This window comes from Hyphomicrobiales bacterium (genome assembly GCA_030688605.1).
Classification (GTDB): Bacteria; Pseudomonadota; Alphaproteobacteria; order Rhizobiales; family NORP267; genus JAUYJB01.
In genome coordinates, this window is the sequence record JAUYJB010000100.1 from 1 (window position 1) to 57,671 (window position 57,671).

Sequence of the window (57,671 nt, forward strand, 5' to 3'; positions counted from 1 at the left end):
GGAGCGCAAGGCGATGGTCGTGCGCGGCCACCCTGGTCTGAGCTTGAGCCGTCAATGCAAGGTTCTGTCGATCGGCCGCTCGTCGCTCTACTACGCGCCGAAGGGCGAGAGCCCTGAGAACCTGGCGCTGATGCGGCGGATTCCCGTCCGTTGGTCACAAGAAACGGCGTTCGGCACCCTCGAGCACTAGGCATGTGAGGCGGCCGGTGAGGTATGCGCCGGTGTCGATGTTGATGCGGTTGGGGAGCAGCTCTGGCTGCTCCTTCGGCGAATGGCCGTGCACGACGATCTTGCCGAAATCGGCCGTGCTGTCGAGAAACGCGTCGCGAATCCACAACAGGTCCTCATCCCTCTGGTCATCCAATGACCTGCCTGGGTGTACCCCCGCATGGGTGAAGAAATAATCGCCGAACGTGACCGATAACGGCAGACTCGACAGGAACGAGAAATGCGCCGCTGGCAAACTCGATACAAAGTCAAGCAGGAGCGCTTGCGGCGCATCCTCGCTGCGCAGGCTGCCAAGCTTTACACCGTAGGAATGCAGCGTCTCCAGGCCGCCATATTGCCGCCAGATCTTCAGGACTTCGGGGTCCTTCAGAAAGTCAAGCAAGATGGCCTCGTGGTTACCCTTGAGGCAAATCCGCTTCCAATCGGTAGCAGCGGGGCTCAGCAACCAATCAATGACGCCCTTGGCGTTCGGACCACGATCCACATAGTCGCCGAGAAAGACCTGAATGAACTGCTTGTCGCCGGCCGTTGCGGCGTCAGCAACGATCCTCTCATGCATGTCGGTCAACAGGTCGAGCCTGCCGTGAATGTCTCCGATGGCATAGATGCGAAGCCCTTCAGGCACGTGGGATCTGTCTCCATTCATCGCCTGATCTGAGCCCTCCTCGGTTAGCTGTTTCGTTGCCTCGGACGTTCAGGGGCCTGTCGGACCTGACATGGGGGCTTGTGTGACCCATTCCAAACCGATCTCAACAGCCGCCAGCCGGCTGAACCCATGATCGTTATTAGCGGCCGTTATGCTTAAGGAAGGGTCAGCAGAAAAAAAGAAATAATAATAATAATGAAGAAAAAAACAAAACGGGAGGGCGACCAATATTTGTAATTTAGTTACGCAATTCAACAGGAATTAAGGCCTGCGTTTTAGGTCTACGAGCCTGCGAAAGGGAGTGTCACCATGTCCCGCGTCAGGCTCGGACCTGCCATATTTGCGTTTCTGGCTACCGTATTGCTCACCGTCGCTACCTCGCCGAACGCCGGCCGCTTGCAGGGTACGGCAAGTGCCGCCGCAGGAAGATCGATGGCGGAAGGCGGCAGGACCATGGCCCCTTTGGGGCACATTGTCCTGTGCATGAAGCATCCCTCCCAATGCGGTTCCAGCGGCTCGAGAATGAGTTCCAAGCAAGCCAAGGCCTATCTGGAGCGCGCATCCAAGAGGCAACAAAAGGCGAGGCCGCCGCGTGCCACGTTGAATCGAAGCCCGCGGCAGGCGGCGCGCCACCCGCCGGTAAGGCTCACTTCAAAAAGATGGGCGGAGCTTACCAGCGTCAATCGCCGTGTGAATCGATCCCTCATCGCCCGGTCGGACGGGGCGAGCCATGCCGGTCTGGATGTCTGGTCGGTCTCCGGGCGCTATGGCGATTGCGAGGATTTTGCGATTCGCAAGCGCGATGCCTTAATCCGTCTCGGATGGTCCGCGCACGCCGTGCTGATGACCGTGGCGAAGACCAGCGCGGGCGAGCCGCACGCCGTTCTCATCGCGCGCACCGACAAGGGCGATTTCGTGCTCGACAATTTGCGCCCGCAGGTCACGGCTTGGCAAGACGTTCCCTATCGCTGGGTAAAGCGCCAGTCACAAGACGATCCGAGCAAATGGGTCCGGCTAACCGGCGGGTAGCGCCCGGCGCTTGTTTGCGACATGGTTCGCAGGGCGTCCCGGTTGCGCACGGCTGCTCCAGGATTGGGCGACGCCCAGCCCGAGCAATGCCGCAAAGGTGATGGCGACGCCGGGCATCTGAAGGCTGAAATCCACCAGCGAATGAAGCGCGACCAAGAGCGAAGCGGCAAATCCGATCAGAGGGAAATGAACCGCCCTGAGACGGCTTGAGGCTCCGCGCAGGCACAACCAGGCGCAAGAGCCGATGGCGACAAACAGAGCAAACGCTGCCGGCACGCCGAGCTCCAGCATGTTCTCAAGATAGCTATTGTGCGCCAGGTCCCACACACCCCAGGCCGAAATCGTCTCGTCGCGATAGATCGGAAATATATTCTCGAAGGTGCCATACCCGGTTCCAAGCCAGGGGGAATCGACGATCGCCTGGAAGGTGCGGGCATAGACATTCACGCGCTGTTCGGCGCTGGCTTCGATCCCGCTCAATCGCTCCACCAGCCCTTCGCCGGTCAGATTGAACAGAAAGATGAAGACGGCAAGGCATGCTGCAAGCGCGATCACAGTGCCGATTGCCCCGATGCGTCCATGCATCAAGGTGAGGATCAGCAGCATGGCAAGCGCCAGCATGGTCGCGGCAAAGCCGGCCCGTGAGCTGGTCAGGAAAAGCGCCGTTAAGGTCACCGCCAATGCCAACAGATAAAGCCCGGCCATGCCCGAAATTGAGCGAACAAGCCGGGCGACGCGGCGCTTGACCAGATCGTCCGGATGGCTTCGAAGTGCGTTTCGAAGCGACCAGAGGAACAGTCCGAGCAAGCCGATTGAGCCCATCCCCGCATAGGTCGCAAAACTGTTGCGATTGATGAAGGTGGCCGTCAGGACCGATTGATAGGCCCACTTGTCGTACCAGAGGATGGTCCGAGATCCGGCGGACCAGAGTACAAGCCCGTAGATCGCGTAAGCGGTAATGGCGAAGGCGAGGCTGTTCAAAATCAGATCTGCCTTCTGCCGTTCGCGACCTAGCTGCAAGGCCAGCCAGAACACGGCACCATACGTCATGAGGCGGAGCAGAGCCGTTCGGGTGACGTAAGGATTGACGGAAATCGCCCCTTCAACATCGTGACCCATGGCGTCCGCGGCCAAGGACCAGAGGGGATGATGCAGCGCGTCAGGGCTGATCGAGAGGGACTGGATCAGCGCCCACAGGCAAACCCCGACATACAGGAACGCCGGAAACCAAAGCCAGCGCAACGGCACCTTGGGCGGGTGACGGTGGCGCATATTCTCAATCGCAAAGCCCATCGACAACAGACCGGCGACAAGGGCATTAATCGTCCAAGCCATTGGATTGTTGCCGCCCAAAGGCAACGGTGCGAGCGCCACCAGGGCAATGAACAAGTAGAGGAGAACGACGCTGTGACGGCCGGGCGATCGATCACGATATTGCATGCTTGGCGCGACCCTCTCGACCCGAAACAAACGTATTTAACCCTGTTAAGTGGCAGATGCATAGGTCTCGAGAGGATCGCCGCTCTTCCCGGAACGATCTAAATCAAACGGACTGAACCACATCATATTGCCATTTCGGTGACAAGCATCCGGAAACACCATTTCGCGCGCGGTAGCTAACTCTTGTTTCCCGACTGATCAATGAGCCTGAGGAACCGGTCCCTTCCGCCCCTCTCGGCGATTGCTTCGAGTAGGGCTTCGGCTCCGGGCTTCTGGCTGCCGAGATAAATCCTTGCGAGGTCGGTCCGATAGGCGGGGAGCGACCAAAGGGTAGCGATCTCTCGGCGCACCATGTTCTGCGTGTTTGCGGACAGCAATGGCCACAGCCGCAGGGCGAGGCCAAGGCGTCTGCGCGCGACCCATCCCTCGCGCGGGCCTGCCAGATAGGAAAGCTGCAGAGATTGGAGCACTTGCCGGTTGGGGCCGCTCAATCGGGCGCCCGTCTCGGCAAGCAGGTACCAGAGATTGGCATTGCCCGATGAGAGATGAAGCGCAGAGCCAATCTCTTCTTCGGCCTGTTCGAGAAAGGAGAATGCGCCGTCAAGCCCCGTCCTTCCTCGTTCAGAGTCGTAAAGGGCAAGATCGATCGTGGCACGTTGATTGGCGATGATGGGGTTGGTCGGGGAAAATCGGCGCGCCCAGTCAAGGTCTTTGGCCGCCCGGTCCAGGTCCTGACGCGATGGTTTGCCGGATGCATTTGTCAGCACGTCGACGGTTTGAGCCGAACGCAAGAGAAAAACTTCCGCCGCCAGGCGCGGCAGTGCCATGGCGGCAAGCAAAAGACCGAAAACGAAAACCAAAGCCCAGGAAAGCAGTTGAGAGCGTTGATAAGGTCGGCTCGTCATGGGCATTGCAGCTGACTAAGGCGATCAGCCGTCGGTCCCGTAATAATATGGGTACTGTTGATGGAAATATTTCCCCATATAATGGCTGTAATTCGCCATTCTCTTCATGTTGACCTTGTTGAGCACGACGCCGGCCAGTTTCCGTTTGTCCAATCCCATGGACTTGATCGCCGCCTGGACTGCCTCGCGGGGCGTCTTGTCCCATTCGACGACGAGCACGATGCTGTCGACTGCTGTCGACAGGATGCGCGCGTCGACGACCGGGGAAATGGGCGAACTGTCCAGGATGACCAGATCATAGGCTTGGCCGGTGCGTCTGACCAAATCCTTCATGCGTTGGGATCCGAGGATTTCGGCGGAATCTTGCAGTCTTTGCGAAGTGGGTAGGACGTCGATCCTGGCCCCAAGATCGCGACGAATGACGTCTGTTTCCGTCGCCTGCCGGGCCAACAGTTCAACCAGCCCGCCATCCTCGCCCTTGCCCCGGGCAAGATGGGTGCTCAGCGACGGGTGCCGTAAATCCGCATCGATCAACAGCACGTTCAATCCGGTGCTGGCGGCATGATAGGCAAGGTTTGCGGCAATGGTGGTCTTGCCTTCATTCGGAAGCGCCGAGGTGACGAGTATGCTTCTTGGCGGGCTGTCGACATTGGAAATTTGTATGCCCACTTTCAAGGCGCGGATCGCCTCCGTGTAGGATGACAAGGGGCGCTCGACGACGTAGCGCTGGATACCTAATGGACCGCCGCTTTCATTGACCGTGTCGGATTTTGCCAACAGGGGCACCATGGTCAAATGCGGGATCCTGAGCACCTCTTCGATTTGTTCCCCGGTCTTGAAGCTGTTGTCGAGATACTCGAGCAGGAATGCAAGTCCCAAACCAAGCGCTGAAAAACCCGCAAGGGCGAGCGTCAAGGTGAGCTTCTTTTTCGGGTAGCTTGGCTTGCTCGGAGGTACAGCCGCGGTGATGATGCGCACATCGGTTGTTTTCAGCGTCTCTTGTTCGGACGTCTGTTTGAAACGGGTAAGGAAGGATTCATAGAGCGTCCTGTTTGCTTCCGCGTCACGTTCCAGTTCGTCGAGCTTGATGGCGGCCTGATTGGAGGCGTCATTTTGGCGCTTGATTTCGTTGAGGCTTTCTTGCAGCGACCTTTCGCGCGTAAGCGCCACCTCGTATTCATTTTTCAGATCTGCGACGATGCGGCCCACTTCGGTCGAAATCTGCCGGCTGATATCGTTATATTCGGCGCGCATATTGACGACCTTGGGATGCTTGCCGCCGTAACGTGTGGTCAGCTCCGCCAATTGCCGGCCGACTTCCGATTGCTGGGCCCGCAGATTGGAAATCACCTCCGATTGCAGCACGGCAGCAAGCTCAGCCTTGCTCTTTCCCGCCTTGATGAGCTTTTCCACATGTTCGTATCGTGCGAGCTTTCCTGCCGTGTCCGCCCGGGCGAGGATGAGCTGCTCGTTGAGGGAGGCCATCTGGCGTTCGTCGAGCGTCTGGCCGGCGGTGCTTTGCAGCCCGTGTTTGGCCTTGTAGAGGCCAACCAGCTTTTCCGATTGCTGAACCTCGGCCCTGATGCTGGCAAGGCGATCATTCAGCCATTGGGTCGCGCGCTTGGTGGCGTCGTATTTTGCCTCCAGCTGGTCGACCAAATAGGAATCGGCAATCTGGTTTGCGATTCGCGCCGCCTTGTCCGGCCGGCGGGAGGTGAAACTCACCTCCAGCACATAGGTGGCGCCGATGCGCGTGACATCGAGATGGCCGGAAAAGGATCCGACCACGCCGTTGAGGACCTCTTCCGGCACTTTCTGCTCCTTGGCAGACGCCTCAGCTTCGGCGTCCGAGAGGCCCAACCAGCTGGCGATGGTTGAGAACAAGGAGCGCGACGGGGTTGGTCTGCCGCCAAACTCCGGATCCCTGTCGAGATCCAGCTTGGCGATGACGCGCTTTGCCATGGAAGAGGATTTGATCAGCTCCACTTCGCTCTCGATGGCGGCCGTATCGGTGCTAAAGCCGGAGACCACGGCCTCCGCATCCAAGATATTTTGCTTGCGCGGCTCGATGAGTATGGTCGTCGACGCGGTGTAAAGCGGCGTTGCCGTGACAAGATAGAAAAGGGCTGCTCCGACGCCCACGCCGACGGTGCCGGCGATGACCTGCCAGCGGCGCCAGACCATGCGAATGAGCTCGCGCAGATCGACGATCGTGGTATCGATATCAATAAGCTCGCGGTTCATCCCTTGCGCCCTATCACGCAGCACACTCGAGGGCCCAATCGGCCTATTCGAAGCCGAACATCTGCAATCGTAAAGAACCGCCGATGCGATTCGATTCATAATCCAGACCGGCGACATTCGAATCTCGGCGCCGATGTTCGACAAACGCCGTTGCCGCCAAATATCGATTAATCAAGTATTCCAGGGCAAGGCCAGCGGTCAATGTCTGATCGCGCCGTCCCGTCCCCCCATATTCGCCGATTCCATGGCGGATCGAGGACGACAGGATAAGGTTGCGCAGGACCTCATAGTCGACCTTGCCATCCAAAACGGTCTCAAGCCGGCCCGACGCTCCGGCCACGGTGGTCTCCGAAACCCGCCGCTCGGCGCTGAGCGCCACGGTGGCCAAAGGCGTTGGATTCCACAATAAGGCACCGCGGAAGGCGGCGCCGTCAACATCGGCAAGACCGGGCGTATCATAGTCCTGATGCAGATAACCGGCCGACACTTCGCCCAAGACGAGGCGGGAGATCTCAAACTCGATGCCGCCGCGCAGCTCGATTCCGGTTGAGTCCTTATTGTTGCGAAAATCCCTCTTATTGCCTTCGACTTGAGCAAAGGCTCTGTAGCCTTGCGAGAATTCGTAGGCCGCCTTGACCAAGGCCGTAAAGACCTCTCCGTCGCGGAAATCCTGATCGATGGTTCCGCCACCGACGGCGGCAACATCGGAATAATCCAGGCTCTGTACCGCGCCACCGACTGACAGGCCGAGCCGGCTGAACTGCTTGTTGAGGGAAATCGACCCTTCAAAGCGTGAATAGGAAACAGGCTCTGCTGCCGCCCCCGGCGAGTCGGCAGAACCCCGCTCCTCATGCAGCCAGCCGGCCCGTGCCGATCCGGCGAGATTCAAGGAGTGGTCGATATCGATACGCCCGTTCGAGCCTGCCTCCACGTCGGTGCGGTTTTCGCCGCTATTGTCGAAATAGGTGAAATTGTCGACGGCAAAATCGAAATTGAGCGCATGTCGTGGCATGTCCGATCGGATCGCCAGGCGAGCCCGGGATCTTAGGATCGTGTCGGAGACCTCGCCGGTGTTCGTCGCATAGACATTGTCGTCAAACAGCAGGCTCTCGGTCAGTGAGGGGTAGATGAAGAAGCTGCCGACCCGGCCGCCAATGGGATCATATTCCGGCCGCGACCGATTGCCGACCGCATTTGCCTCCACATCGCTCTTGAAGGCGGACTGTTGGGCAGCCGCATATTGGATCGTCAGCAGCGCAACTGCGCCAACGATCCAAAACAAGCTGTTGGACAAATTGCGTGCCACCCCTGTTTCCCTTTGACTTTGGGAAAGTCTTGAAACGAACGATCGTTCGAGCTTCGATCAAACCCGTCGATCGAAATTCTTCTTCCCTTTTTCGTGTCAATCGATGATGGAACTCATCCTTCAAGCAATGCGGATCCTGAAACCCCCCATGCGTTAGTTCTCGCTGACCGCCGAACCGCCGCCGATCGAGCTGCCGCTCGACTGAACGAACAGGGCTGTGGGGTTCGCTCCTGTAATCTCGTCACCGATCGCAGCGGTGGCATCGCCGAGCCCTGAGACGAAGGCCGTCTGAACGGCCTCATTGCCGAGGCTCGCGACCAACACGGCGATGGCTTCGGCCGCCTGAGGATCGGTCTCGTTGAGGATGGCGGCCGCTTGCCCCAGGCCTGCGCCGATGGCCGCGATCTGATCCGGCGTGGCGCAACCGATCAGCGCAAGAATGTCGTCGACAAGACCCGGTTCGGCCACAACCAGCAATCGGACCTTCTCGGCAAGCGCAACGCCGCCATCGGCATATTCGAGCGCCAACAGTTCACAGGTAAGCGGCTGAGGCTCAACGACGTCTTGCGGTTTGATCAATTGAGCTTCAGGGGGTTCCGTCCCTTGCGCGATGGCAAGACCGAATCCCGCCCCCCAGATCGCCGCGCAAAGCCCGAGCGCAGCGCATAACCTGTTGAAAGCTGGTTTCATTTCCCCAAGCGTCCTTCTACCCGAGCGAAGGTTTTGGCTTTAATCCCTTGATTAGTTTTACAGCGCCTCACGCTATTTGTGCAGACACACCATTACACAATTGAATAGATTATATGTTTTTTTTCCAGCCGGCAAAGACAAATTGCAAGCCTTGGTCAACAGGCGTTCCGGCGTCCTTGCCGCCGAGGCCTGTTAGAAAAACCGCTCCGCCACCCGGATATTATCGCCCGGCAAGACCGGGACAGGCTGGCTCAAATCGTAGCGGCGTTCCTGGCTCTCGCCGGCATGGCGGATATAGACATAAGATGTGATCGCCCGATAAGTATAACCGCCGGCTGTGGCGACCGCATTTTCGACGGTCAAACCATTGCGGAAGGGGTATTCGCCAGCATCCTTCACTTCCCCATGAATATAATAGGGTCGATAATTCAATACCTCGACGCTGACCCGCGGATCCCTGAGATAGCCGTCTTTCAGTCTGTCGGTGATCCGGGTTTCAAGTTCCCGAAGGGTAAGCCCCTGCGCATTGATTTGTCCGACCAAGGGCAAGGAAAAAACGCCTGTGCCGTCGAGCTCGAATTCACCGGAAAGGTCCTCCTCGCCAAAGGTGATGATGCGGATCTTGTCGCCCGGCCCCAACTGATATTCGGACTGGGTGAAGGGGGCTGACTGGCGCGGCGGATCGATCGTCGGTGCCGGCCCCTGGCAGGCAAGAAGCAAGAACCCGGCCAGAATGATGCAATTTACCGACACGAGCATTCGAGGCCAGCGTGCGACCATTGTCGATCTTGAAATCATTACACGGAGTATCCGCTGTCGACCTGATTGTCACCAAAATGAAGTACGCGCATGCGAAGTCAAGGTCGCGCTTGATGCTAATCGCCTCGCATTGACGGTGCGTCCGTGGAAATCCAATGAAGTGGGACCACCTCACGAAGCCCACGGGCCAACGCGCTTCGGCCAGATAGGCGGCGCAACACGCATCGTCTGGAAAGCGGCGCTGGAAGTCGAACAGCGAGCGCGGAAAGTCGGTCATGGCAGCCTCCGGCAGGGTCAATGTTCCCCTTATGTTCTACATCAACCACCGCCCCGCGTCACCCCATATCTTGCGGCGCTGGAGCCATAGCGATAAGGCTTTTCCCTCGTTCGCGTCGGCACGCTCGACGATTCCGACCTTCTGCCGCCCGACATCCACATCTGCACGCGCTCCAAGCAGCCCTGGGTCGTGCTGCCGCCGGACGTCCCGGCGGTACCGGAATACTACCGGCGTAGCGACTATTGGCCCGAGGAAAGCCTGGCGCGGCGGCTTGCCGCGGTCGGCTGACGGCCGTTCAATGTCTCGCCGGCGGCGCGAGCCGGCTCGGCCCGGCGCGGCAACAGGCGATCCCCCTAAACTGACCTTCGTCAATGCGGTTTGCCGGCGATCGCGTTAGGGACATCGGTCTGCGGGGGGGCTTGAGGGTGGAGGGTGAGATGATGAGGTATTCGCACACTGCCTTGAGCGGCGCCCTTCTCGCGGTCGCGTTCGCTTCCCCGGCGATCGGCCAATCGAGCCAACCCGTGATCAAGCCGGGCGGATCCGTCGAAGCGACGCCGATCGAGATACCGGGCAAGGGTCGGACGTCGGCCACGCCAATCGAGATACCGGGCAAGGGTCGGACGTTGGCCACCCCGATCGAGATCCCGGGCAAGGGCGTTGTGGCCACTCTCCCGATGCCGCTTCCGAGCGCGAACATCGAGAGGCTGGACCCGAGAGCGTACCCGGATCGGTTTTCGGCGCTGCCGCTTCCCATTCCGGACCCGAGGGCGTCCGGAACGGTCGGCCGTTTCGCGTATCGGCAAATGGCGGACGGCCGGGTGATGGGGCAGACCGCGTACGGCTAAGCGATGTTCATGCCGATGGACGACTATCATCGCTTTCTCGGTTCGCACTGAGGCCCGGTCGCCGCGGCGATCGCGGCGCGGGGCCGATAAGAGCAAGCAACGGGCAGGGTGGGCATCGGCCCAAACGCCGATGCCCGCCGTAAGCGCGCGGGCATCCCTGGCCCGGCCCGGCGGGGAGCAGGGCGCGGCTGTGGCAGAACGGATACAGGTTGCGGGAATTTTGCCCCGATCTGTCAGCAAACCTCTTAATTCCGTTGATTGGAATGCCGATTCGCATTCTACTGCATCCTTGGATTCATCTCGTCATTAGTTGCGAAAATGTGGCGACCGACAAAGCAACTGCGCGCCCGCCGACTGAAGCGGGTTTGCTGAGAAACGCGGTGTCCGATGCGGCGGTGTCCCTCGGTCGGCCATCATAAACACGGTTAGGCAAGTACAAGGATCAAGCCGATCTTGCGTACTGCTCTAAGCCAATCACCGGACAGGATTGAAAGAGGATGATCAGAGCAATCGAAAAGAATTGAACAATATCAAAGGTCTAGCCATGCGTCTCGCAGTTCTCATCAAGCCGGATGCGGCCCGAAGCAATCGGATCCCTGCAGATGGCGTACAACGTGGAGGGCCGAGTCGGCACGGTGCTCCAGAATTGGGGGATGGTCATGCCGGGGCGAGTTGGTCATTGCGAAGCAGATGGGCTCGCAAGGTCCGGCTCAGCCTCATCGCGTTTCAAATTTCCGGCTTACTTGCAGTATCTTTGGTGCCTCACCTCGCACCTCCCCCGGAAATCGGCGACAATAAGCTTATCCATGCGGCCGTCTTTGCACTGGCGATGGTGCTGACGGTCCTGCTTGTCGAACGTCCTCTGCTTTCTGCCGCCTTCATTCTTTCTGTCTCCTGTAGCGTCGAATTGTTTCAACTCTTCGTTCCCGGACGCACAGGCTCCTTGAGCCATCTTGCCGCAAACGGGACTGGTGTCGCAGCGGCCCTGGCGCTGATGTTGGTCGCCATCAGGCCGGATCAAAGGGTTTCGTTTTTCGATTGTCGTCGCTGCGTCGAAGCGTTGCTCGAGGCAGGAAGGATTTTCCGTCTGATCATTTTCGGGCGATCGAATACGCTGAAACCGGTCGGTCCTGAAGCAACCGCCTTAAGCTTCGTTGAGCCGGGAACAGGAAGAAAAGCAGCTGACATTGCCACGAACGGCAATGGCGGGACGGCAACGAACGGTTCATCCTTCAAAGAGAGTGAGGCGAGCGTCTCAGCCCCTGGAGACGGAGTACAGTCGGCGATGTTGGGACGCAGGATCCTTCATGTCATCACCAGGTTCATCGATGGCGGGGCGGACGAGAACACGGCCTTGACCTGCAACCACCAGGCGCTTTCCGGCAACGAGGTCTGGCTGATCCACGGGCGGGATTTCAGCGAGCGGATGCTCGAAATGCTCGAGCCTGAGGTCGAACGGATCTGCCTTCCCACTCTCATCCGCAATATCTCGCCTTTGCGCGATGCGGCGGCCCTGATGGCGCTTGTGCGCCTGTTCAGGGAGATTAGGCCTTACGTGGTGCACACCCACACCAGCAAGGCGGGCATCCTGGGCCGGCTTGCAAGCTTGGCGGTGCCGGAGGCCCATGTGGTGCACGGGGTTCACATCCTTGCCTTTCTTGCAGCTTCACCGATGGTGCGGCTCGTCTATACGGTGCTTGAGAGGCTTGCCGCCCGCTACACGTCTGCCTTCATCAGCGTCAGCCCGATGATGCGCGACCTTTGCCTTGAGCACGGGATCGGCGCCAGAGATAAGCATTTCGTGGTGTTAAGCGGCATGGACCTTGACTGCTTCAGCCAGGCTGAGCCGGCGCCCGACCTTGTCGAATTGCGCCGGCGGATCGGCGAAGGGGCGGTCATCGCAGGCCACATGGCGGCGTTTGAAAAGCGCAAGCGCCATCGTAAGCTGATCAAGGCCGTGGCGCCGGTGCTGATGGAAAACACCCATATCCATCTTGCGCTCGCCGGTGACGGACCGGAGCTTCTGGCGCTGAAGGATCTGGTCGTAGAACTGGGCCTTGAGCGTCAGGTTCATTTCTTGGGATTCCGCAAGGATCCTGAACAGTTCCTCGCCGCCTGCGACATCTGCTTATTCGCCTCATCTCGCGAGGGATTGCCGCGCACGGTCGTGCAATATGCGGCGGCCGGCAAGCCGATCCTTGCAACGGATCTTCCCGGCATCGACATGGTGGTGCGGGAAGGCGGCAATGGCCACATCGTCGCTGCGGATGATTTTGCCGCCTTCAGAATGCGGTTTGAGGAACTCGCCTTGAACGCAAGCAAACGGGGGCGCCTTGCCCGCTACAATGACAGGATCGATCTATCGGAGTGGCAGGCGGTCGAAATGGTGCGCCGGATTGAAAAAATCTATGGCTGAAAGGAGTTGAAATTCTCATGACTGCGGCCGTAAGCGGCATGCGTGTCAACGAGGCAAAGCGTATCGAGACGGTCTTAAGCCTTCTCACGGCTGAGGCGATCGACCCCTGCCTTTATGTCGGCTCATCTGCGGTCAATCAGCCTGCCGCAGATGAGCCGTTTGTCGATCAGCGCCTGTTTGCGCCCCTGCGCGCGCGCGGGGTGCGTGTCGTTTATGTCGAAACGAGAAAGGCGGATGGTGTCGACCTTGTAGGAGACATGCTTGATGAAAGCTTCCAGACCGAACTCAAGAAACTGCGCCCAAGGCTTATCTTAAGTCCGCATCTGCCCGAGCGCTTGAGCGATCTCGCCGAGTTTGCCAAGGCGTGTGCCAGGATCATCGAGCCTGAGGGCTTTCTCCTGATCGTCCGGCCTTCTTTCCACAGGAACCCACCGGATCCCGCACCAACGCTCTATCGGCCGGGGATCGAGCTCATGCGGCGCATCTTTCCCGACTTTCAAGTGCTGGCCCAGAACATCGTTTCAGACCGGACTGGGTTCAGCGAGTTTGTAAACGGTTACGCCGCCGGCGAGTTCGCTCGGGCCCTTGCCGGCGATATCGTCAAACTCCCCTATCTGCTCATTTCCGACCCTGCGCGTTTCAAGACGCGTTATGAGAAATATGCGCGGCTTTTCGGGCCCCGCACCTCGGCGGTGGTCCTGCTGCGCCGGTTAGCGGAGGATAATGATGAGGGGACGCAGCATTGACGCCGAGCAAGGCGATTCTCGTCAATTCGTTTGGGCGCGGCGGCTCGAACTTGCTCATAATCTTGGCGGAAACCGGATGCGCAACGTGAAGGTTGTTCGTATTTCATACGACAATTCATGGCGGCACCGTCTGACACTGTTTGAGAAGGTCTGGATTCCTATCGTGACTAGTCCCTCGGCCGTCTGTTTTGAACTCGGTCGGCTGCTCCACAGGCTCACTCGTCGGCATAGGTCGCGATTTCAGTTGCCGCAGACAAGTGTGTCTGCCAGTGAGTGAATCTTCGGTATACGACGGTCAGAGCGGACAGCACCCGGCCAACGGTATTCAGAATAGTAGCCGGAAGCTGAAGCTTCTCTATATCCATGACGCTCCCGTGCCGAGCCTTGCCGCCAATGGAGTGCAGGTCGCGAAGATGTGCCAGGCGTTTCAGGCGGCGGGAGCGGACACGACGCTCATCGTGCCGCGCGACGGGAATGCAGGCGCGGATCGCTACGACCTGATCGCCGAAGCCTACGGGCTCAAGCGTCACCTGCGCTTCGCCGCCAAGGCGCTGCCGGTGATGAGGGTGCCTGGTCGCACACTCTGGTACGGCGCGTCAGCGGTGTTGAGCGCTGGCCTGGGCCCGCACGGGATGGTCTATACGCGCTCGATTTCAGTGGGCGCGGCGGCGGCCGCACTTGGCAGGCCGTTCGTTCTGGAGTTGCACATGCCTGTTTCGGCCTATCGGCCTGTTGTGGCCCGGCGGTTGCGGCGGCTGGCGCGGGGGCGGGCGCTCCGCCTGCTCGTTGTGATCAGCGACCGTCTGCGGCGGGACTATGAGCGCAACATGCCGGAAGTCGCGAGCCGGATTCTCGTCGCCCATGACGGGGCCGACGCGGTGAGAGGAGACGTGGCGACCCTGCCGCTCCGTGGAGATTTCAAAGTCGGATATGTCGGCCAGCTCTATCCCGGCAAGGGCATGGAGATTCTCGCCGCGCTGGCGCCGCGCTGCCCTTGGGCAACCTTTCACATCGTCGGCGGCAACCCGCCGGATGTGGAGCACTGGACGGCCACCTTGAGGAGCGCGAGCAATGTGGCGTTTCATGGCCATGTGCCCCACGCCGCGACCCCCTCCTACCTGGCCGCAATGGATGTCGTGCTGGCCCCTTATCTTCGGGTCGTCAAAGGGGTTGGGGGCGGTGAGCAGAACCTTGCCGAGTGGATGTCGCCGCTTAAGATCTTCGAGTATATGGCGCATGGAAAAGCGATTGTCGCCTCGGACTTAGCAGTGCTTGGAGAGGTTCTGAGAGACGAGGAGAATGCTGTATTGTGCGCGCCGGAGGCACCTGCCGATTGGGCGGCGGCGCTCGACCGGCTGCGGCGGGATGCTGACTTGCTAAACCGGCTCGGCGAGACAGCGCGTTGGGAGTTTGAGGCGAGGTACACTTGGGACAGGCGTGCCAAGCTAATTCTAGATGCCATCCAAGAACACACTCACGTGGCTGCGCACCAACGAGGCGAGGCAAATGATTCCGAACGATGCGACTCCGATAATGGAGAATGATAGCACATGTGTGAAGCCGTTTCCCCCCCGACACGCCGTCCTCTGGCCCAGCGAATCCGCAGAAGGCTCTACCGCTTCTCATTTACCAAGCGAAAGGTGACCACGAAGAATTTGGTCAGGCTTTGCCGGGAATATGCGACCGAGGAACCGACGCTTGTTATTCATTCGGAAGACGTTGATTACAAACCCTTCTTCCCCAATGGCTTTGCGGTTACGAAGCGCAAGGACGTGCCCGCCGACATGCATGTTGACCTCTACTATCTCGATTTGAGCAAAATCGAGGCCGAAAGCTACAATGTGGTTCTCTGCACTGGGCTTCTTGAGCACATCCCCGACCCCGAGCGCTTGATCGCAGACATGCATCGTATCCTTAAGCCGGGCGGGCGGCTTATCATCTCGGCCAGCGCAGTATTCTCGTTCCATGAATGCCCTGATAATTTCTTTCATTTTACGCCCTATGGGTTCAAATTGCTGTTCAGAGACTGGTCGCATTTCCAAATGCTGCGCGGGGCGAGCCAGCCATTCGAGACCATCGGTATCCTGATCCAGCGCATTCACCTGCAATGCGACATCTTTCCCCTGGCCCGCCCCTTCATCGAACTGCTCTTTCACGCCATTCGCTTTCTCGATTTCTTTGTCGTGCGCCAATACGACACGCGGCAATACCAGGACGAACGCAGCCTGACAGATTCTATGCTGCCGTCAAATATTCAAGCGGTGGTAGTCAAATGAGCTGGGGAACAAATACAACTTTCCTGCAGTTTCTTGAGGCAGTAGGATCGATACAATGAGAATAAAGAGATTTTTCCAATCTTCCGCGGGTCAAAAATATGAACGGTCGAGCCAAATCGTAACCTTCAACAATGCGGCCATAATCTGCCGCCGTGATAACAAAATTGAACACGAGCTGATTTGCAACAGCAAAAATTATGATGCGCAGAATTTTGCGGTCATGAAAGCGATCGTGCGTCCTGGGAGCAATTGCTTTGACATCGGGGCAAACATCGGCGTCTATTCCATGGTGATGTCACGAATAGCAGGGTTTGAAGGAGCAATCCATGCTTTCGAACCTGTAAACCACATCCGCAAGCGATTATTACAAAACAAGAGCCTCAATGGCGCTCGGAACATCATTGTCAACAACTTCGCGCTTGGCGATCTCCGTGGCGAAATGGAAATGTTTCAAGTCAAGAAGGGGGAGTTTCGAGGCGGCACCAGCACGTTTGTGCGTAACAACAATGTGGAGTCTATGGGTGCTGCCGCTTTCGAGAGAGCACCTGTTCGCGTCGACACCTTAGACAACTACGCCCGCGCGACGAACCTCCCTTCCGTTGATTTCCTTAAGATCGATGTGGAGGGTTTCGAAATAAACGTATTTCGTGGTGCTCAGGAAGTCATTTCAAAACACCATCCCGCCATCCTGTTCGAGCACGACCAGAAGCGTTTATCGGCACTCGGCGTCAAGGATGAGGACTTCAAGCAAATATTGTTTGGAGTAGGTTATTCCCTATACGAACCACTCTTAAGATCGGGCATGTTTCGCCTCCTTCCTTTTGTGTTTGATCGCAGGATGGTGGGAAACAATCTTCTTGCCCTTCACTCAGAAGATTAAGCCGAGAGCAACACCGAAAGCACGGATGAATGCAGTTCGTAGAGAAATATCGCTCCCTGATCATCAAAGGTGGTTGGGTCTTGTGCCTGACTGCCTTGCGTCAGGCGCTCTCGCTCGTGTTGATTATGGTTCTCGTCCGAGTTCTCTCAAAGGGCGAGTTCGGCCAGTATCAGTTCGTAGTGGCTGTGATCGGCGCCAGCGGCATATTCACTCTGCCTGGCATGCGGAATGCCGTTACCCAATCCGTAGGGCGGGGCTTTGACGGCACATATCGTAAGAGCATACGGGTCGTTCTGCTGTCAAGCCTTCTTGGGAGCGCCGGGCTAGCTAGCCTTGGCGTGCAGCAATGGCTCTCCGGTCGGGAGCTTCTTCCGCCCGCCTTTTTGATCGCTGCCGCGCTTTTTCCGTTTGCACAGGGTTTGACGCATTGGACATCTTATCAGGCCGGGAAGGAACAATTCCGCCTTAATGCGATCTATCAAGGCATGGGCTTTTCTGCCTCTTATCTTGGGGCCAGTGCTGCGGTGCTTTTGATCGATCCGAATTTTATTCTTGTCGTTCTGATTACGAACGCGGTTCTGGCCATGCAGAATGGCTGGCTATCCATGTCCATTCTCCGCAGGCTGCCCCTCGAATCGCCTGTTGAGAAAGGAGCTATTCCCTATGGCGTGAAGACATCATTTTCCTTGGCAGTTAATACTATCGGCAATCATTTTGACAAACTGCTCTTGTTTTATCTCCTTTCGCCAGAAGCGCTCGCTGTTTACGCCATAGCGGAGCGCATTCCAGAATTGATCAAAAATTACCTTCAGTCCGCCCGGACGGTGTTGGTACCGAGGTTTTCACGCAAATCCGGGTTTACCTCCGATATGAACCGGAAGATCAATCGGCTAAGCTTGGGCGCCTCGTTTGGCATCGTTCTGCTTGCCATCGGGGTTGTTCCTTGGCTCATTCCGCTTGCTTTCACGGCGGAATACGGCAATGCTGTTCTATACTGCCAGCTTTTCTTGGGAACGCTAGTCATTGGCCAGGCGGCGACCATGAAATACACCTACATCATTTCCCGTTTGGATGCGCGCAGCGTTCGGGATGTCACCATTGGCACGAATATTATCCGAATTTTGGCGTCCGCAATACTCGTACCCATTTTTGGAATAATGGGGGCGATTGCGGCGACATTCCTTTATCGGTTGGCGACGGTTGTCATGGTTCACATTTCTCTGCGCAAGTTCCATGCTCTAGTCGATAGTTGTTCAAAGGAAGTGGAAGGTGTGGGCGCGCAATGATTGCTTCGAGCGCGGACATCGCCGCCGATACGCTTTCCACTTATGTCTGCGTCATCGGCTCCGGTCCGGCGGGCACCATCGTCGCTACGGATTTGGTGGAGGCCGGGCACGCCGTTCTCGTGCTGGAGGCTGGTCCCGCGGAAGCTGGCCAGTCTGCAGCCAAGTCCATTGGATCGCTGGACACATCCGACACAGCCGATTTGCCGTTTGGTGGCGTCCGGCAATTGGGAGGTTCGACCAATCTTTGGGCGGGGCGCATGGCGCCACTTGAGCCGATCGATTTCGCAAAGAAATCTTGGGTTCCAGGCTCAGGCTGGCCCATCTCTCAAGATGAGCTAGCCGCTCACTACGAACAGGCATTCTCGCTCCTCGGCGTTACCGGCGAGCGGCCGGCTATCGAAGCGCCGGAACATCCCGCTGGCGTCGGCGCGGCCCTTGCCGACGGGCAACTCGACACCAAGAGTTTTTTTTGGGCGCCAAATCCATTCAAGGCGAGCGAGCATCTGCACGGTGCTGTAACGCGGTCGCGGAAGCTTCGCATTGTGCTCGACGCGCCGGTGGCCGAGCTGCGCGAGGCCGAGGACTGCCGGAAGATAAAATACGCTGTCGTAGTGCGGCCAGATGGCAGCACGCTGAAGATAGGTGCGGAGTATTTTGTTCTGGCTGCAGGTGGCATTGAAACGCCGCGTATTCTGCTCAGTTCGAACTACATGCGGTCCGGCGGCATCGGAAACGATTTCGATGTTGTCGGGCGCTACTTTTCCACCCATCCAAAGGCGGACTTGGCCTCTCTGGCTTTGACAAGACCTGTGAAGCTCGATCACCCGCTCTTCACGGATCGGAAGTTCGGCGAGCTCTCCGTGCGTGCTGGCTTGGGGTTCAACGCCTTGACACAGAAGGAGCGAGCACTGCTCAACCATTATATCCAGCTTTCGCCGCTGTTTGAGTACCGAGCGGCCCGTCTTTTCGAGAAAATTAAAGGCTCGGCTGCCGTCAATTCGCCTCTAGTCGATCGGAACGCTCTCCTTCGTGGCGTGCTGCCGCGGCTGGGTCTGGTGGCCTTCGAGACTGTCAGCCGTCTTTCCGGGCTTCAGCCCCGTGCAGCAACCTTTGTTTTGCGCGGCTTCCTCGACCAATATCCAAATCCTAATAACCGTGTGACGCTGTCGAAGGTAAGGGACAGCCGGGGCATTTCGAAGGCTGACATTTCCTGGCGCTTCACGGAGGACGACCGGTCCTCCGTGCTGCAGTTCCTCAAGGCGCTGGACGTGGTCGCGCGCAGACACAACATAGGCTGGGTCAGCTATCGCAACCTCGCTAGCACGAACGAGTGGCCGATCACTGGCATTCATTCGCATTTCATGGGCACGACGCGAATGGGGAGTGGTCCAAAACACAGCGTTGTCGACGCAAATTGTCGTGTCCACGGGAGCGACAATCTTTTCATTGCTGGTCCATCGGTTTTCACGACCTATGGCTATGCCAATCCGGTTCTGACGATCGTCGCCCTATCGCTCAGGCTGGCAGAGCATTTGAGGTCTAAGCTGTGAGGCTGAGAGCGTAGGAACTCACGTTGATTGCGGCTGATCTGCGACCAACTCTCGATAAACCTCGATATGCCGCTCCGCCACCTCGTCGATACTGAATTTTTTCCGCACCGTCTCGCGCGCCGCCGAGCAACACGGATATCGCGAGGGAAAGGGTGGTCGCGGTTGCAACATGCTCAGGCCCGATCTCACGGCGCTGGATCAGCGTGGGGCCGAGGCCGAGCCCCGAAAGCATTGTTCCGAACGCGACCACGACGAACGCCCCTGCGATGACGCCGTAATCGTGCGGCGTCAGGATTCGCGCCAGAATCGACACCGAGACGATGTTGAGCACGACTTGCGCCGTCAGTGCCGAGCCCGACCAGGCAAGGCCCCGCACGGTCAATTGAGTAATACCAGCGGCAGATGAATCTGACTCGCGAGGGATTTCGTTTCGGGGGCTGGTGTGATTCAAGGCTGGCGGAGGTGATTCGCCATGCCATCGATCCAGCTTCGAGACGATTATGACGCGGCCAAGCTTCGTGCGCTGGCCAGGCGCAGTCAGGATGTCCGCCAGACCCGTCGGCTGTTGGCGCTGGCCGCCGTCTATGACGGGATGAGCCGCGCCGAGGCGGCCAGGATTGGCGGCATGGACCGCCAGACGCTGCGCGACTGGGCGCATCGCTTCAATGCCGAAGGGCTGGATGGCCTGAAGAACCGCGCCGGCGCCGGCCGTCGTCGGCGGTTGACCGAGGCTCAGATGCAGGCGCTGGCCGAGATCGTCGAGACGGGCCCCGACCCCAAGGTCGATGGTGTCGTGCGCTGGCGGCGGATCGATCTGAAGCGGGTAATCGAAGAGCGCTTCGGCGTCGTCTACAGCGAGCGCGCCATCTCCGATCTGCTGGCGCAGCTCGCCTTCTCCTACATCAGCGGCCGGCCGCGGCATCCGCGCCAGGATGAGCGCGTGCTTGAGGCTTTTAAAAATGTATGGCCCGCCCCCGATCTGCAAGCAGTTTCGCTTTGATGGCCTGAAGCGGTCTGCCTCAATGTATCCGGCCCGTTTGCGGAGCTGACGGCTCCTGGCCACGATGGGTATGCGCGCGTCTCGGTCCTCATAAAACTTACGGCCTCTCAGGTGGCCATTTTTAAAACCAGGTTTCCAAGACGCCGGTTCGACCGTTCGTCCATCGCTGCGATTATGCCCGCAGACAAGATTTGTTCCGTGCCGTCATTCCCCCTCTCGTGCGAGCTTCGAGGTCAGGCGCTGGCGGACATTTCGTAGCGGTGCGTGCCGGCGAGCACCGCCCAGGCGATCCGGGCCAGCTTGTTAGCCAGCGCCACCACGACGACGTTGCGGTGGGCACGCGCAAGAAGTGTCCGCAGCCAGGAACCAAGAGCATCTTGCCGCTGCGCCAGGTACGGCAAGACGGCCCGAGCACCGTGGATCAGAAGGGTGCGCAGGTATTTGTTTCCCCGTTTGCTGATGCCGAGCAGGCGCTGCTTGCCTCCCGTCGAATGCTGACGCGGCACGAGCCCCAGCCATGCCGCCATGTCGCGACCCTTGTCGAAGGCGGTCCCGTTGCCCACGGCGGCCACCAGCGCCGTCGCGTTCAGCGCGCCGATGCCGGGGATCTCGCAGAGCCGACGACAGGCGTCGTCTCGCCTGGCGGTGACGGTGAGCTCGGCGTTGAACACATCTATTCGTCTATCCAGTTCACACCATTCCGCGCGCATGTCTTCGATCAAGTGGCGGACGCGCGGCGACAGCCCCCTCTGCTCGTCGGCGAGGATCGCCGGAAGTCGCGTCTCCAAAACCCGCCGCCTTTGTGGAACCGTGATCCCGCGCTCGAGCAGGATCGCCCGGATCTGGTTGATCAGCGCAGTGCGACGGCCCACCAGCCGGCTGCGCACACGATGAATCGTCTGGAGGTCCAGTTGTGCCTCACTCTTCAGCGGCACGAAACGCATGGTCGGCCGCTGAACCGCCTCGGCGCTGGCCTCGGCATCTCGGTAGTCGTTCTTGTTCGACTTGACGAAAGGCTTCACATATTGCGGCGGCATGAGACGCGCCGTGTGACCCTGAGATTCCAGCAACCGCCCCAGATGGTGGGCACCGCAGCACGCTTCCATACCGATCAGGCACGCCGCCATATTGCCGGTCTGCACCAAAAGTCGGTCCCTCCTGATACGACGACGCAGGACGATCCGTCCGGGCTCATCCAAGCCCACCATGTGAATCCAGTTCTTGCCGAGGTCCAATCCGAGCGTCACGATTGTCATGGTCCGTCTCCTCCTTAGGGTCATAGGCAGAGCCATCCTGGCTCCCTTGGAGAGGGCGGGCCATCCCATAAAACTTCCCGCGCACGCTTGCGGCGCACATAGGCCATCTGCCCAAGACCACGCCGATCGAGCTCTGGTTCCAGATGCTATGAGGACGGGCTGAGCCGATACTTTGGCAGCCCGAATCAAAGCGATGGAGCTGCCACCATGCAACCGATCGACACCGTTAATCCTACCATCCTCCTTGCTATCGAACTCAGTGCATCAACGTGGCTCGTCGCCGCCCGCGTGCCAGGGTCGGAGAAGCCACATTTGCATCGGATCGATGGCGGCGACACGGCCGCCTTGTTGGCTCTGATCTCATCGCTGCGGGCCCGTGTTGCTCGCCGGCTCGGCGCGGCGATAGGCATCGTCTGCTGCTTTGAGGCGGGACGTGATGGCTTCTGGCTGCACCGTCTGCTGACGGCACATGGTGTCGCCAGCCATGTTCTTGAACCCACCAGCATTCTCGTCAACCGCCGCGCCCGACGGGCCAAAACGGACCGGCTCGATGCGGAGGGCATGCTGCGCGTGCTTGCGGCCTATCTCCGGGGTGATCTCCAAGCCTGCAGCATGGTACGCGTGCCGACGCCGGAAGAGGAAGATGCCAAGCGTACACACCGAGAGCGCGAGAAACTGGTGCAGGAAAGGCTGCGCATCGAAAACCGTATTGAAGCGCTGCTGTTCACCCAGGGCATTCGGAAAAGGCCCTCTCTTCGTTCATGGGGGCGCGATCTTGCTGTCCTGCGCACCGGTGATGGACGCGAGATTCCGCGCCATCTTCGGGCCGAATTGGACCGCCTGCGTCGACGGCTTGTCATGACCTTGGAGTTAATCCGGGAGGTCGAGGCGGAGCGCGACCTCGCGGCCGAGACCAAGCCGCAGGATCAGGCCTGCCGCAAGATCGCCGCTCTCTGTCGCATCCGGGGTATTGGCAAGAACTTCGCCGCCGTGCTCACGCGCGAGGTATTCTATCGTTCATTCGACAACCGCCGGCAGATCGCGAGCTACGTCGGCATCACACCAATGCCCTACCAGAGCGGCGGCATGGACCGCGGTCGGCGCATTAGCCGGGCCGGAAACCCGCGCGCAAGGACGACTATGATCCAGCTCGCATGGCTCTGGCTTCGCTACCAGCCTGGCAGCGAGCTGGCAGAGTGGTTCCGCGAGCGCGTCGGCACGTTGGCTGGGCGCACACGGCGGATCGCCATTGTGGCCATGGCGCGCAAGCTGTTGATCGCGCTCTGGCGCTACGCAGAGACGGGGGTAGTACCGGCTGGCGCCGAGATCCGGGCGGAGACGACACTCGCGGCATAGACAGACAGGAAATGCCCCCGGTAGCATACGCCGGCGGCGATACGGGGAGCGCGACCGTTTTCGTCTTTGGTGGCACAACGCCGCCGCGTTTCAGGTTGGTCGCGTTTCGCCGGGGCTGCGCCTCGTGCATGAGGCATTCTGGTGCGGGACCGTGCTCCGGGCCCGACCGCATGTAAGGTGACGCAGCCGTAGCTGCGAGACTCGATGGCCCCGGACCCAACGACGTGCCGAAGCACCGTCAATCAAGATCGGAGAAGCGAATGCCACAGACCCGTTGACAGCGGACCCCTCATGTAAGGACGAGGCCCGGCTCGGCCAGAAGAACGGCCGCACCCGGCTGTGGGCGAGATGCGGCACGCGGCCGCGCCTGCCCGCCGTCTTGGGACAGTGCAGAAAAATGAACTTATGCCGATAGCTGATGAGCATCGCGCGTCTCAGAGATTGGTTGTGAGCTTTCTTTCGGCACAGCGGTGATCGACTTGCGTCATTGGGCGGGGCGGCCTTCGAGCATAGCCAAACGTTCTTTGAAACGAAAGATCGCCCATTGGCCTTCATCACCGAATAAGCGCGGTGCGCAAAACGCAATCACTCCGAGCATGAATGCCGCAGCGAATAAGCCGACCAATAGAATTTCGATGTCGGAAACTAGATACGAGCGCAACCCAGTCTTCGCAGCGAGGACCGCGCTCCCCACCAAAAGAGCGACCGTCAGGTGGCGGAGATAAATGAGGATCAAGTCGCCAAATGCTACGTCAGTTAGACGGCGCCCGAACTCCAGCATGATTGCGAATTGTATCGCGATGGCGGCGGCAACGCCCAGCGCGACGCCGTTGAGGCCCATGAAATGGCCGATCCATGCGCCTGCCGACACCAGGACGGCATACACCCATTGGCGCCAAGCATTCCGGTAGACAGCACCTTTTGCGCGCGCAACAAGCGCATTGGCTTTGTATCCCGCTCGAAACACGAGGCAGGTGGCAAGGATCTGGAAGGGGAGTGTTACGTCCGTCCATTGATTCCCCAACAGTAGCCTGACGAGTTCGGGAGCCAGCACCACCAGGACAGCGCTCAGCGGCAGGCTCGTCATGGCTGTCAAAGCAACGGTAAGCGTGTAAGCATGAGCCAGTCTACGCTCGTCGCTCTGTACCGAAGACATGGCAGGGAAGAGGACGCGGTCCACCGTGCTTCCCAGCAAATTTGTCGGTTGCATCAGAAACTGGTAGGCACGCCCATAGATCCCGAGTGCGTCGGCGCCGAGCCAGCGCGCAACGATGAAGTTGTCCGCGTTCAAGGCGATATAGTTACCGATGCGGGCCAGAGAAAGACCCCCGCCAAAGTTCAGCAATTGTCTGAGCGCCGGGAAATCGAGAGCAAAGCCGAGGCGCTGGGGTGTGTAAAAAAGGTGGCCGGCCGCCATCAGCGAGATTTGGGCGAGATGGCCGTAGACGAGCGCCTTCACCCCCCAGCCCGTTGACGCCAGGCTGATGGCGATGGCGGCGTAACCGAAGACATAGCTAGCGACCGTGATGGCGGCGAGCTTCTTGAACTGCATCCAGCGCTGCAGCAAGGCCTCTGCAACGAGCGAGACGCCTTTGATGGGAAACGCGAGGGCGAGCACGGCGATGACCGGCTGCACCCCGTCGATGCGAAACAGGGCGGCGATTTGATCCGAGAGGGCGAAGATCAGGGCGCCCATGCCAATACCCAGGCATGCCGAGAATGTCATGGCGGTTCGGATGTGCCTGTCGGTGAGGTCGGATCTCTGAACGATCGCTTGTCCGACGCCGAGCTGACTGAATATTTCGGTGAAGGCGACGACGATCAGGGCGGCGCCGACAATGCCGAAGTCGGCCGGCGTCAGCAGCCGCGCGAGGATCGCCAGAACGCCGATCCGCAATACGATTTGGGCGCCCGCACCTGAGAACGTCCATAAAAAGCCAGTGAGAGTTCGTTGGGTCAGGGAACCTGCCGGCTGCCGGTCTTTCGGGCCCGACAAGGAAGAAGGTGCTTGGTCGGTCATCGAGTGGAGTTGGTTGGGGGCGAATGGCGGCAAGCCCGTCGAGCGGCCCGAATTAAATGTTGCCGAGCGCCGCTCCCGTCTACCGGCATGGTTGCACACGCGCGGCCTCTGTCAAGGCCCGGTAGAGCGCCACATGCCGCTCCGCCACCTCATCGATGCCGAATTTTTGGCGCACCGTCTCGCGCGCCACCTTGCCCATCGCGCGGCGCTTTCCGGGCGGCAGCGCCAGGGCCGCTTCGAGTTTGGCGACGAAGGCCTCCAGATCGCCGGGATCGAACAGAAGGCCGGAACATCCGTCCTCGACGATGTCGGTGGCCCCGCTGACGCGCGAAACAAGCGGCACGACCGCGAAGCTCATGGCTTCCAGAAGGGCGTTAGACATGCCCTCGGACAAGGAGGTCGAGACGAAGAAATCGGCCGCCCGCAGCGCCGACGCGACATCGGAAAGAGCGCCGGCGAAGGTCACTCGGCCGGCGACGCGAAGCTCGTCGGCCAGCGCTTCCAATTCGCGGCGGCAGGGGCCGTCGCCGACGATGGCCAAGCGCGCGCGCCTTTCCGGCAGGCGCGCGAAGCCGCGGATCATCAGGTCGACCGCCTTTTCCCGGTCGAGCCGGCCAAGAAAGACAAAGCTGTTTCCGCCGCCCGCGCGCGGCGCCGCGTCGAGATCGGGCAGCTCGACGCCGTTCGGGATGCGATGAATACGATTCTCCGGGATGCCCCAGCGGCGAAGATCGTCCGCGATCTCGCGGCTGTTGGCGACATAGGCGCTCGCGTGGCGGGCGATGAGCCGCGCGAACGTGCGCCCGAAGAGCCGCTTGCGAAAAACCACACCCAAGTCAAAACTCTCTGGGCCGCCGCTGCCGATCTTGATCAACGTCGGCTTGCCAAGCATGGCACCGGCAACGACCGCCGGCACGGCGTGCAGACGGCCATGGAAAATATGGATCAGGTCGTATTCCCCGCGGTGCCGCCACAGCCAGCCAAGGATGCACGCGCACCAGACCAAATATGAAGCCATGTGCCGACCGCCGAGGTTGGGCGCGCTGCGCAGGCGGAAGCGGCGGACGGTCACCGCGCCCTCCGTTTCATGGGCGGGCGTCGCGCGCTTGAGCCGCGGCGCCAGGATGGCGACTCCAACCCCGCGCCGCGCCAAAGCTGTGGACAATCGCCGACACTGCTGCTCTGCTCCACCGAAAGACTCAGGCAGATAGGTCGGCAAGACCATGACAATGCGCGGAAGGCGCGACTCCATGCTGCCCCCCAAATGCCTGGGTGAGAACGACGCAACGTGCAGTAATCTCAAATGCTCGGCTCCCGGGTGACGACGTAGATAGCAGGGATCGGAGGCGATGAAACGGGCAAAATCGCCAAGATGGAGCGAATTTCTGGTCTCGCCAGATCGGCACTCATGTTAACGCTGCATCCAAGGAGACGGCGCCAAGTGGCACCTCGACCGTGATTTTTGACGTGGCGATTGTAAGATAGGGTAACAAAACGTTGCGGGGGTGGAGAAGAAAATCGTAAACCGCCATGGGGGCTGGAGCGGATCTGACATGAATCATCTTATCGCGCTGGCCCTGCTCAGTCTCTTCACGGCGTTCAAGGTGAAGACCGGCCTCGTTCAGCTGCGGCCGTTCGACGGCCTCGTCGCCGTGATGTTCCTGCTGACGCTGCTTGGCGGCCATCGTCGGATGCAATTCCGGCTTACCGCCGGGCTCCTGATTCTCCTGCCCTATTTCTTCTGGCACATGTTTTCGGCGACGACGGTCGGCCTAGAAAACGGGCTGCGGGAGGGGCTTCAGATCGCGGTCGTCACGGCCTTCGCGCTCACCCTGGCGGCTCAGGCGGACAGGATCGACCATGCCAAGCTCGGCCGGCTGATGCTGGTCGGCCTGTTGCTGATTACCGCCTACAACATCTACTGGCATGTCGACCATGGGTTCTGGACCGGCTGGAAGCGTCTCCTCGACCCGAAGCGCGCCTTCAATTTCCTTCCTCTCGTCCTTGGATGTCTGCTGCTCTGTTCAGGGGGGCAGACCCGCAGGCTCTATTGGCTCCTGTGGGCCGGGTTAGGCGTCGTCATACTGTTCTCCGGAGAGCGCAAGGCGCTGGCCATCTATCTCATCCTTTCCGCGGCGCTGGCCGCGCGCGGCCGCCTGTTGATTACGGTTCCGGCGATGGCGGCAGGCATTGTGCTGGTCGGCCTGTTCGGATCGATGATCGACAACCCCTATCTGCAGCGCCAGGTGCGAACGATCCTCGATCCGCTGGGTTCGACCCTGTCGCTTTCGGCCATCGCTGCCGGAGAAATGCCCGAATCCATGAGCAATGCGCAGCGCAAATTTGCCGCGACCGTATCGATGGAACTGTTCACGCGGCACCCGATCATCGGCGTCGGGACCAATGCCTATCGCGACACGATCGAAGCCCGCTACGCGTATCTTCCCGAATTCATGCGATTGTCGCCGCACGGCGAGATCCTGCGGATTTTGGTGGAAAACGGCTTGGTCGGGCTGATGCTCTATCTGTCTATTTGGGGGATAGCGCTGACGCGCTTGCTGCGCGTCCTGATGACGGCAGCCCGTGCGTGGATCATCAGCCGGGAGCAAGCCGTCCTGCTGCCGGTCATTCTTTTCGTTCCAACCTTCTTCTACCTTTCCCTGGAAGCCGCAGGAACCCATTCGCTCGTGGCTTTGGTCATTATTTCGCTTTCGCCCGAGTTCTGCGTGTTCGCTCTGCGCAACCGGATGCAGCGCGCGGTCACGGCGACGACGCCTATTTACGGTCATCTGCGTTCGGCGCTTGGACGATCGGCATCTGCGCGGTGATCAACCGGATGGCCGACGAGAACAAGATATGAGCGTCTCAGTCGTCATGACCTGCCACAATGAGGGGCGATATATCGCGCAGGCGGTCCGCAGTGTGCTCGGTCAGACCGCTTTCGACAAGATCGCGGAGATTATCATTGTCGACGATGGTTCGACGGATGGGAGCGCCGGGATCCTCGATGCGATGGCCACGGCGGAGCCGCAGCTAAAAGTACTCCATATCGCCAATTCCGGGCTTCCTGCCGCCCGCAATTTCGGCATCGCCAGAGCTAGCGGTGAGTTCATCGCTTTACTTGATGGCGACGACTATTGGGTGCCCGAAAAGTTGGAGCGGCAGATGCCGGCCTTCGCGGCCGGCGCCAGAGTGGGGCTCGTCTATTCCGATTTCATGGATTTTACCAAAGACGATGCTTCCGATGCACAACTCATAACCGTCCGCGCCTATCACGCCGACAGTGAACGAACGCTTGCCGAATATTTCGTTCACGATGCTCCCATACTCCCGTCGAGCGCGATCATCCGGAGAGCGGTTTTCGAGGATGTCGGGTTGTTCGATGTCAATCTGCGGCTTGGCGAGGACACGGAGATGTTTCTGCGCATTGCTGAGCGATGGCGCTTCCAGCATGTGCCGGGCGGCCTCACCTACAAGCGCCGGCATGGCGCGAATTTGACGAGCCGGCTCGAGGCGTTGCTGCCGGTCGGCGAGGAGACGACGCGACGCTTTGCCAAGCGCAATCCCCAGCTCGCGCCGATTGCCGACAAACGAAGAGCGCGGCGCTATGCGCGAACGGGCAACGATTGCATCGTCCAGGGCGAGCGGGCAAAGGGGCTTCGGTACCTGGCTAAAGCGCTGCGATGCGATCCGCTCTTCTGGCGTACCTATATCTATCTTCTGTTGTCCATCTTTCCAGGGCAATCGCTCAGGCGACGGGCGAAGCGGTACTATCACACGGTGCACGTAGCGCGCAGGTTGTTTTTCCGATGACGGTGGACATTGATGCTCGCTGATCTGTTGGAAATTCAGCCGTTGCTGCGTCAGCCTGGCGCGGCCGACCGGCCGGGCCTATCGCTTTATTGGGCGCGCCGATATTTCCTGCGCGGGCTCACGCGCAGCAAGACCGCGGGCGATCTATTGAGTCTTCCGGTCGCCCTGTTCCCGCTGCTCGACCGGTTCATCCCGGCGCCCCACAAGATCGACGGCGCCAACGGCGTCTATTTCCTCGGCCGCAAGAGCGCCGGCACAGTCGAGGCCCACTCGATCGCCGCAGCCTATCTCGGGGCGCAGCGCTGATGCCGCACTCGTGCCGAATGAGCGCCGGACCGGCCAACGACGTAGCGGGTCATGCGGACCACAAAGCAGTCGGCCACCCACCGTTCCCGGATACGGCGCCATGCGCATCCTCTACGTCATAAACGGCTTCGATCCGGGCGGGGCGGAGCATGGCCTTCTGACCCTGATCGAGGGCGGCTTCTTCGACGGCCACGAGCTAGCCGTGCTCGGCTTCTGTCACGGTCGTGGCAGGCTCGCCGAAGACGTCGCGGCCAGTCTCCCGCCCGGAAAACTGCATCTGGCGAGCGAGCAGGAAGAACTTTCCCTCGGGGCGGTGTTCAAGGGCGCGCTTGCCCTCATCAAGGCGTTGCGCAAAGACCGGCCCGATCTGGTGGTGCTCTCCCTCAAGCAGGCGAATGTCGTCGGCCGTTTCGTGCTCGTCTTCTTTCCCGGCGTGCGCTGCGTCTCCTTCGAGCACATCTCGCGATATCGCGCGCGGCGGGCGGAGGCGCTCTATCGGTATCTGCTGCGGCTGCTGTCCTTCCGGGTCGACGAGGTTTGGGCGGACGGCAACCAGACGCTTATCGACACGCGCCGCTATTTCTCGCGTCGGCGGCGGCGCGAGCATGTCGTGCCGCTGTTCGCCGTCGAGCCGGACTGTCCGGCGAAGACGGACTATGCGGCGCACCGGCCCTTGCGTCTCGTCGCCGCAGGGCGTTTGGTTCCCCGAAAGAATTTCAGCCTCATGATCGAGACCATCGCGCAACTCCGAGATTCTCTCGAGGTCAGACTTGACGTCTTCGGCGATGGCGACGTACGGGTTCAGCTTGAGGGACGGATTGACCGGCTCGATCTAAAGAATGCCGTGCGCTTGCACGGCTATAGGGCCCGATGGTATGCTCAGGAGATAGCCGTCGGTGGCGACATCTTCGTCAATCTCAGCGATACGGAAGGCTTTTGCATCGTGGTCGCCGAGGCGATGGCCATCGGGCTACCCGTGATCGCCACCGATGTCGGCGGCATCCGCGATTACGGTAGGGACGGGGTCAACATGATCAAGCTGCCAGCGCCTGATGGCAAGGCGCTTGCCACGGCCGTTCAAAGGCTTGCCCAAGACGAGAAATTGCGTCGCCGCCTGGGAAAAGCCGCGCGGGCCGACATGATGGCGGAATATGGTACCGATGGGTTACGGAGACGCGGCCGGGAGGTGCTCGGCAGCAAAGTGCGAGAATTGGCCTGAGTCCAATCTTCAGCGCGATAACAATCAATCCGAGCAGCAACCAGTGGATGCCGTCGGCCGCCCGAGGCTGACATAGGTGAAGCCCGCCTCGGCCATCTCCTCCGGCCGGTAGATGTTCCTGAGATCGACGATAAGGGGCGCGGCGAGAGCTTCCTTGAGCTGCCCGAGGTCGAGGGCGCGGTAGGCATTCCATTCCGTCAGGATGGCGAGCGCGTCGGCGCCGGCGGCCGCTTCGTAAGGACCCTCGCAATAGGTGACGGCGGCGGGTAACACCTTCCTCGCCTCTTCCATGCCCTTGGGGTCGTGGGCGCGCACATGAGCGCCGCGCTCCACCAGTCCGGCGACGATATCGAGCGAGGGCGCCTCGCGCATATCGTCGGTCTCCGGCTTGAAGGTCAGGCCTAGAACCGCGACGGTCTTGCCCCTGACCGATCCGCCGCAGGCCGCCTCGATCCGCTCGACCATGGCGCGCTTGCGGTTGTTGTTGATCTCGACCACCGCCTCGACGATGCGCGTCGGTGCGTCGAACAATTGGGCCGTCTTGACCAGCGCCAGCGTGTCCTTGGGAAAGCAGGAGCCGCCGAAACCGGGTCCCGGATGCAGGAATTTCGCGCCGATGCGCCGGTCGAACCCGAGCCCGCGGGCCACATCCTGCACATTGGCGCCGGTCTTGTCGCATAGATCCGCCATCTCGTTGATGAAGGTGATCTTGGTGGCAAGAAAGGCGTTGGCCGCGTATTTGATCAGTTCCGCCGTGCGGCGGTCGGTGAACAGGATCGGCGTCTCGTTGAGGTAGAGCGGCCGGTAGAGCGCCCGCATCGCCTCGCGCGCATGCTCGTCCTCGGCCCCGACCACCACCCGGTCCGGCCGCTTGAAATCGTCGATCGCCGCCCCCTCGCGCAGGAACTCCGGGTTGGAAGCGACGGAAAAATCGACGTTCGGGCGCACCTTGTGCACGATGGCCTCGACCTCGTCGGCGGTGCCGACCGGCACCGTCGATTTGGTGACGATGACGGTTCCCGGATCCGCCGTCGTGGCGATCTCGTCTGCCGCGGCATAGACGTAGGACAGGTCGGCGTGGCCGTCGCCGCGGCGAGCCGGCGTTCCGACGGCGATAAACACCGCGTCGACCCCCTTCACCGCCTCGGCGAGCGCCGTCGTAAAGGCCAGTCGGCCGGCGAACCGGTTGCCGTTGACGAGCACGTCGAGGCCCGGCTCGTAGATCGGCATCTCGCCCCGGTTGAGCCGTTCGATCCGGCCCGCCTCCTTGTCGACGCAGACAACGTCATGGCCGAAGTCGGCGAAGCAAGCGCCGGACACGAGACCCACATAGCCGGATCCGATAACGGCAACCTTCATGCTCTATTGTCCCCGGGTACGAGCGCTCGTGCCGCCGAAGCGGCGCTCGCGCCGATGATATTCATCGATCGCCTGCTGCAGCGTCTCGCCGTCGAAGTCCGGCCACAGGGCGTCGACGAAGATCAGCTCCGTATAGGCGCATTGCCAGAGCATGAAGTTGGAAAGGCGCTGCTCGCCGCTGGTGCGCACAAGAAGGTCCGGCTCCGGGATGCCGGCGGTGTCGAGATGGGCATCGAGCAGGCCGGGCGTGATCTCCTCGGGCCGCACCGCGCCGCTGACCACTTTCTCGGCGACCCGGCGCATGGCCCGCGCAATCTCGTCCTTGGAGCCGTAATTGAAGGCGACGACCAGGGTCATGCCGCGATTGTCCCTGGTCAACGCCTCCGAATCGTCGATCAGCTTGCCCAGATCGTCGCTGAGATTGTCGCGGGCGCCGATCACCCTGAGCTTGACGCCGGCCTCGTGCAGCTCGGCCAGGTCCTGGCGGATGAAGCGCTTGATCAGACCCATCAGCTCGCGCACCTCGTCGGCCGACCGCGACCAATTCTCGCTGGAGAAGGCGTAAAGCGACAGATATTCGATGCCGAGCCCGTTGGCGGCGCGGACGATCCGGCGCACCGCCTCGACCCCGCGGCGATGGCCCTGGGTGCGGCTCAGGCCCCGCCCGAGCGCCCAGCGTCCGTTTCCGTCCATGATGACGGCGACATGGCGCGGCATCCGCCGCGGCAGGGCCTCCCGGCACTCGGGTTCGGCCCGTCTGCACTGCTCAGGCGCACTTCTGAAGTTCTTTTGAAACATTCTTGAAAACTGAGTACTTGCCATACACTCTTATAACTGGACCAGAGATCAGAACCAAAGAATAATCGACTCGTTTTTGCGGCAATCCGGAATAACGCGCAAGGGCTGTGACGTTATTGGAACGCTCGACTTGAGCAAACAGAACTCAAGGCAAATCGCACGTCGGATCGGAGCCGATAGCAGATCTGTGCGGAAACCGACGAGGGCTGGCGTTGCTGCTATGAAGCGGCCTCATCTTCAGAGCGGGCTCAGTGCCCGTTTGAGAAATGCCATCGAGCCGATAACTTGTGCCTGGGCGCGAAATGGTGAAGCGCCGAAAGTGGCGGATTTCCGCCATCGCGAGCGAGGCGACAAGATGGCGTTTTTTGTAACGACGGCGCAAAATGATCTTTGGAGTGAATTCTCAAACGGACTCTAACCGCCAATTGGCACGAAGCGGCTTTGGCACCAGCAGGCCGATATCGGCCGTCGGATTCTTTTGGCGAAGATAGGGAAAATCGCTTGAAAACAGCCGGCCCCCATCGCCATTCCTTTCCAGCGCTTCGAGAAATGCGGCGCTCGACCAACCCGCTGCAACGCCGGTCTCGACGACGGTCATGGGGTGACGCAACCGGGTCAGGAAAAAGAGCAGGCGATGAACGCCTCCGCCTCCGAATGAGGTGTGAGCGCGGCGCAATGCACCCGAAGCGTTCGCCGCCAGCGTGTCGCCAAAACCTTTCGCTTCCGACCAGAGAGCCTGGCTAAGACCGGTAGCAAGGTCCTCAAGTGAAATGCTTTCTCTATCGTACCAGTCCAAAATCTCTTGCTTCTGCGCAGCGGTCTGGCGTTCCGTCAGGTGCGAAATCGACTTATTGAATACGGTAACCAGATTTTTTCGCCGTATGGTATTCTTGGCGATATTCAACAATGGAAACAGAGATAGTGACATCGACCGAACAAGCCTTTATCGCGGTCATCCATTGACAATGCGTTTGCCCGCCCAATTCGAATTCGAACGGACCGGGCCTTCCGCCACGTGCTAGCCGTAATGGCTCTGCCCATGTTGCTCAAGCAGGTTCACAATGCAGGCTATCAGCATTTCCGTTCGGTTACATTGTCCATCGGTGGACCGAACAAGGCCGGTTGGCCTGACTGCTCGTCCGCTCTAGATCTTGTGTGGACGGTGAGATTCGGTCGGAGGAACGGTGCGCATCCTTTACGTGATTAACGGCTTCGATCCAGGCGGAGCGGAGCACGGTCTGCTCACCTTGATCCGCGGCGGTTTTTTCGGTGAGCACGAACTGACCGTATTCGGCTTTTGCCGCGGGCACGGGGTTCTCGCCGACGAAATCGCGGCCAGTCTACCGCCGAACCGCTTGACCCTCGTGAGCGACAACCAAGAGCTGTCGCTGCGCGCCTTGTTGGCGGGCGCCGCCGCGCTTTTCAAGATCCTTCGGGCCGATCCTCCCGACCTGGTGGTCCTGTCCCTCAAGCAGGCAAATGTCATCGGCCGATTCGTCCTCATGTTCTTTCCTGGCCTGCGCTGCGCGTCGTTTGAGCACAACTCCCAATTTCACGCACGCAGGGCCGGGGGGTTGTACCGGCCCGTTTTGCGGCTGCTTTCTGTCCGGGTCGACGAGGTGTGAGCCGACTGCAGCCAGACGCTCTTGGACACGCGGGGCTACTTTTCCCGCCTCGCGGGCGGAACATGTCGTGCCCTTGTTCCATGTCGATCCGCAGGCGACGCCAAAGACCGATTACGCATCGCATCGGCCGTTGCGTCTCGTCGCCGCCGGACGGCTCGTGAGGCGCAAGAACTTTGCGCTGATAATCGAGACCCTGGCACGGCTCAGGGATACGCTCGACGTCTCGCTTGACATCTTCGGCGAAGGCACCGAGCGGGCGCGCCTGGAGAAGCAGATTGAACGGCTTGAACTCGGGAGTGCTGTGCGCCTGCACGGCTATGCGGCGCGATGGTACGCCGAGGGCGCGACCATCAACGCTGATATCTTCGTCAATCTCAGCGATACGGAGGGCTTCTGCATCGTCGTTGCCGAGGCGATGGCAATCGGCCTACCGGTGATCGCCACCGATGTCGGTGGAATCCGCGATTACGGCAGGGAGGGCACCAACATGCTCAAACTGGCCGGGGTCGATGGCGAGGCGCTGGCCAGGGCGCTTCACAAATTGGCCGAAGATGAAGCCCTGCGTCGGCGTCTGGGAAAGACCGCGCACGCCGACATGATGAGGCAATTCAATCCCCAGACGTTACGACAACGGGGCCAGGAGGTGCTCGCGGGCGCAACGCCCCGGCGTGCAAAAAAAGCGTAACGTGTCGACAACGAACCGGATCCTTTCAGGACACCGATTTCGGCATCTTCGACGGGGTAGATTAGCGGTCTGCCTTCATATCCTGACCGGGCGGTGATTCTCATGTAGACTCTCAAATGAGTTTAATTAATAGACGGTAGCCAGCGCGTTGCGCTTTCCGAACTATTCGAAATGGCCACCTGTGGAGCGGAGGCGTACCGCGTAATGAGGGTGTTGATTACGGGCGGCCTTGGACTGATCGGGTCGGGACTGCGCGCGGCGCTAGAGGCGATCGGGGCGACCAGCGAAGCCTTCGATCTTCGGGGCAGTCCGTCGGAGGGAGATTTCGGCGACATTCGCGACCTCGATTCGCTGCGCGCACGCGTCCGTGGCTTTGACGGTATCGTGCACCTGGCCGCCGTCTCCCGCGTCATCTGGTGCGAGCAAGATCCAGTCGACGGCTGGGCCACCAACGTCGACGGGACGAAGAACGTCCTACGGGCAGCCGGTGAAGTGCCGGGCCGCCGCCCCTGGTTTCTCTATGCGAGCAGCCGCGAGGTCTACGGGCAGCACGGACATTTGCCGGTTAGCGAGGATGCGCCCCTGTGGCCCATCAATGTCTATGGTCGATCGAAAGTCGCGGCCGAGACCATGACGATGGAAGCGCGGGCCGTGGGACTGGTCACAGGGATCATGCGTTTGTCCAACGTCTTCGGTTCGACCCACGACCATCCCAATCGCGTTGTACCGGCATTCGCCCGAGCCGCGGCAATGGGTGGCGTGATGCATATCGAAGGGGGTGAAAACGTCTTCGATTTCACGTGGCTCGATGACGTTGCCAGAGGGATCGCCTCGTTCTGCCAAGCATTGTCGGCCGGAGGAGAGCTGCCTCCGATTCACTTTGTCACCGGCCGCGGAACAAACCTGCTTGAGCTGGCCGACATGGCGCAATCGGCCGGCGGTCCGGGCACGCGTATCGAACACCATCCGCCACGCAGCTACGACGTTGAACGCTTCTGGGGCGATCCCCAACGGGCCAAGGAGGTTCTGGGCTGGTCCGCCGAGACATCCGTCGAAGACGGCGTCGGTCGGCTGGTCAAGGCGTTCATGCTCGGACAAGATGAGGGGGAGGCAGCCGAGACGGGGACCGTACCATCGTGAACGACCACCTCGCGGACCTGGCCATAACGGCGAGCAGGAAGACCATGACGGGCCCGCCGCTGGTCACCGTCATTGTACCGGCATTCAATGCCGGCCGGACCATCGACGAGACCTTGCGAAGCGTTCGCGAGCAGACCCATCGCAATCTCGAAATCCTGGTGGTCGACGACGGCTCGACAGACGACACCGCATCAAAGGTGCAGGCGCATGCGAGGGTCGACACGCGCGTTCGCCTGATTCAGCAGGCGAATGAAGGCGTCGCCTCTGCGAGAAATCGTGCCTTCGCGCAGGCCAAGGCCGACTTCATCGCTCCGATTGACGCCGATGATCTCTGGCTGCCCACAAAAGTCGAGAAACAACTCGACGTCATGTTATCCCGCGGTCCGCGATGCGGCCTCGTATACACGTGGCAGGCATCCATCGACGAGCAGGGAATCGTGATTTCGACGGGGAGAAGACAGGATGCGGAGGGGGATGTCCTGCAAGGGATGCTTTTCGAGAACATCCTTGGAAGCGCCAGTTCGGCCCTGATGCGAAAGCAAGCGATGATCGAGGCCGGTGGCTATGACGCCTCGCTGCGGCAGCAAGGCGCTCAAGGCTGCGAGGATTTCAAGCTCTACGTGCAAATCGCCGAACGGTACGAATATGGGCTTGTCAGGGAGTATTTGACGGGATACCGGCAGCGTGCCGGCGCCATGTCGATGGACCTGTTGCAAATGCAGCGGTCCTATAACCTGGTTGCCGAATATGCTCAAAGCGCCCATCCCGAATTCAGGCGGCTGATCCGAAGCGGCCGCTTGAATTATGCCCGGTACCTTTTCTTGATAGCGATCCGACACCTGGATTATCGATCCGGCGCGGTTCTGCTGCGCCAGCTCCTGACGATGAACCCGTTGTATACGCTAAGGATATTTTTGCGATTGCCGTATATCGCGGCAAGATCTGCGGCACGTCGGCTAAGGGCTCGGCTGGACCCCAAAGCGCACGGTCCAGTTCGGTTCTCGGCAAGCCTGAACAGCCACATGAATATCAAGGAAGGCAGTGTCCTGGAGACCTGACCGGGGGGCGGCAGCAGAGATCAAGCACCCGCAAGTCGCCGCGGCTCTGACAACATCCTCGCTCAGCCCCAGTCCTTGCAGATGGCAGCCCTCTACAGCATTCGTTGGAAGCGATCGGCGTCCCAGTTCTGAACTTGCAGGCGTGGCAGCTTGAGCGCGTGCATGGCGCGGGTCACCGGTCTCTGCTGCGTCGTGCAGGCGACGGCGAAGCCCGCCTCGCGAACCAGTTCGACGGTGCTTTCATCGAGATCGCCATAAGGGTAAGCAAACGAGCGCACCGGTCGCTCGGCGAAGGATTCGCAGGCTGCCTTGCTCGCGGAGAGCTCGGTCCTCCGGCGATCTGGCTCCAGTTGGCTCAACAGAGGATGGGTAACGGTGTGTGCCCCGATTTCGGCGAGCTCACTGCGGGCCAAGGCCCGAAGTTCGTCGCCGGTCATGCAACGATGGCTCGAGCGAGCGGGTGGGATCTCCCCAAGCGACTGGCGCCACAGGCGGCCGAGGCTGGCAGCCTGTTGTTCGGCGCTGCAGGTCCTGAGCGCCTGCCACAGACGCAGATAGGTGGCTTGGCGCGGCGTGCGGGGTTCGGCCAGGGCATTGAAGTCTGTTTCCGATGGCGCTGGCTCGCCCAGGTCCATCGGTATTTCTTCACCGCCGATGGTTGCAACGAGCTCGCTCGCCGGTGTTTCGAAGACCAATCGCTCCAATTCGTCCCACCAGAACTCGCGAGGGTTATCGATCGCTCCGGTGGCTATGAAGAACGTGGCGGGCAGATTGCGGTCCTGCAGGAGCGGGCTGGCGACGCGCGCGTTACAGGCGTAGCCGTCGTCGAAGGTGATCGCCGTCGCGTCTGCCGGCAAGCGATCATCGAGATGCAATTGCACGAAGGTGCGAAGCGGCAGGACTTGGCGCCGTTCCTTCAGGACAGCGATCTGCGTCGCAAATCGGTCCGGTGATACGGCGAGCCCCCAGGGATCGCGTTTGGCGGAGGCGATCCTGTGGTACATCAGGATCAGGGGACGGGGCCTCGGCCGCATCGGCAGGCCCATTGTCTTAAGAAATCTCTTCAAGATCGCCTGCTCGCGATTTGGACCGCGCCCAGCAACGCACACGCCGCTTGAGCTTTCCGAGGGCCCCTCTCATTCGGCGCGGGATCGACAGAAGGGTATGCAATCGTGGATGCCGATAGGGTCTGAGCGCGCGGTTGAGGGCGGCGACGATCCTTGGATCGGAAGCCTCTTTCGATGCGGCAAGGTATTGCTCGAACCAGGTCAGAAAATAAAGACGAACGTCATGATAGATACCTTCACGCGTGGCCGAGGTAACGCACGAGTCCGGATGCTGGCGATAGTTGAGCCAAACCCGCGTCGAGAAATATACTGGAGCGCTGAGGTAGAGCTTAACCAATAGGGCCTGGTCCTCATACATTCCAGTGAACTGCTCCTCGAAGCCGCCAAGCCGATGCAAGAGTTCGGAACGGATGAGAAAATCATTACAGGGTGCAGCGGCATTCCCAAGAGGGTAAACGAGTAAGAGTGCCTCTGGTGGAAAGATGGTTCTGTCCTGAACATGGCCCGTCGGAATCAGGACGTCCTCGCCATTGGCCCAGGAATACCAGTAACGAGCCGTCCCCGCTACGATTCCGAGTTCCGGGTGCTCGTCCATCAATACAACCTGCTCGGAGAGCTTTCTCGGTAGCCAAACATCGTCCGCGTCGATGAACGCAATATACTCTCCGCTCGCCGCCCCGACGCCCAGATTCCGCGACGCGCTTATGCCGCGATTGGTATGCCCGTCGTGCTCGAGGTAAAGCACCTTGCCACCGCCGCGCCGGACGCAGCCGCAGGCGATCTCGCTGCTCCGGTCAGTGGATCCATCGTCGACCAGGATAAGCTCAAAATCGCGGAAATCTTGGGCAAGCACGCTGTCGATGGCTTCGGCAAGGAAGCGCTCAGAGTTGAAAAACGTGATGACGACCGAAACCCGATGACGTGCCGGGCGCACTGTAGGATCGGATGCTCTCTTCGACGAGAATCCGTTGCTCATTCTGCGTCTCTACCCTCTATATCAGGACGTCGTCGGGCCCGCACAGCGACGATCACGGGATAGGCATCATCGCAATAATCGAGCTTCTTTCGGTCCACTTCTTCCAAAGCGATGCCATGCAGAAACGCTGTTGCCGCGAACACATTGCCGTAGCTTTGAACGGAAACCGCTTCGTCGGCGAACGCTTGGCAAAACAGGCGCCGCGCCGAACGGGCGGTCAGCGACCAGTACCAGCTTTCTTTCCACTCGCCCCGGTCGATCGGTGTGATCCCCGGCATCGTGACCAGCGCGACCCCGCCAGGCTTGAGGGCACGATACATCTGCCGGACGGCGGAACTCATATCGTAAATCAGATGAAGGGTCTGAGTGACGATGAGGCAATCGAAACCGTCGGCCGGGAGAACGCCGGGAGAGGCAAGATCTCCGGTGATGGTGGCATTGGGATGACCCTCATTGACGTGCAGTATGTCGGATTGCTCGACCCGATTTCCGCCGAAACGGCGCGTGTAGCCATCGTCCCCGATCTCCAGCACCCGCCCCCGGATGTCGCTTTGATGGCGCGCGAGGAAGTCTTCGATGAAGTACCGGTCGATGGGCGTTCCGCGCGCGAAACCAAAATCATGGCTGATGGGTTGAAGTCGGTCGAGATCGCCGAAGCGAACGGAGCCGCGCCTTGGCGTCGGGTTCGCGATCGAAGGCTTGGTGAGCCTCCGTTTTGCGATCCGAAATGCTCCTCTCATCACCCGACCCGGATCGGCGGCGAAGGCATCGACCAAAGCAGGCAACGTCTTGCGGATGGTCCCCGTCTGCCGCCAAGCGGTCTTGGCGGTGGTCAGCATTTCGCCGCAATAATAGTCTCGCCAGACGGCTCTGCCGTGGCGCCACGCCCTGGCCGTTTTCGGGTTTGACGATGCCTGGCTCCTTTGCCTCCCTTGCACGCTCAAAACCCAGTGCAGCATCTGCCTGTGGCGGCGAGAAACATTGTCCTCATGTCTGCGATATTCGGCGACGGGCTCGGAATAAGAAGTGATTGGGTAGCGCTGTGCCATTCGCAGATACACATCATAGTCCTCGCAGCGCGGCAGAGACGGATCGAAACCGCCCGCCGCCACCAGGCAGTCCCGGCGGTACATGACGCTGGCATGCATGCCGACCGCGTTTCCCCGAAGGAACGTTTCATAGGGATCTGAACCGATTGCCTGATAGTGATGATCGCTGATCAAGCGGCCCCCGGCGGAAATGCGCCGATGTCCGCCATAGACAAATCCGCTTCGCGGCGCCTCGGCAAAGCACCGTAAACCGGCGGCGATCGCGCCGGGCAGCAAACGGTCGTCGGCATCGAGGAAAACGACCGCTTCCGATTTCACGGCCGAAAGGCCGGTATTGCGGGCCGCAGCCAATCCTTGGTTGACCTGATGGATCAAGCGGACTTCACCATAGATGCCGGTCACGCGTTGCGGATCGTCCGATGAACCATCGTCGACGACGACCAGCTCGTCGGCACGGCGAGTCTGGGCCAGAACGCTGTCGATCGCGTCGCCCAGGAAGCGCGCATGATTGTAGGTGGTAATTACGACTGCCACGGTCGCCGGGGCTAGGACCGCCATGGGCGATCATTCCCGGACTGGAGGCGCGGTTTCAATTGCCATCGCTTGCGCTGGTTGAATCGTGACTGCTGCCTTGGCCAAGCCGAGACTTCATAAGTCTACAATATGATTGTAGCGTCCATCGCCATGAAACGCTTCTACACTTTTCTCGGGATTGCCGCTCCGCTTGCAGAGATCGCCAAGCGCTTCGCATGGAGCGTACCGGTCGTTGCGGTACTCGGCTTCATCGGCAATGGCCTCGAAGGGCTCGGTATCAGTCTGCTGATACCGTTTCTCGCCATCCTGTTCTCCGAGGGAACACCGTCCGAACTCCCCGGGCCGCTCAGCGCGGTCGCCGAACTTGCATCGAGCTTGCCGGCGGGTGAACAGCTTGCCGCCATCGCCGCAATCATTCTTGCATCCATCGTGCTCAAGGCGCTGGTTCTGTCCGCGAACGCGATGATCGTTTCTTGGGTCGACGGCAAGGCCGGGCACGAGATCCGCTGCGCTCTGTCGCGGCAGCTTCTGAATGTTGGATACGGCTTTCACATTGCCAATGATCCGGCGCGCTTCCTGAACATCATTAGCACCGAGTCGTGGCGCGCGTCAGACGCCATTCGAAAGCTGTTTTCGATGATCGGGGCGGCGGGGGCGGTCGCTGTTTTCAGCCTGATCCTCATTGTCATCGAATGGCGCCTGTCGATCGCAGTCCTATTCGGTGTCATCCTCATCAGGGGGATTCAGTCCGTGGCGGCCAAGCGCCTCAGAGCCATGAGCCATTCGATTTCGGAAGCCAATCGTCGCCTCGCGACAAGAATGATCACGGTCGTGCAGGCCGCACGCCTGATCCGGCTGTTCGGCCTGGAGAAGCTCGAGCAACGACGCTTCGAGGAGACGTCCGATCAAGTCAGAAGCACGATGTTTCGCGTCGATGCGGCGTCCGCTCCACTGCTGCCGGCCATAGAGGTGCTGTACGCGGCACTGTTCATCGGCACCCTGTTTGGCGGTCAATCGGCCGGGATCGCCGTGCCGGTGGTCGTCACCTTCCTGGTCCTTCTCTACCGTATGCAGCCTCATTTCCGCCTGATGAGCCAGTCCCGCCTGGATCTGGCAGGTATGTGGGGTTCCATCACCGAAGTCGAATCGCTGCTCGATGCCGTCGACAAGTCTCCGCCGCCATCGGGACACGTTCCGTTCCGTCATCTGGGTGGACCCATCGCATTCGAGAATGTCAGCTTTTTCTATGAACACCGGCCAGACGCCGTGCCAGCGCTTCACGAGGTGACGTTTCAGCTGCTCGCAAACCAGGCCACCGCGCTGATCGGCCGCTCGGGCGCCGGCAAGACCACGGCCGTCAATCTTCTGTGTCGGCTGCTCGATCCGACGTCCGGCCGCATTACCATCGACGGGACCGATCTTAGACTTATCGATCCGGCTTCCTGGCGCAGCAGGATCGGGTTTGCCGGTCAGGACATCGAACTCATCGACGGCACCGTTTTCGAGAACATTGCTTATGGTGATGCCGACGCAACCCTGGCGGAGGCCGTCGTGGCTGCAAAGTTCGCCGATGCCGATAGATTTATTCAGGCCTTTCCGCAGGGCTATGGGACCCAGGTCGGATCGCGCGGCCTCGGCCTGTCCGGAGGACAAAGGCAAAGAATCGGCATCGCCCGGGCACTGGTGAGAAATCCCGAGATTCTCATCCTTGACGAAGCCATGAGCTCGGTCGACTCGATATCCGAGACGGCCATCGTGTCCTTGCTTCGCGGACGCCTCAAAGGAATGACCGTCATCGTCATCAGTCACCGCGCGAGCACACTGGCCTGCTGTGAAAAGGGCGTGGTGATCGAGGAAGGGCGCGTCATCGAAACCGGGCCGCTCGCCGCGCTCAAGGCCTATCAGCGCATGGGCGCAGCCACCGGTACCGATGTGGATGCCGCGCTGCACGGGCCAGGAGTGACGTGACATCGGCTTCCACTCGGTGCCGAAGTGCCAACGGACGGGAGAGAGGGCTGCCCTTTGAGAATATCTGGCAGTGCCTTGGTTCGAGGCTGAGGAGCATGGCGAACCACAGCGTTCGCCGTCTCAGCAGCGTGCTCGATATTGTTCCGGAAGGGTCGAACGGCTAGCATGATGAGCAGACCCGCCGTTTCTATGGATTGCGCCAGATGTTCCGCGACTGCCGATACCACGCGATGGCCGCGACCATGGCAGGCATGCTGTTTTCGGTCGGCTGTCGAACCTACTTCTGGGCGACGCACTGGCAAACTTCGTCCTTCCCGAAAGCAGTGGCTAAGGGCATCGTATATTCTTTGAATGATATTCTTCTCATCGCATTGGTGGGAACGGTAACTTTATTTATCTTGGCCATCGGCAAGTCGACGTTAGTACGGTTGTCGGCGCTTATCTTGCATGTTGGGGTCGTTCTTCTGATCAGCGCCCTGTCATTTGGAAACATTGAATTTCTCAAGCTTTACGAATGGCCAGTGACTTATCCACTCCTGTACTATTCCGATTTCTCAGAAGCGTTGAATTACCTCCCCGCCTATGTCGTATTCGGGTTTCCTGCCGCCCTCATCGGCTTGTTTGGTGCGGCGCTCTTGTTCAGCTACGCCCTGCACAAGCTGGATCCTCTTCGCAGGGGATGGTCCCGACCGGCAGCAGTCCTGGGTGTTGCTCTCGCCGCCTATTATGCGGTTGCACACGTTTACGTCGACCGCAGGGGTGTCGAGACTCAATTCACAAGAAGTCCGGTTGTTGAATTGCTCTCCTCTTACGCGACGGCGCCGTACCTCAGCCTCGCAACGGCCGACGCTTCGGAGTTCGTATCCGGCGACCTTGCCGGGTTCGTAAGGGCCCCGGTCGCCGCGGTTGAAGGGCCCCCACCCAAGAACCTGATCCTCGTTGTTATGGAATCGGTGGCGTCACGATATGTCGGGTTCCTCGGGGCGCCTTATGGCGTCACCCCGAACCTCGATGCCCTCTCCACAAACTCTGTTACCTTCGATTCGGCCTATAGTTATGTCCCCAATAGTATTTTGGCCCTGTATTCCATGTTTACTTCTGCGCAACCTCCAGTCTCCTATAGATTGGTGGAACAAAGCAACAAAGTGGGACTGCATGCGTTCCTTAAGCAGAATGGATTTGACACCGCACTGATCTACGGAAGCGATCTGAAGTATTACGATGTGGACAAGTGGGCCGCGCGTCAGAACTTTGATACTATAAAAGATGCGAAATCCATAAGTTGCGCAAACAACCCTGTGGCCCTTGGAGATGAACCATTTCTTACCGGAATTGAAGACGAATGCACGTTTGAAGAACTTTATGACTGGGTCAGGATCGAAAGAGACAAGCGCTTTTTTGCGACCATTTGGACATCGGAAACGCACTATCCTTACTACGCAGAATCGCCCGCAGACCTTGCCCGTTCGGAGAATCTGCCCGATTGGGTGAGGGAGCACAAGAACCGTTACCTCGCCGCGCTGCGCCGGACCGATCGCTTGATCGGGCGGTTGATAGGCTTTCTTCATCGGTCCGGCCTAGATCAGGACACGGCGCTCGTCATTGTCGGAGACCACGGCCAGGCCTTTTCTCAGCATCGGAATTTCGGTCACGGTGCCGACATTTACGAAGAGAGCATCGGCATACCCCTGCTCGTGAGCTTTCCCAAAACGCTGCCGGCCGCACGCATTCGTCGCTTGGCAGGGCAGATCGACATAGCCCCGACGATCGCCAACCTACTCGGTCTGAGCCCGCCGGACTCCTGGGAGGGCAAGAATCTCCTCGCGGGATCGTCCGAAAGAGTTTTTTTCTTCTCTAGTTGGAAAGGCTATAAAGTCGGGTTTAGGCAGGGCGATCGAAAGTATATCCTGGACGCTGCAAGCGGCCTAATCTCTATTTATGATCTGAGGTCCGATCCGGAGGAAAAGAAGGATCTTGGGCCAGATCTTCCGGAGCAGCAAAAGATCGCCATGGCGATCATCGGGCAGTGGGTCAAAGAAAGACGCGCTGACAGGTGAACCGAATTGTCCCTTTCAGCTACGGTGGATAGCTTGCGACGCAGACGGCACGACCGATGCCGGAATCACCGAAAGCCGACGCGCGCGCATCGTTCAAGGACGGCCCGAACCTCTTCAGCGGCAGGGCCCCAATTGCCATGGCTGCCGCTCATGCGGCCTCGGTGCGGTCGATGAATTTGAAGAACCGGCTGACCTCGCCGGCAGCCGCCCTGATTCTCTCTTGGCCCCGCGCACCGGCTGCGAGTTGAAGGTTCCGAGGATTTAGCGGCAGACCTTGAAACAAGGCGGCCTTCTGGTCGGACGGCAGGATGGAGGCGAGCGTGAGTTGTGCCCGAAGAAGGCGAAGGCCGGGACACTCATCGAAAAACTCGCCGGGCGTGTGGCCGATATCAACCAGTGCGTCGTCAAATGCGCCATGCTCGATCTGTTGGAGAACAAAGTTCATAGCGCCGGGCGGATTTAAGTCAGATGGCTTGAGTCCCTCGGCGCGTGCCCAGGCCAGCGCTGCGTCGGCACCGCGGTGGCGAATGAGCGCCGTTAGCAAAGCAGCGAGTGCCTCGGCATCGGAGCGAGTCTTGAGGAGCCGAAGCGCGCCGTCGGTGTCGCCTTCTGCTTCTTTCAACAGCGCATCTGCGATGAACAAGTCGCGCGAAGGATCGATCGCCACCGCACTCGCGCGAAACTGTCGCGCAACTGCAAGCGTCGTAGCCGTGGCCTTGGTACGGGCGGCCCGGTCGCACATTTCAGAACGGATGGCATCACTAGCTAGGGACAAGTCGCCGTCGATCACCCGTTCCGCCAGTGCTGCAAGTTCAGCAGCGACGTCTGTACCAACAAAGCCCCTTCTCCGAAGCGTGCGCATCAGGTTTTCCGTTACTTCACGGTCGGCGATACGCGTGGGAAGCCGCGCCAACGTATCCGTTCCGATCCTTCCAATGCGGATGGCAAGATCGGAAATCTGATCCTTTGTCGCTGCCCGCTCCTGGACCGCAGCAATAACATCCAGCTTGCGGTCTTGAGAGGCTATGCTGGGACTGAAGCCGGGATCGAATGCTTGCTTCGCGGAATCGTACTGATCGATCCTTTCCTGAAGTGTATCCCAGCCCCAGACCTCGATATGAATTCGGCGTCCTGCGGCCTCCTGGTCCTGCGTCAGGTGTTGGGCGAGCTGGGTAAGCTTCGTGTCATCCTTAGAGGTTGTGACGATGAAATACTCTTTCAGCGGAGGCTTGTAGCCGAGGGCCTTTTTTACCTCGTCATGGATTTCCCTCGCAGAGAGCCTGCTCCTACCTGATTTCAGTTTGCACTGAATGCCGACGATTTGGTTCGGGTCGCGATCGCGATAGCCAACTAGATCTACGCCATTTTGACGCTGGCCGCGGGTGCCAAGCCGCTTGACGTTTGGATCGTTCAACACTGAGGTGGTCCCACTTCAGGTAGCGGGTTGTGGGTCCCTCCGGATTTTTCGAGAAACATAGAGCAACCATAACGATTGCCGCCGAGCACGCTCGTTGTCAGGTTTCCTACCACGAATCTTCTGTGGCCGGACGGATGACCGATTCTGGCGCAAGCCCGACATTGGCGCCAGGCATCGATAGATATCGAGAGAACGGCGCTCACGCGCCGCCCTCCTCGGTGAACCGCCACACCGGGATGCCCATCTTGCGGGCCTTGTCGGCGAGGTTGGCGGAGATGCCGGAGCCGGGGAAGACGATGACGCCGATGGGCAGGACGTCGAGCAGCTCGTCGTTGCGCTTGAAGGGCGCGGCGTTGCGATGGCGGTTCCAGTCGGGCTTGAAGGCGACCTGCGCGACCTTGCGGTTGTCGGCCCAGCAGGCGGCGATGCGCTCGGCGCCGCGGGGTGATCCGCCGTGCAGCAGCACCATGTCGGGATGCTTGGCGTGGACCTTGTCGAGCGCGGCCCAGATGCGCTGGTGGTCGTTGAAGTCGGAGCCGCCGGTGAAGGCGATGCGGCTGCCCGTGGGCACGAGCAGCTGCGCCTCGGCGCGGCGCTGGGCGGCGATGAACTCGCGGCTGTCGATCATCGCGGACGTGAGCGCGCGATGGTTGACCATCGAGCCCGAGCGGGGCCGCCACAGCGAGCCGCTGACGGCCTCGTAGTGCTCGGCGGCATGGTCGCGGCAGAACTCGAAGGCGTTGCGGCGCTCGATCAGCCCGACGCCCTGATCGATGAGGCGCTCCAGCTCGACCGAGCGGACCTCGGAGCCGTTCTGCTCGAGCTGCGAGCGGCGCTGCGCCTGCTCGTTGGCGTCGAGATCGCGCTCCATGCGGCCGATCTTGCGGTGGAACAGGTTGACGAAGGACCAGAGCAGGTCGTCGAGATCGTCCTCGAGCCGCGTGTCGGCCAGCATCGCGGCGAAGCCGTCGACGATCGCGCCGAGCTCGGCGCGGACGGCATCCGCCTCGGGCAGCGGGCGCGGATCGGGCTCGTCCCGGCCGGGCCGATGGCCGTAGAGCGCCAGTTCGTCGAGCAGATGCGCGGTAGGCGAGAGAGCGTGCGGCTCGTCGCCGGACTCGGTGTCGGGGGAGAGGAAGGGCAAGGATTCGTGCGTCATGGCGGGCTCCTGTTGCGGTCTGGCCGCGCCCATCGCGGCCTTCACGGCGATCGCCCGCCGGGGACGGAACCGGGCCTGCACCCCGCCGCCGGCCTGCCGGCAAGGGGCCGGAGCGCCAGCGGAGGATGGCGGGAGGCGGCTATTTTGCTTCGCGATGCAAAGCCGGGCGGCCTGCCGCCCGGCGGCGGAAAATAGTCGCCGGACGCCATTGCCGGACCGGGGCCGGCTCTGGCAGATCGCCGCTCGGGAAGGCCGCAGGCGCGCGCCTCTGACCGGGCCAGGCGTCCCGCCGCACGCCTCCCCGCTCCCTTCCGGCCCGACGCCGAACCGCGGGAGATGCCGCGCTCGGCCTTCCGATCAGGCTGCATCGCGACGGCGCAGGAACCGCAGGACATCGGCCGGGGCGAGTTGATCCGCCAGCCGGGCCAGCATGACGTCCGGGCCGAGCCGGCGCAGATCGACGTTGAAATCGCTCCTGGCCGGCACGAGATCGCGGACCTCGATGCCGGCGTCGCGTCCACGTGCGTGAAGCCGTTCCGCCGCCAGCCGGCCGGCCGCATCGCGGTCCCGCGCGACATAGAGCCGGGCGAGCATCGGGGCGAGATCGAGGGCGGCAAGATGGTTGGCCGAGAGCGCGGCGATCATCGGCAGATCGGGCAGCACCGATTTGAGCGCGAGCATGGTCTCGATGCCCTCCCCGGCGGCCAGCACGTCGGTGGCGCGGCCGAAGCGCACGCCGTTGCCCAGCAGTTGGCCAAGCGCGCGGCGCGGATCGGCAAGCGGGGCCTTCTCGGGACGCTGGCGATCGAGCCAGGTGCGATGGACGCCAGTGATCCGGCCGTCCGCGTCGGTCACGGCAGCGAGCAGTCCCGGCCAGGACTCGCGGGCAGCATCGCGGTCCGACCGGTACCAGAGCGCCGGATGGAAACGCAGCGACGGCCAGTCGAGGCGTGCGGTGATGCCGCGCGCGCGCAGATAGGCTTCGGCCTGGGTGCCGGCGACGGGCCGGCCGGCGAGAAACAGACGGCGGGCGGCGTCGGGCGATCCGCCGGGCGCAGGCGGTTCGCGGGTTGGATGCGGAGGCTCCGAACGCGGCAGGCAGAGGAAGCGGCGCGCCTCGTCGAGCGCGTCGCGGAAGGCGTCGATCCCGCGATTGAGGGCGATCAGGTCGAGGAGATCGCCGTGCTCGCCGGTGGCGGCGTCGGTCCATTTGCCGGCGGCGCCGGGACCGGACTCCGGTCCCGTGAGACGGACATAGAGGCTACGGCCGGGCGTGTCCCGGACATCGCCCACCAGCCAGTAGCGGCCGTGGCGACGGCCATTGGGAAGATAGTAGCGGCAGACGGCCTCGGCATCGTGTGCGAGACGCCGCGCCAGATCGGCGGCCCGGCTGGACATGATGCTGGACATGATCGCCTCCCTCACGCCGCGCTACGGTCGGCGATGCGCACGAGCGGATGGCGCTCCATCAGCGCGCCGAGGATCGCCGGGCCGGTCGCGCCGGTGGGAACGAACAGTCGGAGCTTCCAGGCGATGATCTCGGAGGTGAGCCCCATCGCCTTCAGCCGGTCGACCATCCCGTCGGTGAAACCGGAGAGCTCGACGCGGAACGCGCCCATGATCTTGGCACGCCGTAGCTGGAGGCTATCGGCGAGTTCAAGTATGGTCCGGCCGTCGAGCACGGCGTTCCAGGCATCGGCAGGGCTGATGGTCGGGACGTCGGTCGCGACCGCCTGGGCGACCCAGGCCGGCGAGACGAGGCGGCCGATCACGCGCTCGCCCTCGTCGGTCTGGAGGCGATAGACGCGGCAGCCTTCGTCGGGAAGCCGCTTCCAGATCGGCAGGAGGAGGCCGGTGACGATATGGATCCGGCTGTCGGTGAATTCGGGCAGATCGGCGAGCTCGGCGTTCCAGGCGGCTGCGAACGCGTCGCGGTCGGCTTCGCGCCAATGTTTCTGCGCCATCGCGGCCAAGGGAATGGCGGCGCGCTCCATCGGCCGCAGGAGACGGACGCGCCGCTCTACCTCGCCGTCATCGAGCATCAGGCTGGGTGCGGGGACCTGGACGGCGGCGCGGCCCGACTGGCGGTTGACCAGCAGCGTCGCCCGGGGATCGCCGGCGCGGTCCAGCGCCTCGGCCAGGCTGAGCGGCCGGTTGCGGTCGCGGCGCGCCACGGTGAAGACCTGCGTCTCGGCACCGCTGCCCGGATGGACGTAGATCGTGCGGCGGTCGGTGATGCGCAGCGATTCCGCCGTGACCGTCTCGACACCGAGATCGTAGGTGCCGGACGTGACAGCGCCCTCGATCTTGGCGCGCAGCAGTTCCTCGAACACGCCGAACAGGACGTTCTGCAGCTCGATGGTGAGCGCCAGCAGGCGGTTGAGGAAGGTGGTGATCGGCGGCAGCTCCTCGCGCAGGCTGCCATCGCCGTCGGTCAGCCGCAGGCCGGTGGCGTCCTCGAACGCCTGCAGGGAGCAGCCTTCGACCCCGGATCCAGTCCGGGGCAGGCACTTGCCGGCATAGAGCAGCATGTAGAGCTGGCGCAGCGCGGCGCGGCCATAGACGGATTCGAGGTTGTCGTCGGCGCGGAACAGCCCCTGGCCGCCGGTCTGGCGCTGGCCCTTGGTGATGGCGCCGAGCGTGTCGAGGCGGCGGGCGATGGTCGAGAGGAAGCGCTTCTCCGCCTTCACGTCGGTGGCGATCGGCCGGAACAGCGGCGGCTGCGCCTGGTTGGTGCGGTTGGAGCGTCCGAGGCCCTGGATCGCCGTGTCCGCCTTCCAGCCGGCTTCGAGCAGGTAGTGGACGCGCAGGCGGCGGTTCCTCGCGCCGAGATCGGCATGATAGCTGCGGCCGGTGCCGCCGGCGTCGCTGAACACGAGGATGCGCTTCTCGTCGTCCATGAAGGCTTGCGTCTCGGCGAGGTTCGCCGATCCAGCCCGGCTCTCGACCCGCAGACGGTCTGCGTGCCGGACGATGCGCCGCGAGCGGCCGGTGACCTCGGCGACCATGTCGGTGCCGAAGCGCTGGACGATCTGGTCGAGCGCACCCTGCACCGGCGGCAATGCCGCGAGCTTCTCGATCAGGCGGTCGCGCCGTTCGATCGCGTCGCGGCATTGGACCGGCTGGCCGTCGCGGAACACCGGGCGGGAGGAGAGATTGCCCTCGCTGTCGGTGAAAGGCTCGTAGAGCTGTGTCGGGAAGGAATGCGCCAGATAGTCGAGGACATATTCGCGGGGCGTGATGTCGACCTGCACGTCGCCCCATTCCTCGGTCGGAATCTCCGCGAGACGCCGTTCCATCAGCGCCTCGCCGGTCGAGACGATCTGGATGACGGTGGCGTGGCCCGCTTCGAGGTCGCGGTCGACGGCGGCGATCAGCGTCGGCGTCTTCATCGCCGTGATGAGGTGGTTGAAGAAGCGCTGCTTCGAGCTTTCGAAAGCGGAGCGCGCAGCCGACTTCGCCTGGGCGTTCAACGTACCGCCCTCGCCCGTGATGTTCGCGGCCTCCAGCGCCGCGGTCAGATTGTTGTGGATGATCTGGAAGGCGCCGGCATAGGCGTCGTAGATGCGGATCTGCTCCGCGCTGAGCGAATGCTCGACCAGTTCGTATTCGACGCCTTCGTAGGAGAGTGAGCGGGCGGCGTAGAGGCCGAGCGCCTTCAGGTCGCGGGCCAGCACTTCCATCGCCGCGACGCCGCCGGTCTCGATCGCCTGGACGAACTCGGCGCGTGTGGCGAAGGGGAAGTCCTCGCCGCCCCAGAGCCCGAGCCGCTGGGCATAAGCGAGATTGTGGACCGTGGTGGCGCCGGTCGCCGAGACATAGAGGATTCGGGCATTGGGCAGCGCATGTTGCAGGCGAAGTCCGGCACGGCCCTGCTGTGAGGGCGCCTGATCGCCCCGCTCACCCCTGCCGCCGGCGGCGTTCTGCATGGCGTGGCTCTCGTCGAAGACGATCACGCCATCGAAGTCGCGGCCCAGCCAGTCGACGATCTGCTGAACGCGGGAGGCTTTCTCTTCCCGCGCATCGGAGCGCAGCGTCGCATAGGTGGTGAAGAGAATGCCCTGCTCCAGCCGGATCGGCGTGCCCTGGCGGAAGCGGGCGAGCGGCGTGATCAGCAGCCGCTCCTGCCCGAGCGCGGACCAGTCGCGCTGGGCGTCCTCGATCAGCTTGTCCGACTTCGACACCCAGAGCGCACGGCGGCGGCCTTGCAGCCAGTTGTCGAGCAGCACGCCCGCGACCTGGCGGCCCTTGCCGGCGCCGGTGCCGTCGCCGAGCATCCAGCCACGGCGGAAGCGGACGGCGGTCTCGGCATCGTCCGGCGCGGCCGCGACGATGTCAAAGGTCTCGTCGGCGGTCCACGACCCGGCGAGGAAGCCGGCATGGGCCTCGCCGGCATAGATGACGCTCTCGAGTTGGGCGTCCGAAAGCAGGCCGTCGGCGATGACGGCAGTCGGCAGACGGGGGCGGTAGCTCGGCTTGGGCGGTGCGACCGACGCCATGGCCGCCGATTGCACCAGCCGCGTCGGATGCGCCTTGGCGTTCGGGATGCGGATCGACTGGAGGCTATAGCTCTCATAGAGCGCCTCGCTGATGCGCCCGTCTCCGGCCGGCGCCCAGTCGCAAGGTTCGTAAGCGACCTCGACGGCGTCCTCCGAAACGGGTCCGATATGCTGGGGCGGCACCACACGCGGCGCCGAACGTGCCGATGCCGGACGCCCTGCGGGCGTCGCGGTCGGTATCGCCAGGGAAGTCGCCATGGCTGCGCGCGGCGGGAGGTGGCGGATGACCCAGTCGAGAAGCGTGGCGGCGTCAGGCGCTGCGCCCCGCGACGGGGGGAACGCCGTCGGATCGTCGGCAGGGATGCGGTCGATCACCGTCAGGCGTGTCTCGACGCTGGTGCCATGGCGGGCATAGACGCGGCCGTCGATCCCAGCCGAAAACACGACGCGACCCCGCTCCTGGAGCCGGACGAATCCGTCGCGCCAAGCGGGATTGTCGGGGGAGAGATTGGCGCCGGTGATGGCGACCAGGCGGCCGGCTTCGGCGAGGCGCGCCAGCGCCGACGAGACATGGCGCAGGGCGGCGTCGGCGACCTTGCCGTCCACATGCGCCGCCACCGAGAACGGCGGGTTCATCAGCACGACGCTCGGCCGGATACCGACGTCGAGATGATCGTGGATATGCGCCGCGTCATGGCGGGTGACGGCCGTGCCGTCGAACAGATGCGAGAGCAGCCCGGCACGCGTCTCGGCCAGTTCATTCAGGGCGAGCGAGGCGCCGCTCTGCTCGGCGAAGATAGCCAGCAGTCCCGTGCCGGCCGATGGTTCCAGCACCAGGTCGCGGGGCGTGATGCCGGCTGCGACGCTGGCGACATACCCAAGCGCGATCGGCGTGGAGAACTGCTGAAGCGCTTGGCTTTCCTGCGAGCGGCGCGTCTGCGACGGCAGGAGCGCGGCGAGCTTGACCAGCATCGCGAGGAGCGCGGTCGGAGTTTCGGCCCGGGCACGCATGGTCGGGCCGAACTTGCGCAGGAACAGGACCTGTGCCGCCTCGCAGGCTTCGTAGGCGTCCTTCCAGCTCCATGCGCCTTCGGCGTCGGTGCCGCCGAAGGCCTGTCCCATGGCGGCGCGCAGGGTACGCGCATCGACGACGCGGCCCCGCTCCAGGTCCGGGAGCAGATGCCCGGCGGCGTGGAACAGTGCGGATGCAGGGACAATGGGCTGGCCCGCCGCCGCGGCGGCGGCGGAAGATGCGGTCATGACGTTCATGGCTGAGGTTTCCCGGGAGAGCGCGGGGAGCGGGACGAGCCGCGAGGGCGCTCTCTCTCATGCCCCTCGGCTCACCCCGTCCCGGCCCTTCTCTTCCTCTCAGGCGACACGGACCGCGCCGCCGCAGGCCGCCATCACGGTCCGGACTCTGGCCGCCAGTGCCGGGATGTCGTCGAGCATGGACAGCGGCGCGAAGTGGTTACGGCCGCCGGTATAGTCGCGCCGGCCTTCGCAGGTGCGGATGAGGATGCCGGTGTCGGCGCGGGTCGCCGGTTGGCAGACCTGCACGTAGACGTACTCATGGTGGAGCGTGATCTCGCCGGACACAGCGATGCCGCCCTGGTTCGAGCGCAGATCGAACGATGCGGGCGGAAAGCCGAGTTCCGCGGCGAGGCGACGAAGCCGCGCCCGGGCGACGGTATGGAAGCGACGCTTCCGATCGGGCTCGTAGGAGCAGGAGGTGTACCAGTCCATCGAAAGTCTCCTGAAATGCGAAAGCCCGGCGCCCCTGAGACAAGCTCAGGAGGCCGGGCTCGGTGTGAGAGGGTGCGGGGCGACGAGCGCCGCCCCGCTGGTCGAGGTCATTCCGCCGCGATGGCGGGCGGCTGCGGCTCTTCCGGATCGGAGTCCACGGAGGCGCCCTCGTCGTCATCGAGGAACGCCGGCAGGTCTTCGGTCGTGGCCGGTTCGTCGATGGCCGCCTCGGCGTCAGGCATGCGAAGCGGCTCGGGCAACCATCCGGATCCGGTGAGCAGGCGCTCGGCCTCCTTCGCCATGTCCGGCTTCTTGAGGTGGTCGATGAGCTGGGCCGAGGCTTCGCCCTTGGCCTCGCGCACGGCTTCGAGGATGCGTGCCTTGGTGACCCGGCCGAGATAGTTGTCAACGGTCGGCGTCCAGCCCGCCGCCACCATGTCGAGACCGACGGCCCGGGCGATCTGGCCGGCATGGGCGATGCGGCGTGGGTTGCGGTTCCAAGGCTCGTGGACCGCGTTGACCGAAAGCGACGCACAGTGCGCGAACAGCGATGCCCGGCTGTCGCCGTCGAAGGCGGTCAGCGCGTTCCAGAGGTCGCCGGTGTCCTTCGGTAACTGTCCGGCCCATTGCGCGTGCCGGTTCTCGATCGCCTTGGCAGAGGCGCTGTCGTTGAGCCCTGGCGCCTGCGTGCCGAAGCTCGCGCTCTTCGCCGTGATCTCCAGGCAGGTCTCGGACGCATAGCGATAGAAAGCGTTGAGGCAGAGCGCGTGGAGAACCGCCACGAGAGCGGTGTCGGGATCGTTCGCCAGCGCGTCGCGCAGCGCCAGCGTGCGATGAGCGGTCAGCTCGGTGACCAGACGGTCGGGCAGCGGCTTGATGCCGTCTTCTTCCTCGGCCGCCTCGACGGCTGCCGACGACCCGTCGCCACCGATAGTGATCACCGTGCGCTGGACGACGCCGTCGGGATCGGAACCCTCGGACTCGTCGCCGTCGGTGGCGGGCTCGGCCGGCGCTTCGTCCTCGGTAGGGACATAGCCGCGCTCGATGCGCAGGTCGCCATCGCCATCGACGCTGAGGAAGGCGCCCGCGCGGGCGATGTCGGCGGGATCGTAGATCGCCGGACGATCGTCGAAAGCCTCCAGCGCCACCTCGATCTCGCCGAGGCGCTGGTCGACCTCGTCGGGGAGCTCTTCGGCCTCCGCGTAGGTCTCCTCCAGCTTGTCGTACTCGGCGCGCAGCGCGTCGTAGCTCGCCTGCTCCTCGTCGGTGAGCGACGCCGTCGCTCCGGCAAGCCGGCGCAAACCGGAGGTATGGCCGTACGGGAACTCGGCCGCGACCTCGATCCACTTCCAGCCCTCGCCGCGGAGCGCCTCGGCCTCGCTGGTCAGCTTCTCGACGACGAGCCGGTCGAGCAGCGCCGGATCCTGCAGCCAGCCACCATCGTCCTGCTGGAAGAGATCGCGCATGACGGCGCCACCGGCCGCCTCGTAGACGTCGATGCCGACGAACTGCGCGCGCTTGTCGGAAGCACGGATGGCGCCTTCGGTCAGCTGGCGGCGGATGTAGTAGGGCTCCTTGTTATAGGAGCTGGCGAGCTGCTCCCACACCTGCTCCTGGCGGTCATGGTCATTGGTGACGGTGAAGGCCATGAGCTGCTCGAGTGTCATCTCGTCCTCGGCATAGATATCGAGGAGCTTCGGCGAGACCGAAGCGAGCTTCAGGCGCTGCTTGACGACGCTGGGGCTGACGAAGAAGCGCGCGGCGATCTCCTCCTCGCCCAGGCCGGAGTCGCGAAGGGTCTGGAAGGCCCGGAACTGGTCGAGCGGATGGAGGGCGACGCGCTGCACGTTCTCGGCCAGGCTATCCTCTTCAGCGAGGCCATCGGTCCGCACCACGCAAGGTACTGGCTGGGTCTTGGCCATGCGCTTCTGCTTCACCAGCAGTTCCAGCGCCCGGAAGCGCCGGCCGCCGGCCGGCACCTCGTACATGCCGGTCTCGACGCCCTCCGCGTCGCGCACCGACCGCACGCTCAGGCTCTGCAGGAGCGTGCGCCGAGCGATGTCCTCGGCCAGATCCTCGACCGAGATGCCGGCCTTCACCCGGCGGACGTTCGCCTGGGAAAGCACCAGCTTGTTGAAGGGAATATCCTGGGACCGGCTCAGGACGATCTTGGGATTGGCGGTTGCCATGTCGGTTCTCCATGGCGGGCCGGCCGGGAGCCTCTCTCTCGACCTCCAAACCCGTCACAAAGCCCCCCTCCCGCCTCTCCCTCTGGAGCCGCCGCCGAGTCCAGTTCGCCTGAGGAATCAGAGTGTCGGGGAATCCATGGCGGACGTTCCGGGTCGATCCGTCCCGTGTCGATGCCGTGCAGCATTTCGAGCAGATAGACGGGATCGGCCGGATACGGGCTGTCGCGCCAGAGCTGGATCAGCAGCGGGCGCAGATTGTCCCCATAGCCAGCGAGCCGCGCACGGGCGCGTCGCCAATCGCGTGCACGGCGGTCCCGATCGCGCTGCTGCGCTTCTGGCCACCATGCGGCGCGGCGTGCCATCTCGGCGTCGGCGCTCGCTGCCGTTCCGCAATAAGTGGGGCGAGCAGCGGGAACCTATCGCGTTGAGTCTGCTGAGCGCGAGCCAGGGCGGCGCGTTTGCGGGGCGTGTCCTCATAGGCCGACAGGCGCGGCCAGCGACGGAACCGCATCACGCCGCCTCCCGCTCGTCTTCGTCGGCCGCCATGTCGACGGGCTCGTCGGGATGGGACCGGAAGGCGAGCAGATAGTCGGCGGCTTTCGACGCGGCGCTCGCGGCGCGAACGATGGCGCGGTCATCCTCGCGGAGCACCTCCAACCAGGAACCGATATAGTCGGCATGGCGCACCGTCGGCACGATGCCAAGAGAGGCGCAGACGAATGTGCTGGTCATCTCGGCACAGAGCTCTTCCTTGGCATAGAGCGCGGAACCGAACCCGCCCGACAGGTCACGGCCGAGCCGGGAGGGATGGCCGCTCCAATGGCCAAGCTCGTGCAGTGCCGTGCGGTGCCAGTTGATCGGCTCGAAATAGGCCTCAGGCCGAGGGACTTGGACAAAATCGTGCGAAGGGCTGTAGAAGGCACGGTCGCCGCCGATGCGGAAGTCCGCGCCCGTTGCCGCGATCAAGGCCTCGGCCTGCGGCAGGATGATGCCCTCCGCCACGGGCGGCGGCGCGGTCGAGAGCTCCGTCGGCAGGCCCTCGCACTGGTCGGTGTTGAACACCGTGAAGCGCTTCAGGAAGGGGATGGCCCCCGGCTCGTCCCCATCGCGTTCGGCCCGCCGGCGTTCCTCGTCGGGGACGAAGCGGTCGGCATAGACGACAGTCGTGCCGGCCTCGCCCTTGCGGACATGGCCGCCCAGCCCAAGCGCTTGGCGAAAGGTGAGCCAGCGCTGGCCCGAGAAGCCGCGCTCTACGACTGCACCCCACAGGATCAGCACATTGATTCCGGAATAGCAGCGGCTGGTCGTGGCATTCTTCGGCATGGCGAGGGATGCCCTCGCCGCCGTCGTGCCCCAGGGCTGGACCCAGGGCACGCGGCCTGCCTCCAGCTCGGCGATGATCTTGTCGGTGATTTCCTGATAGAGGCTCGCCCGGTCCCGACCGGAGCGAGCGCGCGCGGTTGAACGTGACATCGCGGATCTCCGCGACGGGCCGGCGAGAGCCTCTCTCTCGCCTCCTCAACCCGTCACGGAACCCCCAGCCGTCCTCTCACTCCCACCGCCTCCCAAAGCCACAGTCCCTCCTGCGTTCCGGCTCATCGCAAGAGATCGCGATAGCCGCCGTTCACCAGCTTGTCCGCTGTCCTGACCAGCCGCTGGACCCGCAGACGCAAATAGTCGGACCGGCTGGACCAGTCTTCCTTCACGACCCTTTCGCCGAACAGCGCCGCGGCGATTTCGCGATGAGTGGCGCCGGCCTGGACCGCGTCATAGGCCTGCAGCGCCATCGCCCAGCGGCGGGCGCGGCGTTCCGGGGGATAGAGCCCGCGCGGAAATCGACCGAGCCGGCGGA

General features: G+C 61.9%; 45 protein-coding genes and 3 pseudogenes (1 of these 48 running past the window's edge). 22 read left to right on the forward strand and 26 right to left on the reverse strand.

Annotated elements, in window-relative coordinates:
• Nucleotides 1-139 (forward strand): annotated as a pseudogene (locus Q8P46_10820) (IS3 family transposase).
• Nucleotides 140-154: 15 nt separating this feature from the next.
• On the opposite strand, the gene Q8P46_10825 reads toward Q8P46_10820, so the two are convergent.
• Nucleotides 155-874 carry a metallophosphoesterase family protein gene (locus Q8P46_10825; protein ID MDP2620648.1) on the reverse strand — a complete coding sequence of 240 codons (720 nt, stop codon included), beginning with the start codon at nucleotides 872-874 and terminating at the stop codon, nucleotides 155-157.
• 522 nt (nucleotides 875-1,396) lie between these two features.
• On the opposite strand from Q8P46_10825, the gene Q8P46_10830 reads away from it, so the two are divergent.
• Nucleotides 1,397-1,903, forward strand: coding sequence for a transglutaminase-like cysteine peptidase (locus tag Q8P46_10830; protein MDP2620649.1), 507 nt, complete (start codon nucleotides 1,397-1,399; stop codon nucleotides 1,901-1,903).
• On the opposite strand, the gene Q8P46_10835 is transcribed toward Q8P46_10830, so the two are convergent.
• The 7 genes and pseudogenes from Q8P46_10835 to Q8P46_10865 form a co-directional block, all read right to left on the reverse strand.
• Entirely contained in the window at nucleotides 1,889-3,343 is a 1,455-nt protein-coding gene (locus tag Q8P46_10835; GenBank protein ID MDP2620650.1) for an O-antigen ligase family protein, read from the reverse strand. The genes Q8P46_10830 and Q8P46_10835 overlap by 15 nt on opposite strands.
• A gap of 176 nt (nucleotides 3,344-3,519) precedes the next feature.
• Entirely contained in the window at nucleotides 3,520-4,254 is a 735-nt protein-coding gene (locus Q8P46_10840; protein MDP2620651.1) for a hypothetical protein, read from the reverse strand.
• An 18-nt stretch (nucleotides 4,255-4,272) separates the two neighbouring features.
• Nucleotides 4,273-6,492, reverse strand: coding sequence for a polysaccharide biosynthesis tyrosine autokinase (locus tag Q8P46_10845; protein ID MDP2620652.1), 2,220 nt, complete (start codon nucleotides 6,490-6,492; stop codon nucleotides 4,273-4,275).
• 43 nt (nucleotides 6,493-6,535) lie between these two features.
• Nucleotides 6,536-7,798 carry an outer membrane beta-barrel protein gene (locus Q8P46_10850; GenBank protein MDP2620653.1) on the reverse strand — a complete coding sequence of 421 codons (1,263 nt, stop codon included), beginning with the start codon at nucleotides 7,796-7,798 and terminating at the stop codon, nucleotides 6,536-6,538.
• Between the two features lie 153 nt (nucleotides 7,799-7,951).
• Complete coding sequence (locus Q8P46_10855; protein ID MDP2620654.1) at nucleotides 7,952-8,377, reverse strand: hypothetical protein; 426 nt, start codon at nucleotides 8,375-8,377, stop codon at nucleotides 7,952-7,954.
• A 303-nt stretch (nucleotides 8,378-8,680) separates the two neighbouring features.
• On the reverse strand, nucleotides 8,681-9,268 hold the full coding sequence (locus tag Q8P46_10860) for a polysaccharide biosynthesis/export family protein (protein MDP2620655.1): 588 nt from the start codon (nucleotides 9,266-9,268) through the stop codon (nucleotides 8,681-8,683).
• A gap of 151 nt (nucleotides 9,269-9,419) precedes the next feature.
• Nucleotides 9,420-9,524: pseudogene (locus Q8P46_10865) on the reverse strand (IS1595 family transposase).
• Nucleotides 9,525-9,961: 437 nt separating this feature from the next.
• Between Q8P46_10865 and Q8P46_10870 the strand changes: the two are divergent.
• The 8 genes from Q8P46_10870 (at nucleotide 9,962) to Q8P46_10905 (ending at nucleotide 19,526) form a co-directional block, all read left to right on the forward strand.
• Nucleotides 9,962-10,372 carry a hypothetical protein gene (locus Q8P46_10870; GenBank protein MDP2620656.1) on the forward strand — a complete coding sequence of 137 codons (411 nt, stop codon included), beginning with the start codon at nucleotides 9,962-9,964 and terminating at the stop codon, nucleotides 10,370-10,372.
• A 487-nt stretch (nucleotides 10,373-10,859) separates the two neighbouring features.
• A complete protein-coding gene (locus Q8P46_10875) occupies nucleotides 10,860-12,788 on the forward strand; it encodes a glycosyltransferase (protein ID MDP2620657.1) in 1,929 nt (642 codons plus the stop codon).
• Nucleotides 12,789-12,805: 17 nt separating this feature from the next.
• On the forward strand, nucleotides 12,806-13,534 hold the full coding sequence (locus tag Q8P46_10880; protein ID MDP2620658.1) for a hypothetical protein: 729 nt from the start codon (nucleotides 12,806-12,808) through the stop codon (nucleotides 13,532-13,534).
• Between the two features lie 269 nt (nucleotides 13,535-13,803).
• Nucleotides 13,804-15,078 (forward strand): glycosyltransferase family 4 protein, encoded by a 1,275-nt coding sequence (locus tag Q8P46_10885; GenBank protein ID MDP2620659.1) that lies wholly within the window; start codon nucleotides 13,804-13,806, stop codon nucleotides 15,076-15,078.
• Between the two features lie 96 nt (nucleotides 15,079-15,174).
• Nucleotides 15,175-15,810 carry a methyltransferase domain-containing protein gene (locus Q8P46_10890; protein ID MDP2620660.1) on the forward strand — a complete coding sequence of 212 codons (636 nt, stop codon included), beginning with the start codon at nucleotides 15,175-15,177 and terminating at the stop codon, nucleotides 15,808-15,810.
• 55 nt (nucleotides 15,811-15,865) lie between these two features.
• Nucleotides 15,866-16,690, forward strand: a complete 825-nt coding sequence (locus Q8P46_10895; protein MDP2620661.1) for an FkbM family methyltransferase — start codon at nucleotides 15,866-15,868, stop codon at nucleotides 16,688-16,690.
• 29 nt (nucleotides 16,691-16,719) lie between these two features.
• Nucleotides 16,720-17,976: an oligosaccharide flippase family protein gene (locus Q8P46_10900; GenBank protein ID MDP2620662.1), complete on the forward strand. Its 1,257-nt coding sequence runs from the start codon at nucleotides 16,720-16,722 to the stop codon at nucleotides 17,974-17,976.
• Nucleotides 17,973-19,526: a GMC family oxidoreductase gene (locus tag Q8P46_10905; protein MDP2620663.1), complete on the forward strand. Its 1,554-nt coding sequence runs from the start codon at nucleotides 17,973-17,975 to the stop codon at nucleotides 19,524-19,526. Before Q8P46_10900 ends, Q8P46_10905 begins: the two co-directional genes overlap by 4 nt.
• Here Q8P46_10905 and Q8P46_10910 read toward each other — a convergent pair.
• Nucleotides 19,516-19,902, reverse strand: a complete 387-nt coding sequence (locus Q8P46_10910; GenBank protein MDP2620664.1) for an oligosaccharide flippase family protein — start codon at nucleotides 19,900-19,902, stop codon at nucleotides 19,516-19,518. The genes Q8P46_10905 and Q8P46_10910 overlap by 11 nt on opposite strands.
• Nucleotides 19,903-19,998: 96 nt before the next feature.
• Here Q8P46_10910 and Q8P46_10915 point away from each other — a divergent pair.
• Nucleotides 19,999-20,496 (forward strand): annotated as a pseudogene (locus tag Q8P46_10915) (IS630 family transposase).
• 263 nt (nucleotides 20,497-20,759) lie between these two features.
• Here Q8P46_10915 and Q8P46_10920 read toward each other — a convergent pair.
• Nucleotides 20,760-21,782, reverse strand: a complete 1,023-nt coding sequence (locus Q8P46_10920) for an IS110 family transposase (GenBank protein ID MDP2620665.1) — start codon at nucleotides 21,780-21,782, stop codon at nucleotides 20,760-20,762.
• Between the two features lie 207 nt (nucleotides 21,783-21,989).
• Between Q8P46_10920 and Q8P46_10925 the strand changes: the two genes are divergently transcribed.
• The gene (locus Q8P46_10925) at nucleotides 21,990-23,138 is read left to right on the forward strand and encodes an IS110 family transposase (protein MDP2620666.1); all 1,149 of its coding nucleotides are present in this window, start codon (nucleotides 21,990-21,992) and stop codon (nucleotides 23,136-23,138) included.
• 484 nt (nucleotides 23,139-23,622) lie between these two features.
• On the opposite strand, the gene Q8P46_10930 is transcribed toward Q8P46_10925, so the two are convergent.
• Nucleotides 23,623-25,158: a lipopolysaccharide biosynthesis protein gene (locus Q8P46_10930; GenBank protein ID MDP2620667.1), complete on the reverse strand. Its 1,536-nt coding sequence runs from the start codon at nucleotides 25,156-25,158 to the stop codon at nucleotides 23,623-23,625.
• 79 nt (nucleotides 25,159-25,237) lie between these two features.
• On the reverse strand, nucleotides 25,238-26,383 hold the full coding sequence (locus Q8P46_10935) for a glycosyltransferase family 4 protein (GenBank protein ID MDP2620668.1): 1,146 nt from the start codon (nucleotides 26,381-26,383) through the stop codon (nucleotides 25,238-25,240).
• Between the two features lie 328 nt (nucleotides 26,384-26,711).
• On the opposite strand from Q8P46_10935, the gene Q8P46_10940 reads away from it, so the two are divergent.
• From Q8P46_10940 to Q8P46_10955, 4 genes are all read left to right on the forward strand, one after another.
• Nucleotides 26,712-27,986: an O-antigen ligase family protein gene (locus Q8P46_10940; protein ID MDP2620669.1), complete on the forward strand. Its 1,275-nt coding sequence runs from the start codon at nucleotides 26,712-26,714 to the stop codon at nucleotides 27,984-27,986.
• Nucleotides 27,961-28,971, forward strand: coding sequence for a glycosyltransferase family 2 protein (locus Q8P46_10945; protein MDP2620670.1), 1,011 nt, complete (start codon nucleotides 27,961-27,963; stop codon nucleotides 28,969-28,971). Before Q8P46_10940 ends, Q8P46_10945 begins: the two co-directional genes overlap by 26 nt.
• 12 nt (nucleotides 28,972-28,983) lie before the next feature.
• On the forward strand, nucleotides 28,984-29,277 hold the full coding sequence (locus tag Q8P46_10950; protein MDP2620671.1) for a hypothetical protein: 294 nt from the start codon (nucleotides 28,984-28,986) through the stop codon (nucleotides 29,275-29,277).
• 100 nt (nucleotides 29,278-29,377) lie between these two features.
• Nucleotides 29,378-30,496: a glycosyltransferase gene (locus tag Q8P46_10955; protein ID MDP2620672.1), complete on the forward strand. Its 1,119-nt coding sequence runs from the start codon at nucleotides 29,378-29,380 to the stop codon at nucleotides 30,494-30,496.
• 24 nt (nucleotides 30,497-30,520) lie between these two features.
• Here Q8P46_10955 and Q8P46_10960 read toward each other — a convergent pair whose 3' ends face one another.
• From Q8P46_10960 to Q8P46_10970, 3 genes are all read right to left on the reverse strand, one after another.
• Nucleotides 30,521-31,855, reverse strand: a complete 1,335-nt coding sequence (locus Q8P46_10960; GenBank protein ID MDP2620673.1) for a UDP-glucose/GDP-mannose dehydrogenase family protein — start codon at nucleotides 31,853-31,855, stop codon at nucleotides 30,521-30,523.
• Nucleotides 31,856-31,858: 3 nt separating this feature from the next.
• Nucleotides 31,859-32,584, reverse strand: coding sequence for an isoprenyl transferase (locus Q8P46_10965; protein ID MDP2620674.1), 726 nt, complete (start codon nucleotides 32,582-32,584; stop codon nucleotides 31,859-31,861).
• Nucleotides 32,585-33,056: 472 nt separating this feature from the next.
• A complete protein-coding gene (locus Q8P46_10970) occupies nucleotides 33,057-33,581 on the reverse strand; it encodes a hypothetical protein (GenBank protein MDP2620675.1) in 525 nt (174 codons plus the stop codon).
• 256 nt (nucleotides 33,582-33,837) lie between these two features.
• Here Q8P46_10970 and Q8P46_10975 point away from each other — a divergent pair, with 256 nt between their 5' ends.
• From Q8P46_10975 to Q8P46_10990, 4 genes are all read left to right on the forward strand, one after another.
• The gene (locus Q8P46_10975) at nucleotides 33,838-34,278 is read left to right on the forward strand and encodes a hypothetical protein (GenBank protein MDP2620676.1); all 441 of its coding nucleotides are present in this window, start codon (nucleotides 33,838-33,840) and stop codon (nucleotides 34,276-34,278) included.
• 73 nt (nucleotides 34,279-34,351) lie between these two features.
• The gene (locus tag Q8P46_10980) at nucleotides 34,352-34,963 is read left to right on the forward strand and encodes a glycosyltransferase (protein ID MDP2620677.1); all 612 of its coding nucleotides are present in this window, start codon (nucleotides 34,352-34,354) and stop codon (nucleotides 34,961-34,963) included.
• Between the two features lie 204 nt (nucleotides 34,964-35,167).
• Entirely contained in the window at nucleotides 35,168-36,103 is a 936-nt protein-coding gene (locus Q8P46_10985; protein ID MDP2620678.1) for an NAD-dependent epimerase/dehydratase family protein, read from the forward strand.
• Nucleotides 36,100-37,161 (forward strand): glycosyltransferase family 2 protein, encoded by a 1,062-nt coding sequence (locus Q8P46_10990; protein ID MDP2620679.1) that lies wholly within the window; start codon nucleotides 36,100-36,102, stop codon nucleotides 37,159-37,161. Before Q8P46_10985 ends, Q8P46_10990 begins: the two co-directional genes overlap by 4 nt.
• A gap of 92 nt (nucleotides 37,162-37,253) precedes the next feature.
• Here Q8P46_10990 and Q8P46_10995 read toward each other — a convergent pair whose 3' ends face one another.
• The 3 genes from Q8P46_10995 to Q8P46_11005 are packed head-to-tail and all read right to left on the reverse strand — an operon-like array spanning nucleotide 37,254 to nucleotide 40,811.
• Nucleotides 37,254-38,207, reverse strand: coding sequence for a polysaccharide deacetylase family protein (locus Q8P46_10995; protein ID MDP2620680.1), 954 nt, complete (start codon nucleotides 38,205-38,207; stop codon nucleotides 37,254-37,256).
• A 4-nt stretch (nucleotides 38,208-38,211) separates the two neighbouring features.
• Nucleotides 38,212-39,204 carry a glycosyltransferase gene (locus Q8P46_11000; protein ID MDP2620681.1) on the reverse strand — a complete coding sequence of 331 codons (993 nt, stop codon included), beginning with the start codon at nucleotides 39,202-39,204 and terminating at the stop codon, nucleotides 38,212-38,214.
• Nucleotides 39,201-40,811 carry a glycosyltransferase gene (locus Q8P46_11005; protein ID MDP2620682.1) on the reverse strand — a complete coding sequence of 537 codons (1,611 nt, stop codon included), beginning with the start codon at nucleotides 40,809-40,811 and terminating at the stop codon, nucleotides 39,201-39,203. Before Q8P46_11005 ends, Q8P46_11000 begins: the two co-directional genes overlap by 4 nt.
• Nucleotides 40,812-40,937: 126 nt before the next feature.
• Between Q8P46_11005 and Q8P46_11010 the strand changes: the two genes are divergently transcribed.
• Nucleotides 40,938-42,755: an ABC transporter ATP-binding protein gene (locus Q8P46_11010; protein ID MDP2620683.1), complete on the forward strand. Its 1,818-nt coding sequence runs from the start codon at nucleotides 40,938-40,940 to the stop codon at nucleotides 42,753-42,755.
• Between the two features lie 203 nt (nucleotides 42,756-42,958).
• Nucleotides 42,959-44,812 carry a sulfatase gene (locus Q8P46_11015; GenBank protein MDP2620684.1) on the forward strand — a complete coding sequence of 618 codons (1,854 nt, stop codon included), beginning with the start codon at nucleotides 42,959-42,961 and terminating at the stop codon, nucleotides 44,810-44,812.
• Between the two features lie 148 nt (nucleotides 44,813-44,960).
• Here Q8P46_11015 and Q8P46_11020 read toward each other — a convergent pair whose 3' ends face one another.
• From Q8P46_11020 to Q8P46_11055, 8 genes are all read right to left on the reverse strand, one after another.
• Nucleotides 44,961-46,226, reverse strand: coding sequence for a hypothetical protein (locus Q8P46_11020; protein MDP2620685.1), 1,266 nt, complete (start codon nucleotides 46,224-46,226; stop codon nucleotides 44,961-44,963).
• Nucleotides 46,227-46,428: 202 nt separating this feature from the next.
• Entirely contained in the window at nucleotides 46,429-47,388 is a 960-nt protein-coding gene (locus tag Q8P46_11025; protein ID MDP2620686.1) for a DUF2493 domain-containing protein, read from the reverse strand.
• 357 nt (nucleotides 47,389-47,745) lie between these two features.
• On the reverse strand, nucleotides 47,746-48,786 hold the full coding sequence (locus Q8P46_11030; protein MDP2620687.1) for a toprim domain-containing protein: 1,041 nt from the start codon (nucleotides 48,784-48,786) through the stop codon (nucleotides 47,746-47,748).
• Between the two features lie 23 nt (nucleotides 48,787-48,809).
• Nucleotides 48,810-53,147 carry a strawberry notch family protein gene (locus Q8P46_11035; protein ID MDP2620688.1) on the reverse strand — a complete coding sequence of 1,446 codons (4,338 nt, stop codon included), beginning with the start codon at nucleotides 53,145-53,147 and terminating at the stop codon, nucleotides 48,810-48,812.
• 108 nt (nucleotides 53,148-53,255) lie between these two features.
• A complete protein-coding gene (locus Q8P46_11040) occupies nucleotides 53,256-53,630 on the reverse strand; it encodes a hypothetical protein (GenBank protein MDP2620689.1) in 375 nt (124 codons plus the stop codon).
• Between the two features lie 107 nt (nucleotides 53,631-53,737).
• Nucleotides 53,738-55,819 (reverse strand): ParB N-terminal domain-containing protein, encoded by a 2,082-nt coding sequence (locus Q8P46_11045; GenBank protein MDP2620690.1) that lies wholly within the window; start codon nucleotides 55,817-55,819, stop codon nucleotides 53,738-53,740.
• Nucleotides 55,820-56,329: 510 nt separating this feature from the next.
• The gene (locus Q8P46_11050) at nucleotides 56,330-57,292 is read right to left on the reverse strand and encodes a zincin-like metallopeptidase domain-containing protein (GenBank protein ID MDP2620691.1); all 963 of its coding nucleotides are present in this window, start codon (nucleotides 57,290-57,292) and stop codon (nucleotides 56,330-56,332) included.
• Between the two features lie 122 nt (nucleotides 57,293-57,414).
• Nucleotides 57,415-57,671, reverse strand: the 3' portion of a protein-coding gene (locus Q8P46_11055) for a DUF2285 domain-containing protein (protein MDP2620692.1). The gene runs 256 nt beyond the window's last position; only the last 257 of its 513 coding nucleotides appear in the window; its start codon lies off the right edge, out of view; it ends in the stop codon at nucleotides 57,415-57,417.

Excerpts from the sequence above, each read along its gene's own strand:
- Q8P46_10825 (MDP2620648.1), bottom strand. The coding sequence starts at position 874 with ATGAATGGAGACAGATCCCACGTGCCTGAAGGGCTTCGCATCTATGCC.
- Q8P46_10830 (MDP2620649.1), top strand. The coding sequence starts at position 1,397 with ATGAGTTCCAAGCAAGCCAAGGCCTATCTGGAGCGCGCATCCAAGAGG.
- Q8P46_10835 (MDP2620650.1), bottom strand. The coding sequence starts at position 3,343 with ATGCAATATCGTGATCGATCGCCCGGCCGTCACAGCGTCGTTCTCCTC.
- Q8P46_10840 (MDP2620651.1), bottom strand. The coding sequence starts at position 4,254 with ATGCCCATGACGAGCCGACCTTATCAACGCTCTCAACTGCTTTCCTGG.
- Q8P46_10845 (MDP2620652.1), bottom strand. The coding sequence starts at position 6,492 with ATGAACCGCGAGCTTATTGATATCGATACCACGATCGTCGATCTGCGC.
- Q8P46_10860 (MDP2620655.1), bottom strand. The coding sequence starts at position 9,268 with ATGGTCGCACGCTGGCCTCGAATGCTCGTGTCGGTAAATTGCATCATT.
- Q8P46_10870 (MDP2620656.1), top strand. The coding sequence starts at position 9,962 with ATGATGAGGTATTCGCACACTGCCTTGAGCGGCGCCCTTCTCGCGGTC.
- Q8P46_10880 (MDP2620658.1), top strand. The coding sequence starts at position 12,806 with ATGACTGCGGCCGTAAGCGGCATGCGTGTCAACGAGGCAAAGCGTATC.
- Q8P46_10895 (MDP2620661.1), top strand. The coding sequence starts at position 15,866 with ATGAGAATAAAGAGATTTTTCCAATCTTCCGCGGGTCAAAAATATGAA.
- Q8P46_10900 (MDP2620662.1), top strand. The coding sequence starts at position 16,720 with ATGCAGTTCGTAGAGAAATATCGCTCCCTGATCATCAAAGGTGGTTGG.
- Q8P46_10905 (MDP2620663.1), top strand. The coding sequence starts at position 17,973 with ATGATTGCTTCGAGCGCGGACATCGCCGCCGATACGCTTTCCACTTAT.
- Q8P46_10920 (MDP2620665.1), bottom strand. The coding sequence starts at position 21,782 with ATGACAATCGTGACGCTCGGATTGGACCTCGGCAAGAACTGGATTCAC.
- Q8P46_10925 (MDP2620666.1), top strand. The coding sequence starts at position 21,990 with ATGCAACCGATCGACACCGTTAATCCTACCATCCTCCTTGCTATCGAA.
- Q8P46_10930 (MDP2620667.1), bottom strand. The coding sequence starts at position 25,158 with ATGACCGACCAAGCACCTTCTTCCTTGTCGGGCCCGAAAGACCGGCAG.
- Q8P46_10935 (MDP2620668.1), bottom strand. The coding sequence starts at position 26,383 with ATGGTCTTGCCGACCTATCTGCCTGAGTCTTTCGGTGGAGCAGAGCAG.
- Q8P46_10940 (MDP2620669.1), top strand. The coding sequence starts at position 26,712 with ATGAATCATCTTATCGCGCTGGCCCTGCTCAGTCTCTTCACGGCGTTC.
- Q8P46_10950 (MDP2620671.1), top strand. The coding sequence starts at position 28,984 with ATGCTCGCTGATCTGTTGGAAATTCAGCCGTTGCTGCGTCAGCCTGGC.
- Q8P46_10955 (MDP2620672.1), top strand. The coding sequence starts at position 29,378 with ATGCGCATCCTCTACGTCATAAACGGCTTCGATCCGGGCGGGGCGGAG.
- Q8P46_10960 (MDP2620673.1), bottom strand. The coding sequence starts at position 31,855 with ATGAAGGTTGCCGTTATCGGATCCGGCTATGTGGGTCTCGTGTCCGGC.
- Q8P46_10970 (MDP2620675.1), bottom strand. The coding sequence starts at position 33,581 with ATGTCACTATCTCTGTTTCCATTGTTGAATATCGCCAAGAATACCATA.
- Q8P46_10985 (MDP2620678.1), top strand. The coding sequence starts at position 35,168 with ATGAGGGTGTTGATTACGGGCGGCCTTGGACTGATCGGGTCGGGACTG.
- Q8P46_10995 (MDP2620680.1), bottom strand. The coding sequence starts at position 38,207 with ATGGGCCTGCCGATGCGGCCGAGGCCCCGTCCCCTGATCCTGATGTAC.
- Q8P46_11000 (MDP2620681.1), bottom strand. The coding sequence starts at position 39,204 with ATGAGCAACGGATTCTCGTCGAAGAGAGCATCCGATCCTACAGTGCGC.
- Q8P46_11005 (MDP2620682.1), bottom strand. The coding sequence starts at position 40,811 with ATGGCGGTCCTAGCCCCGGCGACCGTGGCAGTCGTAATTACCACCTAC.
- Q8P46_11010 (MDP2620683.1), top strand. The coding sequence starts at position 40,938 with ATGAAACGCTTCTACACTTTTCTCGGGATTGCCGCTCCGCTTGCAGAG.
- Q8P46_11015 (MDP2620684.1), top strand. The coding sequence starts at position 42,959 with ATGTTCCGCGACTGCCGATACCACGCGATGGCCGCGACCATGGCAGGC.
- Q8P46_11025 (MDP2620686.1), bottom strand. The coding sequence starts at position 47,388 with ATGACGCACGAATCCTTGCCCTTCCTCTCCCCCGACACCGAGTCCGGC.
- Q8P46_11030 (MDP2620687.1), bottom strand. The coding sequence starts at position 48,786 with ATGTCCAGCCGGGCCGCCGATCTGGCGCGGCGTCTCGCACACGATGCC.
- Q8P46_11035 (MDP2620688.1), bottom strand. The coding sequence starts at position 53,147 with ATGACCGCATCTTCCGCCGCCGCCGCGGCGGCGGGCCAGCCCATTGTC.
- Q8P46_11040 (MDP2620689.1), bottom strand. The coding sequence starts at position 53,630 with ATGGACTGGTACACCTCCTGCTCCTACGAGCCCGATCGGAAGCGTCGC.
- Q8P46_11045 (MDP2620690.1), bottom strand. The coding sequence starts at position 55,819 with ATGGCAACCGCCAATCCCAAGATCGTCCTGAGCCGGTCCCAGGATATT.
- Q8P46_11050 (MDP2620691.1), bottom strand. The coding sequence starts at position 57,292 with ATGTCACGTTCAACCGCGCGCGCTCGCTCCGGTCGGGACCGGGCGAGC.